This window comes from Pseudomonas sp. Root401, from assembly GCF_001425105.1.
GTDB lineage: Bacteria > Pseudomonadota > Gammaproteobacteria > Pseudomonadales > Pseudomonadaceae > Aquipseudomonas > Aquipseudomonas brassicacearum.
The window spans coordinates 56,457-114,127 of the sequence record NZ_LMDO01000010.1 but is presented as its reverse complement, the minus strand read 5'-3'; the positions used below and the strand labels follow the sequence as shown (position 1 = coordinate 114,127).

Below are 57,671 nucleotides of genomic sequence, written 5' to 3'. Positions count from 1 at the left end.
GGTGAAGGTGATCGCTCGGGTGGTGCGCAGCAGCAGGCGGGTGCCAAGGCGTTGTTCGGTACGCGCGATGATCCGACTGACCGCCGAGGGTGTCAGCCCCAGTGCACGCGCGGCGGCTGAAAGGCTGCCTTCTTGCGCCACGGTGGCGAACACGCTCATTTCACCGGACCTGCCGTTAAAGTCCATTTGTGCCTCTTACGCAAAGGTGATTGCCAAAAATGCTATCTACCGCCTGAAAAAGTTGGATCGTAGCATTTGCGGCATAGATAAGGAGCCTTCCATGCGTATCAATCCACCACTTGTCGCACTCGCCATTGGTGCCTTTGGCATCGGCGTTACCGAGTTTGCCCCCATGGGCATGTTGCCGGGCATCGCCGCGGATCTCGGCGTTTCCATTCCCGCTGTGGGTCTGTTGGTCAGTGCTTACGCCCTGGGCGTTCTGCTTGGCGCGCCGCTGATGACCCTGACCACCGGCAGGATTCCCCGGCGCTATCTGCTGATCGGGCTCATGGCGATTTTCACCCTGGGTAATCTGATGTCAGCCTTGGCTACCGATTACTACAGCCTCATGGTCGCCAGGGTGGTGACCTCACTGAACCACGGTGCGTTCTTTGGCGTTGGCTCGATCGTCGCCGCCAGCGTGGTCGCCCCAGAGAAGCGTGCCGGGGCGGTCGCGGCCATGTTCATGGGCCTGACCCTGGCGACCATCGGCGGTGTGCCGCTGGCCGCCTGGTTTGGCGAACTGTTCGGCTGGCGCACCGCTTTCTGGGGTATTACCGGCCTCGGCGTAGCGACCATGGCCGCGTTGTGGTTCGCCCTGCCCAACCTGCCGGCGCCGCAAGGCGCCGGTGTACTGGCCGAAATTCGGGTACTGGGCCGTGGCCCGGTGCTGGGGGCGTTGGCCCTGACCGTCGTAGGCTCGGGTGCCATGTTTACCGTCTTCACCTACATCGCGCCGATCCTCAGCAGCGAGACCCACGCGTCCACCGCCTACATCACGGCCATGCTGGTGCTGTTCGGTGTGGGGTTGACGCTGGGCAACATGTGGGGTGGCAAGGCCGCCGACCGCTCGATAGATCGCACCCTGATCGTTTCGCTGAGCGTGCTGATTCTTGTCTTGCTGGCGTTCACCGTACTGATGCGTTGGCCGCTGCCGGCCGCCGTTGCGATCCTGATATGGGGTATCGCCAGCTTCGCCCTGGTGCCGCCGCTGCAGATGCGCGTCATGGAAGCGGCCAAGGACGCACCCAACCTGGCCTCGGCGGTGAACATCGGCGCCTTCAACCTCGGCAACGCGATTGGTGCGGCGCTCGGGGGTGCGGTGATCGATGCGGGGTTGGGGTATCCGGCGATTTCCCTGGCCGGGGCGGCAATGGCGGGGTTGGGGCTGCTGATGGTGTTGGCTTTTGCCTGGCGTTCCAGAACGGTTGCAGCTGTGGTGGTGTGACGAATATGTGAGGGGGGCTGTTAGTCGCCATTGAGATCGCTACCAAGACGCTCAAGCAGCCCCTTGAAATGACAATCAAGCCCTGCGCTTGGCGCAATACTCCACCATGAGCTGAGTGACCGCTGCCACAATCGTCTGATCCGCATCGGGCGAGGTGAACAGCCGACATTGGGCATCCGGCAAATCCGGCAACCCATGTTCTACCCCAATGACCGCCAATCCTTGCCCCAACTGACTCAGTGGCATGGGCGCTACCGCGAAGCCTGCCAAGGCCGACGCCCGTAACCCGGCCGTGCTGCTGCACAACATCACTGTGCGTTGGGCGATCCCCGCCTGCGCCAGCCTTGTCAGCGCGGCCTCGCGATAAGGGCACGGCTCGGGGAACAGGGCCAGCGGCAACGGCGTGGGTAATCGGGCGACGGGTTGCGCCGACCAGGCCCACACCAGCGGCTCTTGCCATAGCAACACCCCCGCTTCGCTGGTTTCGCACAGCGAACCGATGACCACCTCCAGATGCCCTTGCTTCATCTGCGCCAGTAACGTCCCCGGAATGTTCACCTGCACCTCGATCTCCATTCCGGGGTACTGCGCGGCGAAATCCTGAACAGTGCGCAGTAATCGAGCCTCGACAAAATCTTCGGACACTCCGATCCGCAGCCGTCCGTGAAACGGCGTGCGCGTCAGGTCTGTCCAGGCATCACGGTTCAGCGCGAGGATCGTGCGCGCGTAAGAGACCAGGCGCTCGCCATCGGCCGTCAGTTGCTGGGAACGGGTGGTGCGCGTCAAGAGGGGTTTACCAATCTGTTCTTCCAATCGCCGCACGTGGCCACTGACCGCAGACTGCGTCAGGTGCAGCTTCTGGGCGGCGCGGCTGAAGCCGTCTTCATCGACGACCGTGACCAATGTCTTGAGCAGCAGAGCATCGAACATAGTTTTATACGTGATCAATTGAGCTTTAATTTACGATTTATATTTCAATTACAACTATGTTGCAATGCTCCCACCTGCCCTGCCTTCCCCTCATTCAAGGTGTGTCATGACGACTCTTCTCCATATCCAGTGTTCCCCACGCAAGCAGCGCTCGGCCTCCCTTGAAGTCGCGCGCAGCTTCATTGCGCGTTATCAAGCAAACACCCCGGACACCGAAATCATCACCCTCGACCTCTGGAACATGGCCCTGCCGGAATTCGATGACCTGGCCATGGAGGCCAAGTACGCCGGGCTCAATGGCACGCCGTTGACCGCTGCACAACAAGAGGCCTGGAACACGTTAGAAGTGTTGGCAAGTCACCTGCACCGTGCGGATGTACTCGTGATGTCCGTACCGCTGTGGAACTTCAGCATCCCGTACAAACTCAAGCACTTCATCGACCTGGTATCGCAGAAAGACATCCTGTTCAGCGTTGACCCGCAACGCGGTCTGGAAGGCATGCTGCACAATAAACTCGCCGTGGTGATGTACGCCCGCGGCCTGGATTTTTCGGCGCAGTCGATCACACCGGCGGAGCGCTTCGACTTCCAGAAACCCTACGTGGAAGCCTGGCTGAAATTTATCGGCGTCACGGATGTGCATTCGGTGATTGTGGAGAAAACCATCCTGGGAGAAGACGTCGATAGGCACGCGCGTGAGGCCGCGACTCAGCAGGCCAGGAACCTGGCAGACAGTTTGTCGCTGACGCTTTAGGTGCCCCTACTGCGCGTCGACAGCATCCAACCGCAACAAGCTTTATCGTCCAGATAAATCCTGTGATATTTAATGCGAATTACTCTCACAAGCATTAGCATCCAAGGATCTATTCATGTCGACTTGTGCCACCCCGCCACGTCATTTCACCCCTGCCCGCAATCTTCTGGCCATGGCCATCTGCATGATCTCCATGGCCCCCGCCTACGCCGATGACAACAGCACCACCCCACCCGCCACCCTGGAACTAGACGCTACCGAGGTCTCCGGCAGTGGCCAACTGGGCAGCACCACGGAAGGCACCGAGTCCTACACCACCGGCGCGATGTCGACCGCAACCAAACTCCCGCTGACGATGCGTGAAACCCCACAAGCCGTCACCGTCATTACGCGCCAGCGCATGGATGACCAGGTGATGACCGACATCAACGACGTGGTCAAGGCGACACCCGGTTTGTTCCTGGACTTTTCCTCTGGCCCTGGTCGGCAGACCTACAAGGCACGCGGTTTTGAAATCGACAACTTGATGTATGACGGCATCCCGAGTGGCTACGACGGCGTTAACGTTGGCGCCCAGCCTAACTTGGCCATGTTCGATCGGGTCGAGGTGGTGCGCGGTGCCACTGGCCTGGTGACGGGCGCAGGCAACCCTTCGGCCGCCATCAACCTGATCCGCAAGCGGCCATTGGCCGAGCAGAAAGTCACCCTGACCGGTGCGGCCGGCAGTTGGGACGACTACCGTGGCGAGGTCGATGCCTCCAGCCCGCTCAACGACAGTGGCACGCTGCGCGGCCGGGTAGTGACCTCTTACCAGGACGCCAACAGCTTCATCGACAATGTCGAGGAGGATCATGGCCTGTTCTATGCGGTCACCGAAGCGGACTTGAGCGAAGACACCACCCTGACCCTGGGGTTTTCCCATCAGAAGGACAAGACCAATTACTTCTGGGGCTCTTCGATGATCGGCCAGGACGGCCATCATCTGGACCTGCCACGTTCCTACAATCCGGGGACGGATTGGGAGAACAAGGATCAGGAGATCAACACCGTATTCGCCGAGGTCCGTCATCGCCTGGCCAATGACTGGAACCTTCAGGTCAACGCCAACTACTCCGAACAGAACGCGTTGTTCTCCGGCTCTTACCAATCGCGCTGGGTCAACAACACACTGGCCCGCACGGTTTACCAGGCCGACTTCGATGAAAACCAGGCCGGCGTAGACGCCTTCGCCAGCGGGCCCTTCGAGGCGTTCGGACGCAGCCATGAACTGGTGGTGGGCGCCAGCAAGCGCATCAACGACACGACCATCCACAATTACAGCCCGTACGACACCAACTGGCCGTTCAATGCGGGTAAACCGGACTTCGTCCACACCGATAACCAGCGCGACGTGACCACTCAAGATGGCGTCTACCTCACCACACGCCTGAGCCTGGCCGACCCGTTGAAGTTGATCCTCGGCGGGCGCCTGGACTGGTACGACTACGATAACCGCGATGGCGAAGGCGACTATAAGGTCACCCGTAACCTCACCCGTTACGCCGGCTTGATCTACGACTTGGACGAGCATCACTCGGTCTACGTCAGCTACAGCGATATCTTCACGCCGCAGAGCTCCAAGGATACTTCTGGTAGCCCGGTCAAGCCGATCGTCGGCAAGAACTACGAGGTTGGCATCAAGGGTGAATATTTTGATGGCGCGCTGAATGCGAGCGTGGCGCTGTTCCGCGTCGACCAGGAAAACCGCGCCGTGCAACTGTTTACAGCAAACTGCCCACAGGCAACCTGCTATGAAGCCTCCGGCGAGATTCGCAGCCAGGGTATCGACTTCGAACTGCAAGGCGCCTTGACCGAAAACTGGCAAGTCGGCGGTGGCTACACCTACGCGCGCACCCACACCATCAAGGATGCCGCCAACCCACAGAACGTAAACAAGCAGTTCGACACCGACACACCGGAGCATCTGTTCAAGTTGACCACCAGCTACCACTTCCAGGGCCCGCTGGAAAAACTGCGTGTGGGCGGCAACGTCTCCTGGCAGAGCCGCCTGTACAACGACATCCCGCTGGCTGATGGCAGCAAATACCGCCTCGAACAGGGCAGCTACGCGATCACCGACCTGATGGCCGGCTACCGGGTCAGCCAGAACCTGGACTTGCAGGTCAACGCCAACAACATCTTCGACCGCCGGTACTACTCGACCATCGCCAACTCCGTGAGCTATGGCGGTGATGCCTATGGCAACCCGCGCAATATGATGCTGACCGCCAAGTACAGCTTCTAGACAAAAAGGGGGGCCTCGGAACGCCCCCCTTTTTCGGGTTGAACGGACGCTCTACCTGTCTGGAAACAGGCCTACCCTTCTAATGCCAGAAAAATCGAGACTCGATCACAATTCGATAACTGTGATCTGCCCCAGGTTCTGCGACGCCTAGCCAAGTACAAATACCAAACTAGACTCCGTAACACCGTCACTTCGCAGCCCCCACAAAGCGCATCACACCCACAATCCATAGCCTCGCAGATAGGGATATCGCTCATGTTCAATCTCGACGAATCCGAACAGACGGAAAGTGCCATCGCCCCTGCCTTTGCCACCGTGCCACCCACCAATGGCGGCATCGAAAGTACCGGCGTGGCGGTGGTCTGGCAGAACATTCTGCAGAGTGATGTGCTCCAGATGCTCTCGGACATCAATCCCCCGCTGACCGGTTCCTTCATCGATTTCCGCTACTGGGCAAACGGCATTCTTCGTTGGGCACTGAGCCAGCTGGATGACGACGGCATCCCGCTTTACATTTTCGCTATCCCGTCGTGGGAAACGGGCTCCGATGACAACGGCAATCCCGTCGTAGGGGCATTTCTGTTCCCGGTGGGTACCCAAGTCACCCTGCTCCAGCCCAGCGACGACGAACTCAACGCCGCGCTGGCGAGCGCCTACGGCAATCAGCCGCCCCTCACGCTGACCTCGAACCAGACCGGCGATCCTGACGAGCGCCGCTGGGCCGCGGCCGCCCACGCTTATGCCCAGACGCAAATCGACGCCAGCGGTAATCCCTACGCGGCCGGGATCCCGAGCTGGGAAATGGTGGTCGAGAGCGGCGTGAACTACCGAGGGGTCTACGCCTTTAGCAACACCCCCGGTGTCCAAGTGCTCAGGGCGGGTCGTGCTGCGCTGATGGATCAGATCCTCGCAGGTATTCTCGAACCCTTGAACAGCCCGAACCTGATGGATTCGAACATGAGTGTCCTCGCCGTCGCGGCCAACCGTTGGGCCATGCGCTACGGGGGGGTGTGCGGCGCAGGGACCTTTGGCTACTGCTCTGCCAAATACTCGGTGGAAAACGATTGGTACACCATCTTCACTCACGACGTCGTCATTTGCTTCGCACCACAACAGCCGACCATGGACTTGCTGCAATCCATCGTCGACCAACCCGCCGTGGCCTGGCCTGATTTCAACAATGCCTACTCGGCGCTGTGCGTCGCGCTTGGTAATATCATCAATGGGGCGAACTCCAACGACCCACTCGACCCACGCGCGCTTGCGGTGGCGTCCCCGGACTGGTCGCCGAACACTGTCGCCACCGAGCTCGCCACCTGGTTGCAATTCGACGCCAGTGGCAACTACAGTTTTTCGCCCACCGCCCCCGCTGCGCCGACGGGTGTGGCCACCGACGACTGGCTCCAGATCATCTATACGGTCTGGCAGGAGATGAGCGCTGTCGAACAGCTCCAATCGCTCTACACCTACACCCAAGGCACCCTGAATACGGCCCAGGGCACGGCCAATACCCTGATCAGCGGCGCGATCGCCAACATGCAGGCCAAGACCGACGACAGCGCACTGCTGGACTTCTGCCAACTGCTCAAGGATCTCGGTTATTCGCTGGTGTGGTTTTTCCCCGAAGCCGTCGCCCCCTGGGCCAACCTTGCGGTGGTGGCGGTGACCGATGTCATCCGCGTGATCACCAGCACCCTCGACGGGTCAGCCAGCTCGATCACCATCGGCCAATACTGGGAGCAGGTCGCCGATTCCTTCGAAACGAGCAACAAGAGCCTTGGTAACTTCTACACGACCATCGCCAGCGACCATGGGCGCCTGATAAATTTCTACCACTACGCCGACAACGGCAACCTGCCGATACCCACTGGCAATAACGGGGGCTCCTCGACCTCGGACGGCGACAGCTCCACTGCCACCGCCATGGCCAACGGGCTGATGTTGCAGGCCTACCAGAACCTGATGCCGCTCTTCTGGGCAATCGCCTGGGCCTGCCCCGACCCGCTCAGCGGCAGTGGCTACGATGCTTACTCGACACTCACCATTCCCAGAGCGCCCGAGGGCACCTATGTCGAGGGGACGTACTACGAATTCGCGATCATCTGGAGCGACAGCAATATCGTCAAAAGCTATCCGACGTCGGCGATGATGACGGACCTCACCGGCACACTGAACGTCAACCTGATGGACATCATGGCCCGGACCGATCCCTGGCTCGGTGTCGCCAGTTGGTTTGGCTGGTTCCTTGGCAATCAGGTCAACTTGCAAGGCCCCTATACGCGTTGATGCGTCGTCATCGCAGCTTCAGTTGAGTTGATCGCGGAGCGGTTTCCTGCACTGCGTCACCAGCAGTGTATTGAGCCGATTCCGCGCTTTTATCGCTCATACCGCCGCTGAATCCGCTCCAACTCCCCGGAACGCCGCAACTTCTCCAACGCACTGGCCCACGCCGCCACCACTTCATCGTCACTGTCAGGGCTGAAGGCGATGTACAGCGATGAGCGGTACAGCTCGATAGGGATCCGTCGCAAGGTGCCCGGCGCGATGTTCAACTGACGGCTGTAGTAAGCCACCCCCGCATCGGTGTCGCCGATGATGATGTTGGTGCGTCCGGCGAGCAGCATGCGGTAAAGCAGCTTGCTCTCGGTGGCGCTTTTGTCCAGGTTGTTGAAACCCAGCGACTGCAGCCTCTGTGGCACCAGGCCGGCGTGGCGCGTAGTGATCTGGGGGGCGTTCAGGAGTTGTTCCAAGGTGTCCAGTGGGGGCGTATTGGCCAGTTGATAGGGGTGGATGGACTCTTCCACGATCGGGCCGACCCATTTGTACAACGGCTCGCGCTCCGGTGTGCGAAACATGGAGTACATGATGGTCTTGGGTCGGTTCCTCAGTATCTGGCTCGCTCGCATACTCGGCTGCAACAGCAGCTCGAAGTCATCCCCGGTGAGTGCCATGATGGCCCGGACGATCTCGGTGGTCATGCCGGTGAGCTGATTGTTTTCCTGATAGTTGTACGGTGCCCACTCTTCGGTGACGACTTGATACTCCTCGGCCATGGCATCAACCGTGCCGAGCAATAGGCAAAGCAGTGCTGCAGCCGGTGTCGAATGTCTCACATGTTCTCCCGGTGGATGGTTCGGCGTTTGTGCATGGACGGGCCTGATTCAAGGGGGCAAGGTAAGCATAGACCCAAACACATGCTCAACAGTTGATGCAGTCCACATTCCGCCCCTTAGCAGCCCCCAGGCCTTGGTGTACGATCAGCGCGAACCGGATATCGGCCAGCGTACGCGGCGCTTCCCTTTCGCCCTTCTCCCTGTGACCCAGCCCACATGAATCCGATCGACCCACTGTCGTTTCAACGCATCATCACCGCCCATGGCAACGTCGAAGGCGCGGCGTATTTCGACGCTGAGGAAAGCCTCGCCCATGAGGTGTTTGCTGACCGCATCGTGTTCCAGACCAACTACCTGGATTACCGCAGCTATGAGGTCGATCTCGCCGAGGGCAGCGTACGCGTGCGCAAGACGCGGCTGGATAACTACTCGCGCGGCCATAAGGCCCAGGTGATCGATGACGACATGGATGACGAGGACTGGGCCGAGCTGGGCAGTCTGTGGCAGCGCTTGAGCCACGACCTGGACACCCTGGGACAAGGGCCGCAGCCCGATTTGGCCGATACCCTGGCCGATCTGTTTGATTGCCTGTTCGACGAGGCGCGCGCGCAGGCGCTCATTCAAAACATGCCGGCGCCTACCGGGCAATGGGATTGGGCCTGGACGCAGGTCGAGTCAGCGCTCACCGAAGCCAATCAGTTGGCGGGGTTCGAATGGAAGGAGTGGTCGTCCTGCGGGATCGATGCCGTCAATGCCCTCGCCCCGCTGCGACAGTTGGGCATTGAAATCCCTGCGCCTAAGCGTAAAGCCATCGATGCCATCAATCGCGCCAACGATCGGGAACGCGCAGTGCTGCAGTACTTCAACGCCCAGTTGGAGGCCCACGAGTTGAAGTTGTTGGCCATCGGCACGCACTTCGATGAATACCAGGCTTTTGCCTGCCTGCCCATGAACGGCCTGGGCCTGATCAACGCCTTGGAGATCATGGGCAGGCTGGGCATCGTCTACAAATATTAAGCGACCGACGCCCCGCGCTTTCGGTCCGCTTTTACAAGCCCATAAAGGGCTCCCCCCCTTTTGAGCCTCGAAGTGACGACATGACAAACTGTGAACAATGCGGGTTCCTCCTCCCTTACGACACCGCTGCTTGCCCGCGATGCGCCGGGGAATTTCGGCACACGGTAGAGGCACACGCGCCAAGGTCCCAGCCGTCGAAAGGGCAGAAAATCCTGAAATGGGTGCTGATCGGCATTGTGGTTGCGGTGCTGGTAGCTGTGGCAGCAGTCATGTGGATCCTGCACTCGCTGGGGCCGATGCCTTCTTTTGGTTGATGACTGGTTCACCGCAACCAAAGCGAAACGCAGCTATCCGATTTCCCCATAGTTGCTATCGATGCCAGCGCCGTTCTCGTCCTCGACCTCTCTCTCTAATCTGCCCACCAACGCGATCGATGACGATCGCCGCAGATCAAACCGACCTTATGGAGAGAGAAACGATGAACACATTCAACCGCACCCTCGCTGTCGCCACCCTGGCATTGGCCACCCTCAGCGCCGAGGCCGCGTCGCCTGTCCAGGCCGCTGCCAGTGCGTCTGCTGTCGGCAGCGTGGTCCAGTCGGCCAGCTACATCACCACCAAGGATGGCGTGCAGCTGTATTACAAGGACTGGGGCCCGCGCGATGGTCAGGTCGTGACCTTCAGCCACGGCTGGCCACTGGACTCCGACAGTTGGGAAGGCCAGATGATGTTCCTCGCCTCGAAGGGTTATCGCGTGGTGGCTCATGACCGTCGCGGCCACGGTCGCTCCAGCCAGCCTTGGGAAGGCAACGACATGGATCACTACGCCGATGACCTGGCGGCGGTGATTGAAGCGCTGGACCTGAAGAATGTCACGCTGGTGGGCTTCTCGACAGGGGGCGGTGAAGTGGCTCGCTACATCGGCCGTCACGGCACCGCTCGAGTGAAGAAAGCCGTGCTGGTGTCCTCTGTTCCGCCGTTGATGCTCAAGACAGACACCAACCCCGGTGGCTTGCCTATCGAGGTGTTCGATGGCCTGCGCAAGGCATCCCTGGAGAACCGCTCGCAGCTGTACCTGGACATTGCCTCGGGCCCGTTCTACGGCTACAACCGCAAGGGCGCCAAACCATCCCAAGGGCTGATCCAGTCGTTCTGGGTGCAGGGCATGCAGGGCGGCAGCAAGAATACCTATGACTCGATCGCGGCATTCTCGGCGACCGACTTGCGCGGCGATTTGAAGAAGTTCGATGTGCCGACACTGGTGATCCATGGCGATGACGACCAGATCGTGCCTATCGACGCTTCAGGCCGGGCCTCGGCGGCGCTGATCAAGGGCGCTCGACTGATCGTCTACCCTGGCGCGCCGCACGGCTTGACCGAGACGCACAAGGATCGCCTCAATCAGGATCTGCTGACCTTCCTCAAGGAATAAAAGCCCAGATCCCTTGTGGGAGCGAGCTTGCTCGCGATGGCGGTAGATCAGCCTGACTCAATGCTGAATCTGCCGACGCCTTCGCGAGCAAGCTCGCTCCCACAGTTGTTCTAGGATGGATCTCGGGTTCAATGCCGCAACAACTTACGCAATGGAATCTCGTCCTTGCGCACCGGTGACTTGATGACGATGTAGCTGAAGTACTTGGAGATGCCGATGTTCTTGTCCAGCAGGCTTTCCATCACGTCCTGATAGTCCTGGATGCTGCGGGTCATGAAGCGCACCAGGTAGTCGTAGCCGCCGCTGATGAGGTGGCATTCGAGTACTTCATCCACCAGGCGGATGTTGGATTCGAACTTGGCGAAGTCCTCACGCTTGTGGTCGCTGAGGGTGACTTCGGTGAAGACCGTCACCGAGTCGGTAATCTTGGCCAGGTTCAGATGGGCCTTGTAGCTGGAAATGTACCCCAACGACTCCAGTCGTTTGACCCGTTGCAGGCACGGGCTGGCGGACAAGCCCACGGCATCGGCCAGGCTGACGTTGGTCATGCGGCCATCTTTTTGAAGCTCTACCAAAATGCTGATGTCGATCCGGTCCAGTTTCGCTAAACCTTCCATCGCATACCTCTTGCCTGCCGTTTGTAAGACAATCTTCTAACAAAATCAGCGTCGTAAGGACAGCTGATGCTGAGCGACCAGATCAGCCATACTGTTGATGCAGTAGTCCGCCGCGCACGGTGCGGGAGACATGTCGTCGTTACGGCAGATCAAGCAGACAGCCCCAACCGACCGTGGGCGGGCGCCGGGACGGGTCACCTGGAGAATCGTCTCGGCGCTCAGGCCATTGGCCGTCAACCAATCGTGATCCTGCAACGGCTCGCTCGCCAGCGAAATAAAATCATCAGGCTCGATGCCCAGGCGCTCGCACAACACGCCCCGGTCCTCGGCATCGCGATCCCCCAGCACCAACAACCGATAGAACTTGCGCAGGTAGAGCATCGCACCCGGCGCATCCTCGAACAGCGTCCAACCGGCAGCCGAGCGGGCGAAGCTCATGCCCTCCTCCCAACTGACCTTGAGCTTCCAGCGCTCGGCCAATTGACGGTGGGCGAAACACAGCAAGCCGCTGAAGCCCAATTCGCCGAAACGCGGGTACAAGGCTTGCAGTACCTCGTCAAAATCGGCGAGCACCTGTGCTTTGTCCAACGGCTCGCCATGGTTTTCCAGCAACGGTTGCAACGCCGTCCAGACGCCGGAGTCCCGATCCACCAGGACCTCATCGCAGTCGATCAACAACGCCCGATATTCAGTCAGCCTCATCTGTAAAGCCTCCGATGATGTCCCATCGATCAACGCTCCATTAACCGCCACTGACGCCTGCCCCGGCAAACGTCATGAACGCGGGCATCAGCCCAGGACGCGTGCCAAGGCGCCGTCGAGAATCTGCAACGCTTCGTCGATCTGCGCCTCGCTGGTGACCAGCGGCGCCAGGAAGCGCAAGACGTTGCGGTACACGCCGCACTTGATCACCAGCAAACCACCGGCCCGGGCTTCGTCGATCAGGCGTTGGTTCAGGTCGGCGTCCGGGGTGCGCGCGTCGTCATGCTTGATCAGTTCGATCGCCAGCATGAAGCCGCTGCCGCGCACGTCGCCGATCTGCGGGTAACGGGTTTGCAGATGCAGCAGGCCCTGGCGCAAGCGCTCACCCAGGACTTCACCACGGGCCAGCAGCTGTTCTTGCTCGTACGCCTCGATCACCGCCAGCGCCGCCGCGCACGACAGCGCATTACCGCCGTAAGTACCGCCCAGGCCACCCGGCAGTGGAGCGTCCATGATCTCGGCCTTGCCAACCACGCCCGACAGCGGCAAGCCACCGGCGAGGCTCTTGGCGACCGTGACCAGGTCCGGCTGGATGCCGGCGTGCTGGAAGCCGAACCATTTACCGGTGCGACCGAAACCGGTCTGGATTTCATCGAGAATCAACACAATGCCATGCTTTTGCGTCAATGCGCGCAGGCCCTGCAAAAACTCGGCGGGGGCCGACAGGAAACCGCCATCGCCTTGCACCGGCTCGATGATGATCGCCGCGACCCGCTCAGGTGCCACTTGGGTGGCCAGCAGTTCGTCCAGGGCCTGGAGCGCCATCGCGCTGGTGACGCCGCGATAGGCATTCGGATACGGCGTGTGGAAGACCTCCGGGGCGAACGGACCGAAGTTCTGTTTATACGGCTGGCTCATGCCGGTCAGCGTGGTGCCGAGCAAGGTCCGGCCATGGAACCCGCCGCGAAAGGCAATCACGGCCGAGCGGTTGGTGTGGGCCCGGGCGATCTTTACTGCGTTCTCCACCGCTTCGGCACCCGAGGTAAAAAATGCCGCTTTATAGGCCTCCTGGCCGCCGATCATTTCACACAGGCGCTGGGCCAGGTCCAGGTAAGGCTTGTAGGCCACGACCTGGAAGCAGGCATGGGAGATTTTCTGCAACTGGGCCTGCACGGCCGCGACGACCTTGGGGTGATTGTGGCCGATGTTCAACACACCGATGCCGCCGACGAAGTCCAGGTAGCGCTTGCCGTCCACGTCCCATAATTCCGAGCCCTGGGCCCGATCGATCACCAACGGGTGCGCGGTGACCAGGCCACGGGGCACGAATTGATCACGCTGACGGAGCAAACTTGGGGTTTCTTCGACTTTACTGTTCATTGGCATTTCCCATCGTGAGCCTCGCACCCAGGAAGCGGCTGCGGTGTGTTCACAGGTTAAGCGTTCGACGCGATTGTCTAAGCCGAACTTGGTCGTTGAGAAATTCGGATCGACTGTTTACACCCCGGCAAACAGCAGAATCCTCCAGAGGCATTCCAGCCCCATGGAATCTGCCGCAAGAGGCACCTTGCAACGCAGCGTGATGCTGCTACGCCGGCCCTTTCGACAGATCCTGCTCTGGCGTTGAGGCATGCTAGGGGCTCCTTGATTTCAGGCGAGAAGTGACCCATGGCCCTGCTCTATAAAGCTGACCCGGTACGCGGCGAACACTGGCGGCGCCTGTTCGCCGAACACGCGCCGGACATCGAATGGCGTGCCTGGCCAGACATCGGCAACCCGCGGGATATCCAGTACCTGGCGGCCTGGCAGGCGCCGGACGACGTCGAAACGCTGTTGCCGAATCTGCAGGTGCTGTTCGCCTTGTCGGCCGGCGTGGATCAGCTCGACCTTGGCCGCTTGCCAACGACGCTGCCGGTGGTGCGCTTGCTCGACCCGGGCATCAGCCAGGGCATGTGCGAGTACGCCAGTTTCGCCGTGCTCAGCCTGCACCGGGACATGTTGCGCTATCGCCAGCAACAGGCCGAACGGTGCTGGCAAGCGCACCGGCTGGTGCCCGCCGGACAACGCCGGGTGGGCGTCATGGGCCTGGGTTTGCAGGCACGGCAGATACTTGCCACCTTGAAGACCTTTGGTTTTGCCTTGTCAGGCTGGGCCCGCAGCGAGCATGACATTGAGGGGGTGGTGTGCTTTGCCGGCGACGAGCAACTGCCGGCGTTTCTCGGTCAATGCGACATTGTGCTATGCGTCCTGCCGTTGACCGAGCAGACCCGAGGGATCCTCAACCGCCAGCTGTTCCAACACCTACCCAAGGGCGCAGCGTTGGTCAACATGGGCCGAGGTGGGCACCTGGTGGAAGCGGACCTGCTTGAAGCCCTTGCCGACGGCCAACTCAGCGCCGCGGTGCTGGACGTGCTGGAGCAGGAACCGGCGCCGGCGGATCATCCCTTCTGGCACCATCCACAGATACTATTGACCCCACACATCGCGGCGATGACTCAGCCTGAAAGTGCCTTTGGCGTGTTGCTGGAGAACATCCGCCGGCATCAACGGGGAGAATCGATGCTGGGCCTGGTTGATCGTGAGCGCAGCTATTGACCGGAGCCCTGTAGGAGCTGCCGAAGGCTGCGATCTATTGATCTGTCGGTCGTTCCCTCAGGACTCAACTGCCAGGAAAAAGATCGCAGCCTCGTTACACTCGGCAGCTCCTACACGGCGCCTGCAGGCAGCTACATCTTTGCGCTCAACCATGAAATCCGACTCGGTATTTACTGCTGGCCAAGCCTCTGATTTGAGCAAGAAATGTGGCCGGCAGAGCCGTTGCTTACGCAAGATACCGAATCGATGTGCCGCCCTTGCCAGGCCCGGTGGCAGGTGAGATACAAAGGCTTTCAGCGCACACATCCATCCGCTTTCGTCCCTTATTTTATGGTGATCAGCCATGTCCATTTCGCAACGCCCCACTTACTTCTATCGCGCCATGACCGCCACCGACGTGCCTGCGGCCCATGCCTTGTCCGTGCAGTTGAAATGGCCCCATCGCCTGGAAGACTGGGCGATGTTGCAACGCGTCGCCCAGGGGTTTGTCGTGGAAGACCAGGGCCGTTTGATCGGAACGGCGTTCACCTGCGCCCAGGGGGACTACGCCACCATCGGCCTGGTGATTGTCGACGATGAGTACCAGGGCCAGGGGATCGGTCGCAAGCTGATGGAACTGGCGATCGAGGCTTGCGGCTCGCGGACCGCCGTGCTAAATGCGACGCTGGCCGGTGCCCCGCTGTATGCCAGCCAGGGGTTCGTTGATTTTGGGCATATCCAGCAGCACCAAGGGCAAGCGCTGGTGCCGGCCCCACTGGAACTGGCCGCTGGCGAACGCTGCCGCGAGTTGAGCGAAGCCGATCACGCCGAACTGATCAAACTGGCCAATGCCGGGAGCGGGCTGGAGCGGAGCGCCGTACTCAATGACCTGTTCGAGGTCGTTGAACATTCAGCGGGTATCGAACGCGACGGTCACTTGTGCGCCTTCGCCCTGCTGCGCCCCTTCGGCCGTGGCCGCTGCATTGGCCCGGTCATCGCCCAGAACCTGGAACAGGCCCAGCACTTGATCGCCGTGCTGCTGGCCCGCGTGCCGGACGCATTCGTTCGCATCGACATCCCTTCAAACAGCGGCCTGGCCCCTTGGCTGGAAGAGGCCGGGCTCAAGCAGGTCGACACCGTCGCCCAAATGGCACGGGGCACGCCCCCGCAGGCGACCGGCGCGGTTCGGCAATTTGCGCCAGTGACCCAGGCCATTGGCTGAAAAACCCACACTCCCCTCAACGCTTCCCTGGAGAATCACCTTCATGCTCGAACCCACTGCAGTGCTGTTGGCACACGCCGATGGCCGCCTTGCCTCAACCCCGTTCACCCCGGGTTCACTGGGCGCCAACGATCCGTTCGACCGACTCATCGCCTATGCTGGGGAAGATGGCATGGCTGCCGGCGTGGTCCGGGCGAGCGGACTGTTCAGCGTCGATGCATACCCCTTCAGTGAGACGCTCGTGGTGCATGCCGGCGCAGTGACGCTGCGCAGCCAGGGGCAGACGCTGCAGCTCAAGCCGGGTGAAAGCGCGGTGATCGGTCGGGGCACGGCGCTTGAGGTCGAGGCGCAACCCGGCTCGCTCTGGGCCTTCTGTGCCGACACCCAGCGCATCGAAACACACCTTCCCGGGCTGACGGCGCTCCCCGCCCACACCCTGCTCTCGCCTTCCGCTGCCCCGGATGACGAGATCCTGCTCAGCCCGCCGCCACAATGTCGCTCGCACAATCTGTTTGTCGAAGAAGCGAGCAACCTGCGCATCGGCATCTGGGACTCGACGCCCTACACCCGCAAGTCACGAGCGCACAAACTGCATGAACTGATGCACCTGCTCGAAGGCAGCGTCACCTTGCAGGCAGCCGATGGCAGCGACTTGACGGTCAACACCGGCGATACCGTATTCGTGCCGCTGAATGCACCGTGTGCCTGGAAAAGCAGCGTTTATGTGCGCAAGGTGTACGTCGTCAAGTAATCCGGTGTATGGCAGTTCCACCGCTATCGCGAGCAAGCTCGCTCCCACAGGGGATTGGTGGTGGATGTGAAATCTGCGGCCAACCGAGGACCCAATGTGGGAGCAAAGCTTGCTCGCGATGGCGGCGGCACATCCAACATCACCACTCGCTGATCCACCGCTTTCGCGAGCAAGCTTTGCTCCCACAACGGGTTGCGGGCGGATGTGAAATCTGTGGTCAACCGAGGGCCCAATGTGGGAGCAAAGCTTGCTCGCGATGGCGGTGGCACATCCAACATCATCGCAAGCTGACCCACCGCTTTCGCGAGCAGGCTCGCTCCCACAGGGGATTTGTGGTGGATGTGAAATCTGCGGCCAACCGAGGACCCAATGTGGGAGCAAAGCTTGCTCGCGATGGCGGCGGCACATCCAACATCATCGCAAGCTGACCCACCGCTATCGCGAGCAGGCTCGCTCCCACAAGGGGTTTTGGCGGGTAGCGTCGGATCAGCAAAAAAAAGCCCGCAGTGTGAGCGGGCAAAAGGTGTCGCAGGTTGGATCAAGCCTCAGAGCGCGGCGGCGATGGCCTGGCCAACATCCTGGGTCGAGCCTTGCCCACCCAGGTCGGGGGTGATGGGGCCTTCGGCGATCACCTGTTCGATGGCCTTGAGGATCCCATCATGGGCCGCGCGGTAGCGCTCATCGCCGTTACCCAGGAAGTCGAGCATCAAGGCGCCGGACCAGATCATCGCGATCGGGTTGGCGATGTTCTGCCCATAGATATCGGGCGCCGAGCCATGCACCGGTTCGAACAGCGACGGGAAGCGGCGCTCCGGATCGAGGTTGGCCGACGGTGCGATACCGATGGTGCCGGCGCAGGCCGGGCCCAGGTCGGAGAGGATGTCGCCGAACAGGTTGGACGCCACCACCACATCAAACCGGTCCGGCTGCAAAACAAAGCGAGCACACAGGATGTCGATGTGTTGCTTGTCCCACTTCACGTCCGGGTACCGCTCGGCCATCAATGCCGTGCGCTCGTCCCAATACGGCATGCTGATGGAAATACCGTTGGACTTGGTCGCCGCTGTCAGGCGCTTGCGCGGTCGGGTCTGGGCCAGGTCGAAGGCGAACTTCAGGATGCGGTCGACCCCGCGCCGGGTGAACACCGACTCCTGCAGCACGAACTCATGCTCGGTGCCTTCGAACATCTTGCCGCCGATGGAAGAATATTCGCCCTCGGTGTTCTCGCGGATCACCACGAAGTCGATGTCCCCCGCCTTGCGTCCGGCCAACGGACACGGCACGCCCGGAAACAGCCGCACCGGGCGGATGTTCACGTACTGGTCGAAGTCGCGACGGAACTTGAGCAACGAGCCCCACAGGGAAATATGGTCCGGCACCTTGTCCGGCCAACCCACGGCGCCGAAGTAGATCGCGTCGAAGCCCTTGAGTTGTTCGAACCAGTCAGCGGGCATCATCTGCCCGTGCTCCAGGTAGTAATCGCAATGGGCCCAATCGAGCACTTCGATGTCCAGCGACAACTGCCACTTTTTCGCGGCTTGCTCCAGTACCCGCAGCCCTTCGGGCAGGACTTCCTTGCCGATGCCATCGCCGGCAATGGCAGCGATTCGAAATGGTTTGCTCATCAATCGTGGCTCCCTGGTGTCTGTTCAAATGACGGTCGCATCACAGCCCACCGATGTGGAAGGCTTTGACTTCAAGGTACTCGTCCAGGCCGTACTTGCTGCCTTCGCGCCCCAGGCCCGACTGTTTGATGCCGCCGAAGGGCGCGACTTCCATGGAGATAAGCCCGGTATTGAGCCCGACCATGCCGAACTCCAGCGCCTCGCCGAAACGCCATGAGCGGCGCAGGTCCTGGGTGAAGTAGTAAGCGCCCAGGCCATACGGCGTGGCATTGGCCAGGGCCAGGGCCTGCTCTTCAGTAGTAAAGCGCATCAGCGGCGCCACCGGGCCGAAGGTTTCCTCGTTGGCCAGCAACATCCCGGCATGGGCCTCGCCCAGTACCGTTGGCTGGACAAACTGACTGTCGCCCTCGGGAATACCACCACAGAGCAGACGCGCGCCCTGGCCCAACGCATCGTCGATGTGCCGGGCGACTTTGTTCACCGCCGCGAGGTTGATCAGCGGGCCGATCATCACGTCAGCCTCCAACCCGTTGCCGACCTTGAGCTTGGCCACCTCCTCTACCAGACGCGCGGCGAAGCGTTCGTAGATACCGTCCTGCACCAGGATGCGGTTGGCGCAGACGCAGGTCTGGCCAGCGTTGCGAAACTTGCTGAGCATGATGCCGGCCACCGCCTGCTCCAGGTCCGCGTCGTCAAACACGATGAACGGCGCATTGCCGCCCAGCTCCAGGCTCAAGCGCTTGATGTGCTCGGCGCTCTGGCGCATCAGCAAGCGCCCGACCGCCGTGGAACCGGTAAAGGAAATCTTGCGCACCGTCGGGTTGCCGGTCAGTTCTTCGCCGATACCGGCGGGCATACCCGTCACGACGTTGAACACCCCGGCCGGAATCCCGACCCGCTCGGCCAGCACCGCCAGGGCCAGGGCCGACAAGGGGGTCAGGTCCGAGGGTTTGACGATGACCGGGCAACCCGCCGCCAGGGCCGGGGCGCACTTGCGAGTGATCATCGCATTGGGGAAATTCCAGGGGGTGATCGCCGCACAGACACCCACCGGCTGCTTGAGCGTGAGCAGGCGTCGGTCGCCGCTGGGCGCCGGGATGGTTTCGCCATAGACCCGTCGGGCCTCTTCGGCAAACCATTTGGCGAAACCGGCCCCGTAGCGGATTTCGCCTTTGGCTTCGTTCAATGGCTTGCCCTGTTCACAGGTCATGATCAGCGCGAGGTCGTCGAGGTTGTCCATCATGGCTTGATACCAGCGCTCCAACAGCGCTGCCCGCTCCGCCGCCGGACGCGCGCGCCACGCCGGCCAGGCGCGCTCGGCGGCCTCGATGGCACGCCGGGTTTCCACGCCTTGCATCGCCGGTACACGGGCGAGCACCTGACCGGTGGCCGGGTCAATGACGTCAAGGGTGGCGGCGTTGTCGGCGCCGATCCACTGACCGTCGATGTAAGCGAGTTCTGCCAACAGGCTGGGGTCTTTCAATCGATTCTTGAGCATGGTCGCGTCCTGTTCCGAGGTGATTCCAGTCTAAGGAGATGCCGCGGGGCAGGATGCTGAAAGCGGGGTTTGGGCAGTGTTGGATGCTGAAGTTTCGAGGTGGGACGGCAGGCTCTACCGAGGCCCCAGGCTAAGCACCGAACACTGAATATTGAATACTGAATACTGAATACTGTGGGAGCAAAGCTTGCTCGCGATGGCGGTGGATCAGGCGACATCGATCAAGACCGTGTCATCGTTCATCGCGAGCAAGCTTTGCTCCCACAGGTGTGCTCCCACAGGTGTGCTCCCACCTTTTGTTTTGTGCAGGGCTTAGATTTTCAGCGAGCCGAGCAACCCTTCCAGGAACCGCTCCCCCGCCTCCATCTGGCTGATCTCGATGAACTCGTCAGGCTTGTGCGCCTGTTCGATGGAGCCTGGGCCGCAGACCACCACGGGTACATCCAGGCGCTGCTTGAACAGCCCGCCCTCGGTGCCGAAGGAGACCTTGGCGGTGCCGGTGTCCGGGGTGGCAAAGTTTTTCAGGAAACGCACAGCTTCGACGCTCGGATGAGTGTCGAGGCCCGGATAGACGTTGAGGGTTTCGATCTCGATGTCCGCGACGCTGGAGAGTTTTTTCGCCTCGCGCACGATCACCTCGGCGCGCTCGCGCAGTTGCTCCAGGAACAGGTCCAGATCGTCGTCCGGCAAATTGCGCACTTCGAAATCCAGGGTGCACAGGTTTGGCACGATGTTCAGTGCCTTGCCGCCGACAATCTGCCCGACATGCACGGTGCTGTAGGGCACGTCGTAATCCGCGTCCTGGGCGCCTTGCTCCTGCAATTGCTGCTGGCTCTGGCGCAACGCCGCGATGAAATCGCAGGCCACGTGAATCGCATTGACCGAGCGCGGTGCCAGCGATGAGTGCGCTTCCAGGCCGCGACAGTAAGTGCGATAGGAACCCTTGCCCTTGTGGCCGAGCACGAACTGCATGTTGGTCGGCTCGCCGATCACGCACAGAAACGGTCGCACCGGCGCCAGGTGCAGCACATCGAGCAAACGCCGCACCCCCACGCAACCGATCTCTTCGTCGTGGGAAAGCGCCAGTTGCAATGGCCGGTTCAACGAATGGTCAGCAGCATCGAGCATGGCGTCGATGGCCAGCGCAATAAAACCTTTCATGTCACAACTGCCGCGCCCGTACACCCGCCCATCGCGCACGGTCGCCTGGAACGCCGGAACGGTCCAGGCCTGCCCTGCCGCCGGCACCACGTCGGTGTGGCCGGACAGCAGGACCCCGGGCAACTCACGCGGGCCGGTGCTGGCGAACAGGTTGGCCTTCTTGCCGCTCTCATCCTTGACGATCAGCGACTCGATACCCTTGCTCAGCAACAGCTCGCGCACGTATTCGATCAGGGCCAGGTTCGATTCTGAAGAGACCGTTTCAAACGCCAGCAGGCGTTCGAAAATGGCTAACACGCGGGGTTTCATGAGGCCTTGCTCCGTTGCTCGGCGGAAAGGGCGAACCGGCGGATGGAGAACGGCTCGATGAGGGTTCGAGTGCTGCCGGTGCTGATCAGTTCAGCCATGACATCGCCAACGCCCGGACCGAGCTGGAAGCCATGGCCGCTGAAGCCGAACGCATAGTACAAGCCATCGACGTTGCCACTGGGGCCCATCACCGGCAGGGAATCGGGTAGGTAGCCTTCGATGCCGCTCCACACGCGGATGATGTTGAGATTGCCGACACCCGGCAGCAGGCGACGCATCTGGTCCAGTTGGTTGAGGATGCTGCGCGGCTCGACATAGGCCCGGCGGTTGAGCATGTCCGGCTTGCTGCGATAGCCGCCGCCGATAATGATATTGCCCCGGGGAATCTGGCGGAAATAGATCACTTCCTCAGGAATCTTGGTGTACACGCCGATCACCGTCGGCAAGGCATACGGCACCGGTTCGGTGACGGCCATCTGCGGGCCGTTGGTCTCCAGCGGCACTGGCTCGCCGAACTGCGCCGAGAGCTTCTGGCCCCAAGCGCCCGCGGTAATCAACAGTTGGGCGGCGCTGAACTGACGACCATCGGTGGTGCTGATGCTGAACCCGTCACCGACCTTCTGCACCTCGGCCACCTCGGTGCGTTCCTCGATGCGCGCACCGAGCCGCCGTGCCGCCCGGGCAAACGCCGGGGCGGCCAGACGCGGGTTGGCGTGACCGTCGTGAGGCGCATAGGAGCCGCCCTTGACGTCCTTGCCGAGAAACGGAAAACGCGCATGCAGCTCGCTGCCACGATAGATCTGCAAGTCCAGTTGCGCCGCTTCCGGTGCCGCGGCGTAAGCCTCAAGCTCGGGTATTTCATCCTCGCGATAACACACGCGCATGTGCCCGCTGGCGATGAACTCCAAGTCGTCGTCGATCAGCTCCGGCAGGCGTTTCCACAGCGCCCAGGAGCGGTTGGCCAGTTCCAGTTGCCCGAGAAAACGCCCCTGGCGCCGCACGTTACCGAAGTTGACGCCGCTGGCGTACTGGCCGATCTGGTCACGCTCCAGCAGGATCACCGACTGCCCCCGTTGGCGCAGGAAAAACGCTGCCGCCGAGCCCATCAGGCCGCCGCCGACAATCACCACATCGGCTTTATTCAGCGTCATGGCGTCACCTCCCGAGTGAGCATCGAAAGTGGTTTCACGGGAGCCTGACCGCGCTGGCGTCCCACCTCCTGCACCTGGACACCCGCTGCTGCTGCAATCACTTCGGCCCCGGCCTGGGAGCAATAACGTCCCTGGCAGCGGCCCATGCCAACCCGGCTGAACGCCTTGGCCCGGTTGACTTCACAAGCACCCTTTTCGCTGACCGTACGGCGCAGTTCACCGGCGCTGATCATCTCGCAGCGGCAAACGATGGCTTCGTCCGGCAAGGCCTTGGCTTGTGCCGCTGGCCAGGGAAACGCCTGGGCCAGGCCGAGGCGAAACGCGTCCATTACCTTGAGCGCCTGGCGCTGCTCAGCGACCTGTGCGGCGTCCACCGGCTGCTGCAGATCGCTCAACAATGCCAGGGCGACCAGGCGCCCGGCATGCTCGGCGGCATCGGCGCCACGGATCTTCGAACCATCACCGGCGGCGTAGACACCGCTGACCGAGGTCCGTCCCTCTTCGTCCGTGTCCAGCAGCCATTGGCTGGACGCCTCGTCAAAGCGCAGGCGGCAGCCCGCCAGGTCGGCCAGTTGGGTTTCCGGGCGCAAGTGATAACCCAGCGCCACCGCATCGCAGGCCACCGTCAAGGCTTCCCCACTGGCGGTACGAACCCGCACGCCGCTGACGCCGGTAGTCGCTTCTCCCAGAATCTGCAGCGGCGAAATGCCCAAGTGCACAGCAATCTTCGCCCGATACAACTGCGCCAACAGTTTCATGCCGGTGAACAGCAAGCTCGGGCGCGCCATGAGTTTGGGCAAGGCTTTGATGCGCTGGCCCAGCGGCGATGTGTCCAGCACCGCCGTGACGTTGGCGCCGGCCTTGAGGTATTGGCTGGCGACCAGATACAGCAACGGTCCGCTGCCCATGAACACCACCCGGTGGCCGATGGAAACCGCCTGGGCCTTCAAGGCGATCTGCGCGCCGCCGAGGCTGTAGGTGCCGCCCAACTGCCAGCCCTCGATGGGCATCAAGCGGTCGGTGGCGCCGGTGCAGAGGATCAGCGCGTCGTAATCCACCGTCGTGTGCTGGCCCTGGCTGACGCAGCACAATTGCCCCGGTGTCAGGTTCCACACCAGGGTGTCCGGACGGTAGTCGATCTGCGGGCGCAAACGGTCGAAGCTTTCGTGCAGGTCACGGGCCTTGTCCGCTTCGGTGCCGTACAGCGTGGCGTAGCTGCGGGTGAACCCTTCGGGCTGGCGCCGGTAGATCTGCCCGCCATCGCGACGGTTTTCGTCGAGCAGGATCGGCTTGAAGCCCGCTGCGACCAGGGTCTGCGCGCAACGGATGCCGGCCGGCCCGGCGCCGACGATGACGACTCGATGCGTGTTCAGCCGCGCAGTGGCCATATCGCCTCCGGTTGCTCAGTGATGATGTCCAACCCTTCGCGTACTTCATTGGAGCAGGCTCGCAGGCGTTCGCCGCTGCGGGTCCAGACCCAGCAATCCTGGCAGGCGCCCATCAGGCAGAAACCGGCCCGGCTGCCCGGATCGAATTCCGACTGGCGCAACGCCGGGCCGTGGGTCAGCAACGCGACCATCAAGGTGTCGCCCTGCAACGCCTCGACCGGGACGCCATCCACTTTCAATTTGACGACGGGCCGGCCCTGTTCGGCCAACCTCACGAAACGCGCGCTCATGCGTAGGCTCCCACGATCATGCTGTTTGAATCCTGTTGGCGCTTGAGCAGCTCGGCACTGTCGTGATGACAGAGCACCTCGCTGCCGCCGTCGATGATCCGCCGGGGCGGCGCGGTGTGGTTGCACAGGCCATCGACCCGCGCCGGGCAGCGATTGAGGAAGGTGCACAGCTGCGGCACCTCGGCGCGCGCGCCCAACGCCGGCAGCGTGCCGCAGGTGGTGGCGCCACAACTTTCCAGCCAACCCTGGCGCATCTCCGGTACTGAGTGGATCAGCAGGTCGGTGTAGGGATGGAACGGCGCCTGGGCGAACGATTGCCGGCTGCCCTCTTGAACCTTGTGGCCGCTGTACATCACCACGATGTCGTCGCACAGCGCCCGCACCGTGGAGATGTCATGGCTGATGAACAGGTAGGACACCCCCAGTTGCTGGCGCAGGTCGCGCAGCAGTTCGAGGATTGCCGCGCCGACCACGGTGTCGAGGGCCGAGGTCACTTCATCGCACAGGATCAGGTCTGGCTTGGCCGCCAGCGCCCGGGCCAGGTTGACCCGCTGTTTCTGTCCGCCGGAGAGTTCGCTCGGGCGGCGCTCGGCCATGTCCCGTGGCAGACGCACCAGGTCGAGCAATTCGCCGATACGCTCACGCAGCGCCGCGCCCTTGAGGCCGAAATACATCTTCAACGGCCGGCTCAGGATGGTGCTGATGCTGTGCATCGGGTTGAGTGCGGTGTCGGCGTTCTGGAACACCATCTGGATGCGCCGGAACTGTTCATCCGTGCGCTCGGACAGGCTGCCACCCAGTGGCTGACCGTCAAACGTCAGCCCGCCCAGGGCCGGGGTCAACAGCCCGGCCACCACCCTCGCCAAGGTGGATTTGCCCGAGCCCGACTCACCGATCACACCGATGGCCTGGCCCCTGCGCACGGTCAGGTCGATGTCTTCGAGCACCCGGATCGCCGGCATGCCGTGCTGGTTCTTGTTGCCGTAGCCGGCGGTCAGGCCCTTGATGGTCAGCAGCGGCGTGTCTTCGGCCACACCGCACGGCGGGCGAATGGTGGTGTCTGGCCGGGCCGCCGCCAGCAGGCTGCGGGTGTAGGCATGAGCCGGGCCCTTGAGCAGCGGCGCGGTGGCGCTCTGTTCGAAGATCTGCCCGCCGTTGAGCACCACGATCTGGTCGGCCATTTGCGCCACGACGGCCAGGTCGTGGGACACGTAGACCGCCGTCGCGCCACGCTCGCGCACCACCCGCTTGAAGGCGCGCAGCACGTCGATCTGGGTGGTCACATCAAGGGCCGTGGTCGGCTCATCGAGCACCACCAGCAGCGGATCGCTGATCAGCGCCATGGCCGCCATCACCCGCTGCAGTTGCCCGCCGGACACTTGATGGGGATAACGCTGGCCGATGCGCTCGGGATCCGGCAGTGCCAGGTCGCGGAACAGTTCGATGGCCTTGGCTTCGAGCACGGCCCGGCTGCCCAGGCCATGGATCAACGCGCCTTCCACCACCTGGTCGATGAGTTGCTTGGCCGGGTTGAACGCCGCCGCGGCGCTTTGGGCAATGTACGACACCCGATTGCCGCGCAGGCCTTGCAGCTCGTGCTCACTCAAGGCGAGCATGTCGTGCTCGCCAATCTGCACCACGCCGCCGGCCAGGCGACAACCGCGCCGGGCATAACCGAGCAGTGCCAGGGCGATGGTGGTCTTGCCCGAACCGGACTCGCCGATCAGCGCCAGCACTTCACCTTTCTCCAGGGAGAAACTCACGCCCTTGACGATCTCCACCTCGCTGCGCTCGCCACAGGCGACCACGCGCAGGTTCTCGACTCGGATCAACTGGCTCATATCAATGGCCTCCCGTACGTCGGTTGCGCCGCGAAGACAAGCGGTCGATAAACAGATTGACGCCAATGGTCAGGGTGCCGATGGCCAGGGCAGGAATCACGATGGCCGGCGCGCCCTGGTTGAGGCCGCCGATGTTTTCCCGCACCAGCGAACCCAGGTCGGCATCCGGCGGTTGCACGCCCAGGCCGAGGAAGCTCATGCCGCTGAGCAGCAGGACGATGAAGCCGAAACGCAGACCCAGGTCGGTCAGCACCGGGTTGAGCATGTTCGGCAGGATTTCCACACAGGCGATGTACAGCCGGCGTTCGCCACGGGTGCGGGCCACTTGCACGTACTCCAGGGCCTCGATGTTCACCGCCATGCTGCGGGCGATACGAAACGCCCCCGGCATGAAGCTGAGCACCGCCGTGCAGATCAGCAGGGTCACTGACGAGCCGAACGCCGAGACCATGATCAGCGCCAGCATCTTGCTCGGGATCGAAATGAAGGCATCCATCAGGCGGCTGATCAGCTCGTCCAGCCACTTCGGCGAAACCACCGACAGCAGCGCGCAACTGGTGCCCAGCCCACTGGCCAGTACTGCCGCCACCAACGCCAGGCCCACCGTGAAGCGCGCGCCCACCAGAATGCGGCTGAGCATGTCGCGGCCCAGATAATCGGTGCCCAGCGGATAAGCGGCGCTGAGGTTATCGAAGACATTGTCGGAGACCACTTCCCCCACCGGGTGCGGCGCCAGCCATGGCCCGAAGATCGCCACCAGCAACCAGATCACGCACATCGCGGCGCCGATCAGGCCGAGCCAGGGGGTTTTGCGCGCCACCTTGCCCAAGGCCAGTTCGGGCGCCGCAGGCGGGGATTTCACAATGAGATTGTTCATTGGTTTCTCAGCCTCGGATTGGACAGGATCGCGCACAGGTCAGCCACCAGCACCAAGATCAGGTACGCCGTACAAAACAGCATGGTGCAGGCCTGGACCAGCGCCATGTCGCGGTTGGTCACGGCATCGACCATCAGGCTGGCGATGCCGGGATAGTTGAAAATCGTCTCGACGATCACCACCCCACCCAGCAGGTAGGACAGGCTCAGGGCGATGGCATTGGCGATCGGCCCGATGGCATTGGGCAAGGCATGGCGCAGCACCACCCGCACCGGGCTCACGCCTTTGAGGCGGGCCATTTCCACGTAGGGGCTGTCAAGTTGATCGATCACCGCCGCCCGGGTCATGCGCGCCATTTGCGCGACGATGACGCAGCACAGGGTCATCACCGGCAAGGCATAGGTGCGCATGAATTGCAGCGGCGAAGTGATCTCGCTGGAATAGGACAGCGCCGAAAGCCAGCCCAGGTTCACCGCGAAAATCAGCACGGCAAGGGTGGCGACCAGGAACTCCGGCACCGCCACCATCGTCAGGGTGAAGAAGCTCAGGAAGCCGTCGATGCGCCCCCCTCGCCCCATCGCCGAGCCGATGCCCAGGATCAACGCCACCGGCACCGACACCAGCGCCGTGGCCGCCGCCAGCATCAGGGTGTTGGGCACCCGGCCAGCCATCAACTCGCTGACTGGCGTGGCGTTGGAGATCGACACGCCCATGTCACCGCTGAGCAGGCTCATCAACCAGTGCAGGTAGCGCAACACACCCGGTTGGTCCAGGCCCATCTTCACCCGCAGCGCCGCCACTTGCTCAGGCGTGGCGAACTGTCCAAGGGACTGTTGCGCCGCGTCTCCCGGCAACACCGCCGTAATGGCGAACACCACCATCGATACGATCAACAGGGTCACGACCGCAGCGCCCAGGCGCCGGCCGATCAACCAAAGTGTGTTGCTATTCATCGCCCTACCCCTTGTGCCATGTCACGCCGCAAGACAACACGCATCAAGCGTCAAGCCAGACTTGCTCAGCGAACATATAGCCCATGAAACCGCCCAGTGGGTTGGTGCCATAACCTTTGACGCGTTGGTCGACGCCATCGATGTTGCTGATGAACACCGGGATGCCGATGCCGCTGTGGTTATGCACCAGGGTCTGCATATCCGCGTACATCTTGCCGCGCTTGGCTTCATCGGTTTCACCGCGAGCCTGGATCAGCAGTTGGTCGAACTGCGGGTTTTTCCAGCCGGATTCGTTCCACGGCGCCGTCGACTGGAAGAACTGCGAGAACAACATGTCGGCGTTAGGCCGCGGGTTGATGTTGCCGAAGCTCAGCGGGTGCTTGGCCCAGTGGTTGGACCAGTAGCCGTCGCTCGGCAGCCGATTGACGTTGAGCTTGAGCCCGGCTTCCTTGGCCGATTGTTGCAGCAACACGGCAACGTCGACCGAACCGGTGGCGGCCGGCGAGCACATCACCGGCATGCTGATGCTTTCCATGCCGGCCTTCTTCAGCAGGAAACGGGCCTTCTCCGGATCGTAGGTCCGTTGTGGCAGGTCGGCGTTGTAGAAGCGTGCGCCGGGCGCAATCGGGTGGTCGTTACCGACCCTGGCGAACCCACGGAAGATCGCCGACTTGACCTGTTCGCGGTCCAGCAGCAGTTTCATCGCCTCGGTGAACTCCGGGCTCTGGCCGGGCATCTGGTCCTGGCGAATGATCAGGTCGGTGTAGTTACCCGACGGCGAGTCCACCACGCGATGGGTGGTGCTGTCCTTGATGCGTGTGGTCGAGCGCGGGTTGACCTCGTTGATGATCTGCACGTCGCCCGACAGCAACGCGTTGACCCGTGACGGCTCGTCACCGATGCCAATGAATTCGATTTCGTCGAGATACGGCAGGCCAGGCTTCCAGTAGTTGGTGTTGCGCGCACCGATGGAACGCACCCCAGGCTTGAACTCCTTGACCTTGAACGGGCCGGTGCCGATGCCCTGGTTGAAGTCGCTGGTGCCCTCGGGGACGATCAACAGGTGGGAAATGGCAAGGATCGATGGCAGCTCGGCATTCGGGCCGCTCAGGCGTATCTGCACTTCATGGGTGCCCGTGGCCTTGACCTCGGCAAACTGCTCGGCCAGCGGCAAGACCTTGGAACCGGTGATCGGGTCCTTGTGACGCATCAGCGAAAACACCACGTCGGCGGCGGTGAGGCCCTTGCCGTTGTGGAAGGTCACTTCCTTGCGCAGGGTAATCACCCAGAGCGTGGCATCGGTGGTGTCGATGCGTTCGGCCAGTTCCAGTTGCGGCACCATGTGGCTGTCGAAACGCGTCAGGCCGTTGTAGAACATGTAATGGCGCACGTAGTCCGTGGACGATGAGCCTTTGGCCGGGTCCAGGGTATCGGCGGTGGAACTGGAGATACCAGCGACCCGGATACGCCCGCCGGGCTTGCCTTTGCCGGGGCTTGCCTGCTCATCGGCAAGCAGTTTGCCGGCGGCGCCGAACAGGCTGCCGGCACCCGCCGCGGCCACACCGGCCAGCCCGAGCATCTGCAATGCATGGCGGCGCGACATGCCGCGGTTGAGCCCTTCGAAAACACGCAGACTTTCTGTACCGGTGATCAACTGGTCTTTGATGCCGTTTTTAGTGTCACTCATGTCAGTTCTACCTTTCGGAAAATGATAGGGCTCGATTACGTGCGTTAACGCAACGTGGTTGAAACGCCAAACAACGCGGTGAAACTCAGTGCAGGTAGTCCTGCAAGCGGTAATACGCGCCGACCAGCGGCAAAAACCAAGGCTTGCCGAAGTGCCCGGGAATGGCCGGCCAATCCAGTTCGCGCCAAGGGTTGGCCTCGACCTTGCCGGCCATGACCTCGGCCATCACCTGCCCCATGTGCACCGACATCTGCACGCCGTGGCCGCTGTAGCCCATGGAGTGGTAAACCCCGCCATGCTGGCCGGCCCGGGGCAAGCGATCGGAGGTCATATCCACCAGGCCGCCCCAGCAATAGTCGATCCGGGTGTTCGCCAATTGCGGGAACATCTGCACCATCGCCGCTTGCAACACCTTGCCGCTCTTGGCATCGGAAACACTGTCGGACATGGCAAACCGCGCACGGCCGCCAAACAGCAGGCGGTTGTCCGGGGTCAGGCGAAAGTAGTTACCGATCATGCGGCTGGTGACATAGGAACGCCGGGCCGGCAGCAAGCTGTCGATCAGCGCCTGGGGCAGGACCTCGGTGGCGATCACGAAGCTGCCCACCGGCACGATCCGCCGCCGATACCAGCCCAGGCCACCCTGCTGACAGGTACCGGTCGCCAGCAGGATCTGCGAGGCTTGCAGCGCCCCTTTGCTGGTGTTGACTCGATAACCGCCGGCACTGGCCTTCCAGTCCTGCACCGCCACGCCCTGGAAGATCAACGCACCGTGACGGGCGGCCGCTTCGGCCAGGCCGACGCCGAAACGCCCGACATGCATCTGCACACCATTGCGCTGCAACAGGCCACCGTGAAACTGCGCCGAATTGACTTCCGCCCGCGTCTCCTGGGCCGAGAGCAACTCGACCTCGGCATCGACTTCCTTGCGGATCAATTCACAGGTGCGCGCCAACCCTTCGTAGTGCATTGGCTTGGCGGCCAGCTTGAGTTTGCCGTTGCGCTTGAGGTCGCAAGCAATCTGCTCTTGCTCCACCAGCGTCACGACGCTCTGCACGGCGCTTTCATAGGCTTGGTAATACGCCCGAGCCTTGTCGGCGCCGAGGCTGGCGGTGAGTGCCGCGTAATCCTGGGCCACGCCGGTACTGCAATGCCCGCCGTTGCGCCCTGACGCCTCGCCAATCACCCTGCCCGCTTCCAGTACCGCCACGCTGGCCCCCTTCAAGGCCAGGGCCCGCGCCGCCGCCAGACCGGTGAAGCCGCCACCGACGATGGCGACATCGACCTGTCCGGGCAATCCGCCGAGCTGAGCACCGGTGAACGCCGGTGCGGTGTCGAGCCAATAGGACTCACTGCCCATGTCTAACCCCTTTCGCCTGCAAGCGTGCGTCGAGACTCAGAGCCCGACCAGCGCGGGCAACCCGCCGATGTCCGGGATCTGGTGGTAGCCAAAGGCAGCGTTGGCCGGATGTTCATGACCGCGGGCGACGAAGGCTTTGTGCTTGATCTTCATGTCGTGGGCCGACATCAGGTCGTAACGGAAGCTCGACGACACATGCAGGACGTCTTCCGGTCCGCAGCCAAGGTTATCGAGCATGAATTCGAACGCGGCCAGGCGCGGCTTGTAGGCCTGGGCCTGCTGGGCCGTGAAGACTTTATGGAAAGGTGCGCCAAGCTTGTCGACGTTGGACATGATCTGCTCGTCCATCGCGTTGGAAAAAATCACCAGGGGGATCTTGTCGGCGATTTTCGACAGGCCCGCCGGTACATCGGCGTGGGGGCCCCAGGTTGGTACGGCGTCGTAATAGAGCTGGCCTTCGCCACGATATTCGACGCCCCAACGCTTGCAGACCCGCATCAGGGAGGTCTTGATGATTTCATCATAGGGCCGCCAGTCACCCATCACCTGGTCCAGGCGATAAGCGGAGAAGTCCTTGACGAACTGGTCCATCTGGCCGGCATCGACACGGTCGGCGAACAGCTCGCGGGTCATGGTGCCCATCTGGAAATTGGTCAACGTGCCGTAGCAGTCGAAGGTGATGTACTTGGGTCGAAGAAAGCTCATGAGTGCGGTCCTGGATTGTTGTTGAAGGCTCGACGAGGCGAACGATGGCGCCTTTCGTGAGGCATCGGTGCAACGCTGCATCACGTTTTCATTACAACACCATGAGACCGTGGATAAATCGTTAAAAATACCGGCCGCTTGGTACAAACCACCGTTTTGCGGGGCTCGCTCAGCAGACTTTGCGGGATGCTCCAGGCGTGGGCGTCGTGCCCGTGTTTCTGTGGGTTTGGGGGCAGTTATGGTGCGCCAAACGGCTCTGCAAAGAGTTGTTTTCGGCAGAATCTACGCTTGGCGCAGCAGCTTCAGCATCCGCGATGGCGGTGGGTCTGCTTGCAGGTGTGGTGAATGGGCTGCCGTCATCGCGAGCAAGCTCGCTCCCACAGGGGGATGGTGGTGGACACAGGTTCAGGAAACGCCGCAGATCCATTGTGGGAGCGGGCTTGCTCGCGAAAGCGGTGGGTCTGCTTGCAGGTGTGGTGAATGGGCTGCCGTCATCGCGAGCAGGCTCGCTCCCACAGGGGGTTGGTGGTGGACACAGGTTCAAGGAACGCCGCCGATCCACTGTGGGAGCGAGCTCGCTCGCGATGGCGGTGGGTCGGTAGGAGCAGTGGCCTATTCAGACCTTCAGTTCGGTCTCCAGGAAACTCACCAACGCCTGCACCCGCGCGCTGCGCAGTTTGCGCGAGGGCACCAGCAGGTTGATGGGGGCGCTGTCGAATTGCCAATCGGCGAGCACCCGTACCAGGCGACCGTCGGCGACGGCTTTGCTGACGTCCCATTGCGAACGCAGCACCAGCCCCAGGCCCTGTTCGGCCCAGCGTCGGGCCACGCTGCCGTCGTTGCTCAACAAGGCAGGCTTGATCCGCAGGGTCTTGCGCCCGTGCGCATTGCGCAGGTGCCACAGGGTGACATCTTCATCGTTTTCACGAATACAGATGCAGCGATGCTCGGCGAGTTGCTCCGGCGCTAGCGGTATGCCGTTCTGCTCCAGGTAAGCGGGACTGGCGCACAGCCATCGGTCATTTTGCGTGAGGGGTCGGGCGACCCACTGGCTGTCGCTCAGGTGACCGATGTGAATCACCGCATCGCTGTCATGACGGTCAGGCCAGGGCGTTTCCCGGAGATCCAGATGCAGGCATAGCTGCGGGTGCAACCTGGCAAAACGCGCCAGCAACGGCGCGAGGCGTTGGCGTCCATAGCCGAACGGTGCCGCCAGCCTGAGGGTACCAACCAGTTGATCGTCTTGCTGCCTGAACGATTCGGGAAGCGCCTCCAGCTGTTCCAGCAACAGCGCACTCTGGCGCGAGAAACGCTCGCCGTCGGCGGTCAGGCTCAGCCGCCGGGCGTCGCGATTGGCCAAGGTCAGGCCCAGGAGCGTCTCCAGTTTGCGTAGGCGCATGGACAGCGCCGGCGGCGAGACATTGAGGGCCCTGGCAGCGGCACTCAACGATTCGCAGCGTGCCAGCGTCACGGCCATGCGCAGGTCTTCGAGGCTGATCATTCAGTTCAACTTAATGATTGATGACAGCGCATTGAACCACGGCTTTACGATGACTGAGTAGAGTCGAGCCTGTCTTTCACTCGCGAGCCTCGTTCATGCCAATCTCAATTGCTTCTCTCGATACCCCGGTCGCGCTCATCGATGTACCGCGAATGCTGCGCAATATCCAGCGCATGCAACAACGCATGGACGCCTTGGGCGTGCGTTTGCGCCCGCACATCAAGACCAGCAAATGCCTGCCGGTGGTTCGGGCGCAGCTTGCAGCAGGCGCCAGCGCCATCACCGTGTCGACCCTCAAGGAAGCCGAGCATTGCTTCGCCGAAGGCATCCGCGACATCTTTTATGCCGTGTCCATGGCGCCCGGCAAACTGGCCCAGGCCCTGACGCTGCGGCGCAAGGGCTGTCGATTGAGCATCTTGACCGACAGCCTGGCGGCGACGCAGGCCATCGTTGATTTCGGCAGGCAGCACGACGAACGTTTCGAGGTCTGGATCGAGATCGATTGCGATGGTCATCGGTCCGGCGTGCGCGTTGAAGACGATGCACTAGTCGACATCGCGCGACGACTCAGCGAAGGCGGCATGCAGCTTCGCGGCGTCATGACCCACGCCGGGTCCAGCTACGAGCTCGATACGCCCCAAGCGCTGCAAGCCTTGGCCGAACAAGAACGCTACCTCTGCGTCAGCGCCGCCCAACGCATCCGCACAGCCGGGCTGGCCTGCCCCGAGGTCAGCATCGGCTCCACACCCACGGCACTTTCGGCGCAAAGCCTGGAAGGCGTCACTGAAGTGCGCGCCGGCGTTTATGTGTTCTTCGACCTGGTGATGCACAACATCGGTGTTTGCCAGGCGGATGAGCTGGCCCTGAGCGTACTGACCACCGTGATCGGCCATCAGCAGGACAAAGGCTGGATCATCACCGATGCCGGCTGGATGGCCATGAGTCGTGATCGGGGTACACAGCGCCAGCAACGGGATTTCGGGTATGGGCAAGTGTGCAGCGAAGCCGGCGACTGGATCGAGGGGGCGCTGCTCACCAGCGCCAACCAGGAGCACGGCATCGTCACCCTTTCCAGTCCCGGGGACATCGATATCAGCGAGCGGTTTCCCATTGGCAGTCGCCTGCGCATCCTGCCCAACCACGCCTGCGCCACCGGTGCGCAATTCCCTGATTACCGCGCCTGCGATGCCTCGGGCGCGGTGTACACCTGGAGCCGTCTGCATGGCTGGTGAAATCGAGTTGATTCACACAACCCGGGCGGCCGCTGCGGGCGGACATTACACCCAGGCGGTCTTGCACCAGGGCGTCTTGTACGTGTCTGGACAACTGCCGGTACGCGCCGATGGCAGCCACAGCGTCGACCAACCGTTCGAAGTGCAAGCCGCCATCGTCCTGGACAACCTGATGGCGATTCTCGGCGCGGCAGGCCGCAGCCCCAGCGACCTGCTGAAAGTGACGGTCTATGTCGCCGGCATCGAACACTGGCCGGCTTTCGACCGGATCTACGCCCGCTACCTTGGCGAACACCGGCCCGCGCGTGCGGTGGTGCCCGTCCCGGCCTTGCATCATGGGTACCTGATCGAAATCGAAGCGCTGGCCCGTGCGCGCCCCTTCCCAACGGCATGAGATGAACCTGTGGCGAGGGAGCTTGCTCCCTCTTGAGTGCGAAGCGCTCACCGCTTTTTTGGGGCCGCTGCGCGACCCAGCGGGAGCAAGCTCCCTCGCCACAGGGGGGGCTGGGCCAGGTCTTGTATTGCTATTGAACCGCTGTCGAGGATTTTCGAGGGAACATCATGAAGGCACAAAAAAGCGACGTCTTGATTATCGGCGGCGGCATCATGGGGTCGGCGTCGGCGTTTTTCCTGCGCCAGCGTGGGCACTCGGTGACCCTGCTGGAACGCGACCTGATCGGCCAGTACGCCAGTGGGGTGAATTTCGGCAACGTGCGACGCCAAGGGCGATTCCTCGGCCAGCTGGAACTGTCGAATCGCTCGTACGGGTTGTGGAAACGGCTCCCCGAGTTGATTGGCGATGATCTGGAGTTCATCCCCAGCGGCCATATGCGCGTCTGTTATCGCGAGGATGAAATCGCCGAGCTTGAAGCCTACGCCGCCGCCCCCCAAGCCCGCGAACTGGACTTGCAGATCATCACCGGCAAGGCCTTGCACGCGCGTTTCCCGTTCCTCGGTGCGCAGGTCAAGGGCGGCTCGTACGCCCCTCACGACGGCCACGCCAACCCGCGCCTGGCCGCCCCGGCATTTGCCCGCGCGGCGACACGGGCCGGGGCCAGCATCCGCGAGCGAACAGAAGTCGCCACGGTGCAAAAGGTGAATGACCAGTTCCACGTGACCACCACCGACGGCCAGCTATTCATCGCTGAGCAACTGCTGATCACGGCGGGCGCCTGGGGGGCGAGGCTGTCGGAACAATTCGACGAAGCGGTGCCGTTGGAAGCCAATGGCCCACAGATGTCGGTCACCGAGCCGGTGCCCTATGCCTTGTCGACCGTGATCGGCGTGTTCACCAAAATAAAGGAAGAGGTGATTTATTTCCGGCAGATCCCCCGAGGCAACCTCATCATCGGCGGCGGCAACCGCTGCAAACCGGACATGATCAACCGTCGCGCCTACTTCAAGCCCGAGAGCCTGCTCAACCAGATGCATCAGATGAGCCGCCTGCTGCCCGGGGTGGCGAACCTCAACATTATCCGGGTGTGGAGCGGCATCGAAAGCTATACGCCAGACTCGCTGCCGATCATGGGGCCAAGCGGCAAGGTCAAGGGGTTGTTCTATGCCTTTGGGTTCTGCGGGCATGGCTTCCAGCTCGGCCCGGGCGTCGGTGACGTCATGGCCGAGCTGATCAGCACCGGCAGCACTCGCACCCTGATCAGCCCTTTTGATATTCGCAGGTTTACCGAACCGACCGCCCTGACAATGCCTCAGATGAGCACGCCTGGCACCGGCAGACTCATATGACACAAGCGACTGGGCGCCCTTTTTGCCCTGAACGGGCGCCGCCATTTTTTTCGCGAAGTTAGCCCGGCAGATACAGCAGATTCTTCTTTGCCAGGCTTGAGAACGGCATATCCCATCCGGGCCGCTTTGTTAGTTTATCGAGAAGAAAACGGCCTCAGGATCTGTCGCCGGCAGTGCTATCACCGCTCTATGGGAGCCCGTTGGATGACCACCCCCTTTTTGAACACCCCGCCCACGTCCCAGCAGTTCTATATCAATGGTGACTGGCAGTCTCCGGCATACCCGGCCACGCTGCCCGTGGTCAATCCGGCTACCGAGCAAGTCATTGCCGAGGTCGCCCGAGGGTCCGGCGAAGACGTTGACCGCGCCGTCGCGGCGGCTCGCGCAGCATTTCCCGACTGGTCCGCCACTTCGGTGCAAGCGCGCGTGGCGATCCTGGGAAAGATCCATGCGCTGATCCTTGAACGCAAAGAAGAACTGGCCCAGGTGCTCTCACTGGAAATGGGCGCGGCGATCGGCTTCGCGCGGGCCATGCAAGTGCCGCTGGCCGCCGAACACGTTCGGGTGGCCCGCGATGTGCTGTCCACTTACACCTTCCAGAAGATTGAGCATGGCACGGCCATTCAACGCGAACCCATTGGCGTCTGCGGCCTCATTACGCCGTGGAACTGGCCGCTGTATCAAATCACCGCCAAAGTCGCCCCGGCGATTGCCGCCGGTTGCACGGTGGTGTTGAAACCCAGCGAACTGTCGCCCCTGAGCGCCCTTCTCTTCGCACAATTGGTACATGACGCAGGCCTGCCTGCCGGCGTCTTCAACCTGGTGAACGGCAGCGGTGCCGAGGTCGGCGCGGCCATGGCGGCGCATCCAGACATCGACCTGATCTCCATCACCGGCTCGAACCGCGCCGGCGCACTGGTGGCCCAGGCCGCCGCCCCTACGGTCAAGCGCGTTACCCAAGAGTTGGGCGGCAAGTCACCGAACGTGCTGTTGCCCGACGCCGACTTCGCCAAGGCCGTGCCGCCGGGCGTGATGTCGGCATTTCGCAACGTCGGCCAATCGTGCAGCGCACCGACCCGAATGATCGTGCCAAGAAATCGGCTGGCGGAAGTCGAGGCATTGGCTGCCGCCACCGCCAACGCGATCATCGTGGGCGATCCGCAATTGGAAGAAACCGTACTCGGCCCCATCGCCAACGAGGCCCAGTTCAATCGCGTGCAAGCCATGATCGAAGTCGGCTTGCATGAAGGGGCCAAGCTTGTCTGCGGAGGCCCAGGACGACCGGAAGGTTTTGAACGAGGCTTCTACACCCTCCCCACGGTTTTCTCGCAGGTCGACAGCGCCATGCGCATCGCCCAGGAAGAAATCTTCGGCCCGGTGCTGTGCATCATTGCCTATGACACGGTGGATGAAGCCATCGCCATTGCCAACGACACCGTCTATGGGCTGGGCGCGCATGTCCAGGGCCAGGATCTTGAGCTTGCGCGCGCCGTTGCGTCGCGTATCCGCGCAGGGCAAGTGCTGTTGAACTACCCGGCGTGGAACCCGATGGCGCCCTTCGGCGGCTACAAGCGTTCGGGCAATGGCCGTGAGTATGGAGTTCACGGGTTCGAGGAGTATCTGGAGATCAAGGCGATCGTGGGGTTTGAGTGAGACAAAACCGATGTCATCAAATGACACGAAACCCACCGGGGTCATCCTTGGAATACCGCGTCGCGGCCCGGAGAATAGCCGGACCTCACTCGGCAGGAAACATCAATGCGGCAAATCAGCATCAATGACAAACCACTCAGGGGCCTCCATCGCCGCCTTCGTTCCATAGAGCGCTGGGCATCAAGTTTTCAAGACAACTTTTACCCAAGGCCTGGTGACAGGAAATATGCAAACTGGAAGATTCCTGTTCATGAGGCCTTGGTCGAAGGCCCTCAGGCCCGGATTGAAGTCCAGGCCTTCTGTATCCAACAATTGCTCGAAGCGGCAACCCATCTGTCCAATGCAGCTGATCGCTCACAGGGCTACTACCGGGTCGCGTGCCTGCTGACGTGGCCATGGGTACATCAGAGTGAAGTCACCCTCTTCTATGATCGGGACTATTACCTGCGGTTTCTCGGCGAAACCAATGCACTCAAACCGCAACTGCTCAGCCAGACACTCGCGTTACACACCCCGGCGCACTTCATAGAGCACGGGCATGACGTGACTCAAGCGGACGACGAAATCGCAGTTCAATGGTGGTGCATAGGTGAACCGGCCTGAAGTCACTCGTAACGGCAGGCGAGCCTCAGTCCTCGACCCGCCCTGTCCCCTCGCGATCATGCTCGTAGTGTCGGGTGAGCGGAAACGCCGGCAGCCAGGCCTCACGGCGCACGGTCCAGCTTTCGTAGGTGGGCATCAGTTGATCGGGGGCGTCCAGCGTCCCAAGGTGCACTTCTATTTCGTCACCCGAGCGGGCGAACAGCGACGAGCCGCAGCGGGGACAGAAAAAGCGCCCGGCGTAATCCCGTGTTTCACCTTCGATCGTCACGGCATCCTGTGGAAACACAGCGGCAGCGTAGAAGAGCGCGCCGTGATGCTTGCGACAGTCGAGGCAGTGACAGAGGCCAACCCGATACGGACGGCCTGAGGCTTGGATGCGAACGTTGCCGCACAGGCATCCGCCGGTGAATCGGTCCATGGAGGGCCTCCCTTACAACCGTTTAATAGGCCGTCGAGAACCCGCGAGCGACCGTTATCAGTAGAGATCAGCGTAGCGGCTAATCACGTTGAAAAAAGGTCGTATTAATCAGAAAACGCCCTGACGGGCGTTTTTGTCTAGCATCAGGGTAACCGTACCGCCAATGTGACTGCCGCGCCTTGAGGCGCGGCAGCTTGGGGCACTATTGCCAGTTGCTGGCAATCACAGCGTTCAACGAGGCCTGGTAGTTCTGCGGCAGTGAAGTCTCACCGGGAGCCGGTGGCGCGAAAGCGGCCATGGCGCCAACCAATTGATCGACCTGGTTGTCCAACAGGACCTTGCCATCGGCGGTACGGAACTGCTCGATGTTCTGGGCTTTCTCCCAGTTACCCGGCCCCCAGAACGACCATTTTGAGATCGTCACTTTATCGGTGGTGCCAATGACACTCACTTCCAGGTCCCAGCCGTTCTTACTGAACCAGAGTTGATTGGCGGAAATACCGGCACCGAACTGCAGCACATCGGTGTTGGCGTCCGGGTCGAAATCGTCAATATCATCCTGACCATCCCCACGCTCGAATCGATAAAGATCATTACCACGATCCCCACTCAACTGATCGTTGCCTGTTCCACCTATCAGGGTGTCGGAGCCTGTATCACCAGACAACCGGTCATCACCCGCCCCACCCTGCAAGGTGTCGGAACCTGTATCACCAGACAACCAATCATTACCCGCCCCACCCAGCAAGGTGTCGGAGCCTTCGCCACCGCTCAGTTCATCGGCCCCGTTGCCACCCGACAGCGTGTCGTTACCACCCAACCCGTAAAGTTTGTCATCACCGTCAAGGCCACTTAATGAGTCAGCCAGCGCATCCTCGCCGAACAGTGCATCGCTACCGGAAGTTGCCGTGCCCTTGGTCATGCTCTTGATGGTGTCGGCACTCCAGAGGGTTCCGTCGTCGAACTGGATCTGTTCGATCCGATACGCGCTGTTCGAGAACCAGCTGGAAGCGGTCAGCTTGTCGGTTGTTCCTGCAATGCCCACGAAAAGGTCGTAGGTATCACGACTGAGTTGGATATCGGACGGCTTGAGGCCTGCCCCTACCTTGATCGTATCCAGGTTACCCACCGAAGAGTCGTAGTCACTTATCCAATCCTGCCCGACCCCGCGGTAAAACTGGTAGGTATCGTTGCCGGCATCCCCATAAAGGGAATCATTGCCGGCGCCACCATCGAGCGTGTCCATGCCCGCGCCACCAAAGAGCTTGTCGCTGCCGGCGCCACCGTTCAGTGTGTCATTGCCCGACAATCCGTAGAGTGAGTCATCACCACCCAGTCCATTGAGGATATCGGCGCTGGACTCATCGCCTTGCAGGACATCATTGCCCTCACTCGCCACGCCCTTGGACAGGGTCGTCAGGGTTGCGGCGTCCCAGAGCGTGCCGTCGGCGAACTGAACCTGTTCAACCTGCGAGTCCGTGGAAAGGAACCATTCGTTGACGGTCAGCTTGTCGGTGGTACCGAGGATCGTCAGTTCCAGGTTGTAGCCCACACGAGCAACCTTGATGTCGCCTGGGCTGATCCCTTGGGCCAACTTGATCACGTCAAGATTGCCCCTGGTCCAGTCGCGATCGGAAATCAGGTCCTGACCACCACCACGCTGGAAGAGATAGGTGTCGTTGCCGGAACCGCCGTACAACGAGTCATTTCCCGCCCCACCGTCCAGCGTATCCAGCCCCATCCCACCGTCAAGCGTATCCCGACCCGCTCCACCGTTGAGCACATCGTTGCCGGCCAGGCCAGACAATTTGTCATCACCGTCAAGCCCGTCCAACCGATCGTTGGCTTCGTCACCGATCAACGTATCGGCGCCATTGGTGGCGACTTCTACCGACAGGCGCTTGAGATCGCTGACGGACCAGACGGTGCCGTCTACGAACTCGACGCGTTCAACCTGATAGTTGGCGTCGGTGTAGCTGTAGATGGTCATCCGGTCAGTGGTGTTCTTGATGGCGAGGTAAACATCGCTCCCCTCACGCTTGACGATGACATCGCCGGGATTGATGTCGGCGGCGACCTTGATCGTATCGCTGTTTCCAGTGGTCGAATCGAACTCCTGGACAGTGTCCTGACCCATGCCCCTGTAGAACAGATAGGTATCGTTGCCGGCGCCCCCCGACAATCGATCGCTACCGATACCGCCATCGAGGCGGTCGTTGCCGTTATCGCCATTCAGATAATCGTTACCCGCGCCACCGTTGAGGATGTCATTGCCATCCCCCCCGCCCAGCGAGTCGTTACCGGCGCCGCCTTCCAGTCGGTCGTCACCTGCCACACCGTAGACCTTGTCATCCCCCTCAAGCCCATCGAGTACATCGGCCCCGATGTCGCCAAACAACGTATCGGCAGCGCTGCTGGCGACGCCTTTGGTCATTTGCTTGAGGGCGTCAACTCCCCAGACTGTTCCATCGGCGAACTCGACGCGCTCCACGATGTAATTCGAATTACTGAAGAAGGTTATCGACAATTTATCGGTCGTGCCTTTGATCGCCAGCGTGAGGTAAGTCTGGTCCCGGCTGACGATGACATCGGCCGGGGCAATATCAGCCGCGACCTTGATGGTGTCGACGTTGCCGACCGTCCAGTCATAATCGATGACGCTGTCCTGGCCCATGCCTCGGTAGAACCGATAGGTGTCATTACCAAAATCGCCACGCAGGCTGTCATTGCCGGCGCCACCGTCCAAGGTATCGTTGCCGTCCCCACCGGAGATCCAGTCGGCGCCATCACCGCCGTTCAGCACATCGTTACCTTCCCGACCGTAAATCGAGTCATCACCGCCCAGCCCGTTGATGACGTTGCCCGAGGCATCGCCGTTGAGGCTATCGGCAGCCGCGGTGCCGTTGGTGACGGCTTGGGCATTGACCACGATGTCGAACACGTCACTGGCCACGGCAGCAGACAGGTCCACTGCTGAAACCTTGACCGAGACGGTTCCAGCCTGCGAAGGCGTGCCGCTGAAGGTGCGAGTGGCCGCATCGAATACCAGCCACGCAGGAAGCGCCGACCCGTTGGCCAACGTCGCCTGGTAGCTCAGCCGGTCCCCGGCATCGATATCCGTGAACGTGGTTGCCGGCAGCGCGAACGTCAAAGGCGCGCCCTCGACGACGGATTGGTCGGCAATGGCCTTGACCAGGACCGGTGCATCGTTGGTATTGCTGACCTGGACTTCAAAGCTATCGCTGACAGACAGCCCCGCCTTGTCGGTTGCCGTGACCCGGATCGCCACATTACCCACCGCGTCATTACCGGGCGTACCACTGAACGTGCGAGTCTTGGCGTCAAAACTCAACCAGGTGGGCAACGGCTTGCCGTCGGCAAGGGTTGCGCTCAGTTGGAGAGCGTCGCCCGTATCCGCGTCGACAAAGGCATTGGCCGCAAGGGTCAGGACGAAAGCGCTGTCCTCGGCGACCTTCTGGTCGACAATCGCTGTCGATACGGTTGGCGCCCGATTGGCCTGGGTCGACAGCGTCGCGGTGTTCCAGACCGTCCCGTTGGCGAATTCGATACGCTCGACGCTATGACCGCGAGCGGCCGTCCAGCCGGAGATGATTTGCTGGCCGTCATTCAGGCGCAGCACCATGCCCCGGGCCGAATGGTCGACAGCGACATCGCTTTCCTTGATACCCGCTTCGAACACGATGGTGTCAATGCCGCCAGCCGCTTCCAGGTCTTCACTGATGTGATCCTGGCCCTGGCCGACGCCGAATACGTAGCGGTCGTCGCCCCTGCCACCTTGCAGGAAGTCATCGCCCGCGGCCCCATACAAACGGTTATTGCGCTCGTTGCCGATCAGTTCGTTGCTCAGCTCATTACCAGTGGCATTCAAGGCCGGACCGGACAAGGTCAATGCCTCGACATTGGCCGCCAAGGTGTAGTCGAGGGTGGAAATCACCTTGTCATTGCCGCCGTTGAGGTCTTCCACGACGGCGTCACTGGCGTTATCCACGAAGTAGGTGTCGTTGCCCAGGCCACCGATCATCCGGTCTGCGCCTTGGGCCCCGTCTAGACGGTTATCGGCAACGTTGCCACGCAGGACATTGTTGGCCGCGTTGCCCGTGGCATTGATCGCCGCGTTACCGGTCAGGCTCAGGTTTTCCAGGTGGTTGGCGAGCGTAAAGGAGACCGAGGAATTGACGGTATCGGTGCCCGCGCCTTCGGATTCGACGATCCGGTCGGAACCGTCATCCACGCCATAGGTATCGTCGCCCAGACCGCCGATCATCACGTCGGAGCCGCCGGCGCCATTGAGAATGTTGTTTGCGCTATTGCCCACCAAACGGTTGGAGAGCTCGTTACCGGTCCCATTGATGGCGGCACTGCCCAGTAGCTGCAAAGACTCCACCTCACTGGCCAAAACATGGCTGACACTGGACTTGACCACGTCATAGCCACCGCCTACGACTTCCTTGATGACGTCCCCCGCGTTATCGACGATGTAGGTATCGTCCCCCATCCGCCCTTCAAGGACATCGGCGCCTGCACCCCCGTCGAGCGTGTTGCCTCCGGCGTCGCCAACCAACAGATCATTTGCGCCGGTACCGCTCAGCAGCACCTTGGGTTGTGTTACCGCTTGGCCGAAAATGAAATTGGCTGCCGAGAGCTGGCCGGCAGTTACGCCTTTAAGCGTGATGTACTGAGTACCGCTGGCCATCGTGCCCAGCCAGACCCGCAGATAGACCTCGCCGTCGACGGTCACGTTGCTGAAGTTCAAGTCAGCAAAACTGTGTACCGCGCGAATCTGCGAAAGATCGATCTTCTCGTTGGGATTGGCGACTTCGAAGTCATCGATCAGGTTACCCATGATCCCCTGCGAGGCACTGGCCAGCAGGTCTTCGACCAGCACAAAACGGTCATTACCGGCACCACCCGCGACGGAGGCGCCGGTGTGCGTGGCGGCACCGCTCAGGTTGATGTTCGGTGACAGCACGGTGGTGAAGGCATGGTCCTCGATGGCCTGGTCACCTTCGAGGTAGAGGACATCGTTGCCGGCGTCCCCCCCCAGGTAATCCAGCCCGACATCGCCACGCAATACATCATCGCCAGCGCCGCCACGGATGACATCGTAGCCTTCGCCTCCGCTGATAATGTCATTGCCACCCACGGTCGAGGCCGTCGAAGACTCGCCAACCAGTACATCGTCACCCTGGCCACCTACGATCGTATCGGCACCGGTGCCGCCAAATACGCGCTCGCCACCATCGTGGGCCCAATACAGGAAACTACCGGTCACGTCCGGCAGATTGCGCTCGGTATTGGCACCGCTGAGCCCGAAACCGTAGCCAGAAGCCTGCTCCAACCGACTCAGGCGCACACCTTCCGGGATGTGAACGAAGTTCTTTAGCGTCAGGCCTTCGGACTGAACGTTCTTGAGTAGCAGGACTTGCCCATCCGCCAGGCTCAACCGAGTGTCGGCGCCTTGTTGGGTAATGGTCGCCGCCGTATAGACCTCGTCATCAAAGCCGGACAGAACGATTCGGTCAGTACCGATCACAAAATCAGTGACGGTGTCGATGTCGCCCGCGGCCTTGTCGATCACGAAATAATCCGTGTCGGCGCCGCCGGTCAATGTGTCATTGCCCTTGCCGCCGATGAGCGTATCGACGCCGGCACCACCCGACAACACATCGTCACCACGACCACCGGAGAGATGGTTGTCCGCAGCGTTACCAATCAGCGTGTCGGCGAATTCACCCCCGATCAGGTGCTCGATCTGCGCGGCATTGGTGATCGCCAAGCGAGCGCCGGCCAGGGTGGCCTCGCCTTTGGACAAATCGATCACGCTGGCACTGGAGATCGCCGCCGCGTTGATCGTGTCCTGACCACCGTCGGTGTCGTTAAGCGCATTGCGCCCGCCCGAAGCGGCCAGTTGGGCGTACTCGTTGGTGTACACATACTGGTCGTCAATCGTATCGCCCTTGCCGTAGACGTTCAGGCTCCAGCTGTTGAGCGTCCCGGTATCGCCGGTCACGCTGTCGATCACTTGCAGCGTCCAGTTCCCTTGCACCGCTTCGCCACGCAGCAGAGCCGTGCCAAAGACATAGTTCAAGGTGTTGTGACCGTCAAAATCGGCATTGCCACGATCAGTCGCCGCGCTGCCCGGGGCTTTGCCCGGACGATTCATCAGGATGGATTCAGTGCCCGACGGCGAGATCAACTTGAGAATCAGGTCCCCTGGCCGCGCATGGCTCAGGTTGACCTTGACCTCGACATGCTCGGCCAAAATGTCGACCGCTCCCATCGTCAGCGAATGGCTGATGCCGGCGCCCTGTCCGTCGGTAATCGCGCGGTTGAGCGCGCCGGATTCCAGCGGGTTCGTCAGGCGCAACTCATTACCCAACGTCTGCTGGATATTCCAGGTTTCCGCCAAACGCACCGCGGCCCGGGCATCGACTTCGCCATAACCGTAGTCGTGGCTGACGTGCATGCCGCCGCCGTTCCAGTTCTGACTACCGTTGGTCTGCCACGAGGTCGTGGGGTCGTTCACCTTACGGGCCGAAATCGCCAGGATCTGCTGCACATCGCGATAACCCAGCTCCGGATTGGCTTCCAGCATCAAGGCCACGATGCCGGAGACAATAGGGGCTGCGAAACTGGTGCCTTGGGAAACGCTGGTGTCGCCGCCGAACGTGGACCCGTTGTCGTTCTGCACCAAACGTGAGGTCGACGTGACGTTCGAGCCCGGCGCGCTGACCAGGATGCTGGCGCCAGGGCTGGAGAACGGTTTCCCGCCCAACTGCAACGCCCCCAGGTCGGTGGTGGCGTTGATCGCGCCGACCACGATGCTGCTGCGGGTGTTGGAGACGTTCGAGTAGTTGGTGTTACCGCCCTTCTCCCGATCGTTGCCGCCCGCCGTGACAATCACCGTGCCCAAACCGTGGCGTCCTTCGTCGATGGCCTGGTAATAGGCCGTCGGCAACGTTCCCAGCTCGGTGGGGCTGAACTTCAGGTCGAAGTGAAAGTTGCTGCCCCAGCTGTGGTTCACCACATCGTATTCATACATGTGGGACATGTTGCTGAAATCGTCTTTATTGACCCAGTAACCGGCCACCGTGGCGTCGTAGGCGACACCGACACTGCCCTCGCCATTGCGGGCGGCGACCATCACCCCGGCGACCAGGGTCGCGTGGTCGCTGAACTTGCCACCGCTGCCCTCGCCCGCCATCTGCCCCGGCGTGGCATTGGCCAGCCAGTTCTGGTCGATGTTGTCCTTCAGGTCGGCGTGGCGGTAATCGAGGATTTCCTTGGTCGTGCCGAACGGACTGTTGGTCTCGATCTCGGCGATCCTGACACCTTTGCCGGTGTAGTCTTTCCAGACCGGCAGGATGTTCGCCTGGGACAGATACCACTGATCAGTCACCAGCGGATCGTCGGGCAGGTCCGATGTCTTCAGATAGACAGCGGCACGCATCGTCGCGCTTTCGCCGGTGCCCATGTTGACGATCGTACTGGCCTCGTTGCCCTTGGCATCAGCGACGGTGTACTTGAAGCCCATGATGCCGGTGAAGGTGGCGTCCGGCGTGAACAGCACGTCGCCGGCCTGGGTCACGACGGCGGTTCCGCCCACCACATCGAACAAGCCGGTGATGTGCAGCGCGTCATGCTGCCAATCGATGTCGTTCTGCAGCAGTTGTTCCTTGCCGATCAAGTGCGCGCTGGTGCGCTCGAACTCGACACCGCTTTTATCCTTGCTCAGGACATCCTTGACCAGCAGCGCATTCTCCATGCCCGCGCTGGTCGCGGTCGGGATCTCCACCAGCTTCAGGTTCTTGAAGTTGGCTTTCTCGACGTTCTGCAGAAAATCCGTACCATCGCGGCCAGCCACGGTATCGCTGATCCAGACGCCTTCGGCGGTCCGGGTAATGCGGTAATCGCTGAAATCGCCGGACAGCTCGATGACGTCTACACCGTCACCGCCACTGATCGTATCGTCACCCTCGCCGCCGATCAGAACATCGTCACCAGCGCCGCCACTCAGGTTATCGTCCTCCAGACCGCCATCGATCAGATCGTTACCTTCCCCGCCCATGACCTGGTCTTGCCCGCGGTGACCGCGCAGGACATCATTACCGGCACCGCCGTTGATGAAGTCATCGCCATCCTCGCCGGATAAGGCATCGTTGGCCGACCCACCTACCAGGACATCATCACCGTCACCACCGCGTATATAGACCGTGCTGTGCCCCCCCGCGATAAAAACATCATTACCCCGGCCGCCCTGTGCGATCTCGATTTCAGCCTCGGTCAGATTGAGGGTGACACCTCGGTCGCCCATCACCTGAACAATATCGGTACCGGCACCGCCGTGGATATTGATCGCCAGATCATCGGCGTCGATCAACAGCACATCGTCCCCTGCCCCCGCCTGGAAGCTGTCACTGCCTTGCCCGCCGGCCAACCAGTTACTGCCGGCATCGCCAAGCAGGACGTCACGACCCACGCCACCACTGGCATTGCTGACGCCTTTTTGCGCGACATCAATGGTTTCCCCGGATGTAGAGGAAGAGGCATAGGCGCTGACCGGGGCTACTTCGCCCCCGCCCTGAGTCGAAACGATAGTGCCATTGCCACTGGCGCTGAATGTATGACCGTTGGGGTTGGCCAGGAAATTGGCCGCAATCGCTTCCTTACTGATACCGTTTTGCACGAACGTGCCACGGGCCAATACTTCGTTGCCATCGCGGACTTCGCCGTTTTGCACGGTGTTGGCAAGATTGATGTTGGTAATGCCAAGCTCGCTCAAAGTGCGAACTTCGCTGGCCTCCCCGGCATCGACGGCATTGTTGCCGTTGCTATCGACCCAGCTTTTACCGTCGTGATTCGCGTCGACCCATACCTTCACGCTGGACCAGGCGTCATCACGATTATCGAAAAGGTTGTCGCCATTGCTGTCGAGGCTTTTCAGCGCGGCAAAACCATTGGCAAAAGGCTTTTCTCCGGTGTTTCCGCCGGTGCCCGTCGCCCCGCCGAAGTACTCGGAAAGGGTTTCACTGATGTTGTCGATCTTGCCATTGTTGTTGCGATCGACAACAACGATTCCGTCCTGCGCACTGACCCAGCCGGTTTCCTCCAGGCTGCCACCATCATTATCGACGTCGAAGAGCACCGGGTTGCTGAGATAGTCAGTCAACCGAACGCCGTCACCATTGAGATCGAGCACCAGCGGGTCAGTCGGAAGCGTCAGGCGTGCCTGGGCATTACCGGAGTTGAGCCATGCACCTGCCTGTCCTGAGTTACTGCCGAATGAAATCCCGTTGCTGGCACCGCGCAGGCTGAAGTCGAACACTTCCTTGACCGTGTTCACGTTACCCGGCCGGTAACCATCAGCGAGAATCTGCGTCGCCGCAGCAGCAAAGGTGTTGTTGACCCAACTACCTTGCATCTGATTGACGTTCAGTTTGTTTGGATCATAGGTGATCGCCCAACCACCACCGCTGCGGACCAATCCATCTGCCACTTGTGCGGCGCTTTGCTCGTGGTCTGTTGCGCCTTTTTCTACAACCGCGCCAGCATTATTGATGTTGAGCTGAAAGAAGTTATCGCTGACCGCCGGAATGGAAACAACACCCACATATTTTTTAATTTGCTCGGCATTCTCAAGATAGACTTCCCCGCCACTGACACCGCCACCTGGCTTGGGCGCATATTGAGCGCCCGGCGATTCTGCAGCAAACTTATCCGCTCGCTCGGTCGCCCATTCCTTCCCGTTGTTGTAATAGGTGATCAGAACGGCATCTTGGGTGTCTTGGTCATAGGAACTCCACGCAGACGAGGCTCGGGAGGAGTAAAAGGCCTGGCCTTCCTGCAGCATCAGCGCTGCGAACTTCAGGCTCAAGACATTATCTTGGTCCGAAAGATCGCTGACCAGCAACTTATAATCCTGATTGTAATTCTTTATCCCTAACGGATCCGCATCAGGATTATGATCTATATATGTTTTTAGCAGATCAATAGCCGTCAAAATCTTGATATTACCCGGCCCTACATCATTAAGCACAGGGTTATCAAATTTAATAGTAATTTTGTCCACTAATCCTGCACTGACGACATCTTTCAAAATCTGCTGATTGGATTTCGTAGCTTCATAGTTCCTCAAAATCTCATCATGACTGTATCGACTAACCAATTCCGTTTGAACCTGATCGACCAGACCAACAGATTCATACTCCTCGCCAATGGCGCCCAATATCCCTTGGGCCGTGACGTCTGGAGCACCCAATGCCCTGGCAACTTCCTTAGCTTTTTCAGAATTATTCTTTATATAATCAAACGTAGACTTGCTAAACGACATCGCTCAATTCCCTATGATTAAAATATAAGATCCGCACTTAAAAAACACTTATCAAGAGCCATCCCAGAAAAAAAGGATAGATCCAAGAAAAATACCATGAGCAGCTATTGATCCTATTGACGCCCAAAGCCCGAGCATCTCCAGATAATTTTTTCTCAACATCACTCCGAGTAAAAAAAGCCCCCCACCCAACCAGCCGAGCTGGGCAAACGCCAGCGCTTCTATAACAATAATCGCTGGTGCCCATCTGTCTCCACCAGCCCCATAGATCCAGTAAAAAAAACAATAAAATGACAGTGGAATGCTACATAACCCGACAACGAGATATGATGTACGAGCAAGCTTGAATTTTATTGCCAAGAGCATGACCAAGATCAAACTCAAGTACACAACACTCGCATCTAAACTTCGAAAAAAAACCTTAAGCTCATCCATTAGAACCCGCCTACTCATCTGTGAACTGCGACAACGCTTAGCGCTCCCGTAAACTCTCACCCGCATACTGCTGCAACGGACTCAGGAAATAATCAATCACCTTCCGGCGATCCGTCTTCACTTCCACCGTCACCGACATCCCGGGAGACAAAGGCACTTTTTTCCCGTGGACAAGAATGGAATCCTGCAACAAGCGAATGCGGCTGCTGTAGATCAAGCCACGCTTCTCGTCTTCGATCGCATCGTTGGAAACGCTGACTATTTCACCTTCGACCGTGCCGAATTTGGTGAAGGTAAAGGTTTCGACTTTCACCGTGGCAGGCTGGCCCTGGCGAACGAAACCGACGTCCTTGTTTTCCAGCATGGCCTCGACCTCCATCGGCTGGTCATTGGGCACGACCACCATCAACGGCTGGGCCGCTGTCACCACACCACCCACGGTATGAATTGCCAGTTGCTGTACCGTGCCATCCACCGGCGCGGTCAGGCTCATCAGGTGATCGCGTTGTTCGGCCTTCTTGAGTTCTTGTGCCAACGCCGCCGCTTTCTGTTCCGATTGCTGCTGCAAATCGAGCATTGCCCGGCGGGTCTGGGCGAGGATGCCCTGGCGCCGGCGCTCGGCTTCCTTGCGGCTGGCATTGAGTTCGATCACGCGCGCCTGCTGCACGGCCATGTCCCGCTCCTGGTCCAACAGGGCCTGCTGTTTTTCGAGGTAGGCGTGGCGAGGCACGTATTGCTGATCGAGCAGCTCTCGATAGTCTTGGGCCAATCGACGGGTGATCGGCAGCGTCTGTTGCAACGAGGCCACCATCGCCTTGGCCGATTGGATTTCCGCCGTGCGCTGCTCGACTTCGGCATCGACCTGATCCAGGGAGCTGCGCAGTTCCAGGTATTGCCCCTGAAGCCAGCGTTGTGCGGCCATCACTTGCGGCGGATCGGCCTGAAGCAGGTAAGTGGCAAGGGATCCGGGTTCCTTGCCACTTTGAATCGCTTCAAGCAACGCCGTGGCCCTGGCGCTATCGACCTCGGCCGCCAGCAAGTCACTCTTGAAGCGATTGACGTCAGCACTGGTCGCACTGGTGTCCAACTCCACCAGCACATCCCCGGCCTTGACCCATTGCCCATCGTAGACCCGGATGGCTTTCACCACCGCCACTTCGCTCGGTTGGATGGTCTTGCTCTTGCCGCTTGCCACGACCTTGCCGCGCGCCGTGGCGACCACTTCGATTTCACCGACGCAGGCCCACACAAGCGCCAGCGCGACGAAGCCCATGATGGTCCATTGGATGTAGCGTGGCGCAGGGTGAGCAGGTTGATCCTGCAAGGCGAGCGCGGCCGGCAGGAACTGCACTTCATGGGCAAGCCGATTCGGCGTGTCCAACTGTTTGCGGTGGCGCCATGCCTGGCGCCAGGCAGTCCGATAGCGTCGCAACAACGCACGTGTTGCTGAGGGTTCGCTCATGGCAACTATCCTTGTTGCAAACGGTGCAAGCGAGAATAGTGTCCCGCTTGATGGGCCAGGAGCTCCTGATGGGTGCCCTGTTCGACGATCTGTCCGCGATCCATGACGACAATCCGGTTGGCATCGCGCACCGCCGAAAGCCGGTGGGCGATGATGATCACGGTTCTCCCCTTGCAGATGGCCTGCATGTTCTGCTGGATGATCCGCTCCGACTCGTAGTCCAGCGCACTGGTCGCTTCATCGAAAATCAGGATTCGCGGGTTGCCGATCAAGGCTCGGGCAATCGCCACGCGCTGACGTTGCCCGCCAGACAGCGAAGCGCCGTGCTCACCGACCACCGTGTCGTAGCCCTCGGGCAATTCAAGAATGAAATCATGGGCCCCGGCCATTTTCGCCGCCTGCATGACCGCTTCCAGAGGCGCGCCAGGATCGGTCAATGCAATGTTCTCGCGGATGCTGCGGGCGAACAGCATGTTGTCCTGCAACACCACGCCGATTTGCCGGCGCAGTGAAGAAACGTCGGCCAACGCCAGGTCCATGCCATCGACCAGGACGCGGCCGCGCTCCGGGACGAAGAGACGCTGCAGCAGGCGGGTCAGTGTACTTTTGCCGGAGCCGGAGCGTCCGACGATGCCGATCACCTCTCCAGCGCCTATTTCCAGGCTTACGCTGCGCAGCACCTCGGAGCCATCAGGGCGATAACGGAAATGCACCTGGTCGAATTCGATCCGGCCCTTCAATGCAGGCAACGCACTGCGAGTCGCCTGGGACATCTCGGTCCGGGTATTGAGAATATCCCCCAGGCGCTGGACCGAAACACCGGTCTGTTGGAAATTGGTCCACAGTTGAGCCAGGCGCATGATCGGTTGCGCGACTCGGCCTGCGAGCATGTTGAAGGCAATCAACTGGCCCACCGACAGTTGCCCGTCGATCACCAGCCGGGCACCAAGCCATAGGGTTGCAACAGTCACCAACTTGCCGATCAGAGAGACGCTTTCATTGGCGATCGTCGACAAGGTCTGGGTCTTGAAACCGGCGCTGACGTAGGCCGCCAGTTGGTTGTCCCATTTGCGGGTGATCTGGGGTTCGACCGCCATGGATTTCAACGTATCGATGCCGTTGACCGTCTCCACCAGAAAGGCCTGGTTCTCGGCACCCCGGGCGAAGCTTTCGTTCAAGCGGGCGCGAAGCACCGGTGTAATCAACAGGGAAACCACGACGTACAACGGCAATGAAAGCAGCACTATCAGCGTCAACCAGCCGCTGTAGAAAAACATCACGGCGATGAACACCACCGAAAACAGCACATCCAGCACCAACGTAATGGTGTTGCCGGTAAGAAAGCTGCGAATATTTTCAAGCTCGCGGACCCGAGCGACGGAGTCACCGACCCGCCGTGCCTGGAAATACGAGAGAGGGAGCGTCACCAGGTGCCGGAATAACCTGGAGCCCAATTCAACATCGATGCGACTGGCCGTGTGGGCGAACACATAGCTGCGCAACCCGCTCAAGACTGTCTCGAACAACATGATGCCCAGCAGCCCAATGGCAATCACATCCAGCGTGGTGAGGCCGTGGTGCACCAGCACTTTGTCCATGACCACCTGGAAGAAAAGCGGGGTCAATAACGAGAATATCTGCAGGACGAAAGAAACCAGCAGTACTTCACCCAGTAGCTTTCGATATTTGACGATGGCCGGGATAAACCAGGTGAAATCGAACTTGGACAGCTCCCCTGCCAACGACGACTGGGACCGTATGAGAATCAACTCGCCGCCCCAGCGTGCCTGAAGCTGTTCGGCGCTGATCAGCTCGGGGCGTTGGGATCGGGGGTCATGGATCAGGATTTTTTCCTGGTCCATACGGGCAATGATGAAAAACCCGCCGTCACTGGCACAGGCAATCGCAGGTAAAGGCGTTTGCCCGAGCCGTTCGAATGTGGTGCGGATAGCCTTGGCCTTGAGGTCAAGCTGACGCGTAGCCAGCAGTATTTCGGCTTTGCCGAACAACTGCCCTTCAGCCACGTATTCGTGGGTAAGCTGTTCTGGGGAAACGGCAACGTTGTGAAAACGCGCCAACATGGCCAGACAGGCCAGCCCGGTGTCCAGCGCCGCCGATGGCCCTGGAGAAGTACCTTGTTCTTGCATAAACGCTTCCATGCGGAAAATTCATTAGCGAGCCCCCATGACTTCCTTGGGTGGGGCACAGTGTTCCGCTTGGCGCAAAGCGCTAGAGTCAAGAACGATAGCAAAACAACATTATTCGATTTTCCGGTCTCTGTCGATCAGGAACCGACTTCTAACGCCTGTGCCAGAGGCTTACATCAGCTCAGGGGGAAGAAAATCACGCTGCGGCTGGTAGTCTGCCTTCAGATACACGGCAAGCTGTTGCAGGTCGTTGGCACTCAGCGTGCCGGCAGCCTGTTTCAAACGCAGATTATTGAGAATGTAGTCGTAACGCGCGTCGTTATAGTCACGCACGGACTTGAAGAGTTGACGCTGGGCATTGAGCACGTCGACGGTGTTGCGGGTCCCGATATCCGCGCCGACCTTGGACGCCTTCAAGGATTTCTGGCTAGACAGGATCGTCTGCCGCCGGGCTTTTATCTGCTGGATGTCGGAGTTGACGGCGCGCAAATAGTTACGGGTATCCAGGACCACTTCCCGGCGCTGGCTTTCCCTCAATTCCTCGCTTTGCGTCAGCCGCTGATAAGCCTCGTGCGCCTGGGAGCTGACACGCCCCCCGCTGTAGAGCGGGACAGTCACTTCCACGGCGAGACTGCTCTGGGCGACGTTCCCACGGTAACCATCGCGACCAAAATCAGTCGGGTTGCTGTAGCCAAAACTGTCGTTATCGCCCTTGCGATAGGAAGCCACCGCGTCGACCGTTGGCGCATGCCCGGATTGACGCTGACGCAAGCGTTCTTCGGCGGCCTCGACGGCGTAGTTGCTCGCCAACAGCATCAGGTTCTGCTCGACAGCACCTTCTACCCACGACTTCGTATCATTGGGAATCGGCGCCAACACCGGCAACTGATGTTGCATGCCCTCGATACTGGTGTATTGCTGATTGGTCAAATGCACCAGTTGCTCGAAAGCGTCTTCAACCTTGCGCTGCGCAAGTTGGCGATTGGCTTGGGCATTATCGAAAGCAGACTCGGCATCCAGCACATCCGTGATGCTCGACAGTCCACCCTTCAAACGTGCTTGCGCCTGATCCATTTGCTGCTTGAGCGCGGTCTCCTCAGCCTCCGATGCCGCCAGCTCGTCCGTGGCGCGCAGCGTTTCAAAATACGCCTGCGCCGTTTGCAGAATGAGCGCTTGCTCCTTGGCCGACAGCTCCAGGGCCGCTTGTACAGTGCTCGCCTTGGCAGCCTTGAATTCATACCAGAATGCAGCGTTGACCAAGGGTTGTTTCAGGTTGGCCTGGATCGTATTGCCGCTGCGCCCCCGTTCAAGCGCTGGCTCATCTCGCGACAGGCGAGTGGCTTCAAACGTAGCCCCCGTGCTGATCACCGGTAATAGATTGGCCCGTGCCTGCGGCACCAGTTCCTGTTGCGCGGCGTAATCGGCACGGGCTGCCGCCAGATCGGAGTTATGCGAAACAGCCTGACGATAGACCGCCATCAGCTCGGCCCGCTCAGCGGTCGGCGCGGAAAAAACAAACGAAGGGAATAGGCAGGCGAACAACAAAACGCGTTGAGCGCGGCTCATGAACAAATCCTTTTGAATGACGCGAAAGCAGCGAAAAATCGGCAGCCGCCCCGATGGGGCGCCGAAAATAAGGCAGTTGGGGGAAGAGGTCAAGCGTTCAAGCATAACGCCGGTTTTTTCTGCGCCAGGCGTTTTTCAGGTCGTCCCTTTGATTAATCATGACTGGTTTAACTCACTGATTACCCACCATCGGCACCGCAATCAGCAATATCGCCGTCCCATGAGTAGCGGTCGATGCCACGACGCCGTAGCGCATGCGAATGAGCCCGCAGGCCAGGCCTTCAATCAACGTAAAAAGCAAAACCGGCCAACCGAGTTGGGTGACGCTCAAGGCGAGAAAGGCATGCAGCGCGGAAAACGCCAGGGCACTGATCAGCGCCGCGCGCAGGGCGCTGACGTGCAGTTCGAGGTAGCCCTGCAAGAAGCCACGAAACAGCACCTCTTCCAGCGCGTTGGCGCCATAGGCCAGCACCGCCATGCCGAGCAGCCAGGCCCCATAACCCGGAATCGCCGTTTCAGCCCCTTGATAAAGCCGCAGCGGCAAACCGATCAGGCAACCCACGGCGATGCCCAAGACCAGGCCAGCCAGTCGATTGCCTTTGAATAGAACCACCAGTTGCCACAAGTCCGGCAACAGGCGCGCGCTCAACGCGACCAACAGCAGCGACGAAACGCCCAACATCGCCAGCACAAACGGGTTGGCCAGAAAACCAATCTGCAGATCGCCATTCAGGGACCACATGCCCAAGGGCGTCATCGCATCGCGCATCAACACGAATGCCAATAGCAAAATCACGATGCGCAACGCTGTCTGGGTCTTGGGCGTCAACGCGAACCAGAGGCCGAAGAGCGCCAGGCCCGGCAGCAGATACAGGGTGTAGTCCAGCAGTACAACGAGTCCTTCGGCGATCATTGCGCCCTTCCCTTGGCGTCAACCGGCGCATGTTGCGCCATCAGTTCCACGACCCAGTCGATGAACACCCGCAATTTAGCGCTGATGTGCCGGTTCGGTGGATAGGCCAGATACAGCGGCATCGGCTCAAGGTGCCAGTCTTCGAACAGCGGCACCAAACCGCCCTGCGCTTGATGAGGCCCGGACATGTACTTGGGCAGCCAGAGCACACCCAGCCCTGCCAAACCGGCCGCGAGGTAGGCGTTGCCGTCGTCGATGGCCAGCGCGTAGCGCCCTTTGACGTGAAGCAGCTCACCGTCACGACGCATGGCGTAGGGCAAGGATTTGCCGGTGCGTGCCCACAGGAAACCCACGGTGCGGTGGTGCGAATCTTCCAGTTCGCGCGGATGCGCGGGCATGCCGAACCGTGCCAGGTAACTCGGCGCGGCAAAGACACCAAGGGCAAGGTCGCCGACACGCCGGGCGATCAGCGACTGATCCCTCAACTCGCCGCCGCGCACCACGCAATCGACGTTTTCATCGAGCATGTCGACGATGCGATCACTGACGCCCATGTCGATCTGGATGTCCGGGTATCGCGCGTAGAACGCCGGCAAGGCCGGTATCAGGATCATCGCGGCCAGCGGACTCGGCACGTCCACCCGCAGTCGCCCGCGAGGTAACGCCTGGGCGCCGGACACGCTGGTCTCGGCATCGTCCATGTCGGCCAGCAGCCGGATCACCCGTTCGTAATAGACCGCGCCATCGGCGGTGACGTTGACCTTGCGCGTGGTGCGGTTGAGCAACTTGACCCGCAACCGAGCCTCTAGCTGCTGCACCAATTGGGTCACGGTGGTCTTGCTCATGTGCAGGGTTTCCGCCGCCTTGGTGAAGCTGCCCGCCTCCACGACTCGAACGAACGCTTGCATCGCATCAAAACGATCCATTTGTGCCTCGGGTATCGAACCGATTGTTTGGATTCTACAAACAGTGATCGCCAAGGTTGCTCGTTTATCGGCTGGACACAAGCCCCTAGAGTGAGTTCATCGTTTGGAACCCACTCTTTGATGGAGGTATCGATGACACAGCGCGATGTGGTTTTCCCGCCCGGACGCCAGGCACTTTATGAACGCAATCGCTATTCGCCGGCGATTCGTTCCAATGGTTTTCTGTTCGTCTCGGGACAGGTCGGCAGTACTGCCGAGGGCTCGCCGGAGCCCGACCTGGAAGCTCAGGTTCGGCTGGCGTTCAACAACCTGAAGGCGATACTCGCCGCGGCCGATTGCAGCTTTGACGATGTGGTGGACGTCACGGTCTTCATGGTCGACCCCGAATCGACCTTCGAGCGGGTCTGGAGCGTCGTGCCCGAGTTCTGGGGCAGCGCACCGCATCCGACGCTGACGGCGGTGGGCGTGACGTGGCTGTATGGGTTTCAGTTCGAGATCAAGGTGATTGCCAGGTTGCCTGAAACCACCTTATAGGTCAGCTTGCATCAATGTTGACTGTGCTCGCGATAGCGGTGGGTCAGTCAGTTTGCATCAATGTTGGCTGTGCCGGCGCTATCGCGAGCAAGCTCGCTCCCACAGGGGGAATGATGATGGTGATTCGCCGGCTAGCCTTTCACCGCGGCTTCAATCGCGGCAATGTCGATCTTGGTCATCGTCATCATGGCCTCGAAGGCACGCTTGGCGGCGGCTTTGTCGGCACTGGCGACCGCTTCAAGCAACACGCGAGGGCTGATCTGCCACGACAATCCCCACTTGTCCTTGCACCAGCCACAGACGCTCGCCTCGCCGCCGTTGTCGATGATCGCGTTCCACAAGCGGTCTGTCTCGGCCTGGTCTTCAGTTGCGATCTGAAATGAAAAAGCCTCGCTGTGCTTGAACGCCGACCCGCCGTTGAGGCCGACACAAGGGATGCCGATCACCGTGAATTCCACGGTGATCACGTCGCCCTGCTTGCCCGACGGATAATCGCCCG

Annotated in this window: 44 protein-coding genes (2 of these 44 cut by a window edge); 16 read left to right on the top strand and 28 right to left on the bottom strand. The window is 60.9% G+C overall.

The features are described 5' to 3' along the window. Positions 1–186 carry the 5' end (the start) of a LysR family transcriptional regulator gene (locus ASC85_RS09325; protein ID WP_057449109.1) on the bottom strand. Its footprint begins 708 nt before the window's first position, so the window shows 186 of its 894 coding nt (coding positions 1–186); its start codon is at positions 184–186; its stop codon lies beyond the left edge, outside the window. 94 nt (positions 187–280) lie between these two features. On the opposite strand from ASC85_RS09325, the gene ASC85_RS09320 reads away from it, so the two are divergent. After that, positions 281–1,447, top strand: a complete 1,167-nt coding sequence (locus tag ASC85_RS09320) for an MFS transporter (protein WP_057449108.1) — start codon at positions 281–283, stop codon at positions 1,445–1,447. Between the two features lie 75 nt (positions 1,448–1,522). Here ASC85_RS09320 and ASC85_RS09315 read toward each other — a convergent pair whose 3' ends face one another. Further along, positions 1,523–2,377, bottom strand: a complete 855-nt coding sequence (locus ASC85_RS09315) for a LysR substrate-binding domain-containing protein (protein ID WP_057449107.1) — start codon at positions 2,375–2,377, stop codon at positions 1,523–1,525. A gap of 106 nt (positions 2,378–2,483) precedes the next feature. Between ASC85_RS09315 and ASC85_RS09310 the strand changes: the two genes are divergently transcribed. The 3 genes from ASC85_RS09310 to ASC85_RS09300 all read left to right on the top strand — a co-directional run bounded on the left by ASC85_RS09310 (position 2,484) and on the right by ASC85_RS09300 (position 7,701). Then, complete coding sequence (locus tag ASC85_RS09310; RefSeq protein WP_057449106.1) at positions 2,484–3,131, top strand: FMN-dependent NADH-azoreductase; 648 nt, start codon at positions 2,484–2,486, stop codon at positions 3,129–3,131. Between the two features lie 115 nt (positions 3,132–3,246). Further along, the gene (locus ASC85_RS09305) at positions 3,247–5,415 is read left to right on the top strand and encodes a TonB-dependent siderophore receptor (RefSeq protein ID WP_057449105.1); all 2,169 of its coding nucleotides are present in this window, start codon (positions 3,247–3,249) and stop codon (positions 5,413–5,415) included. Positions 5,416–5,670: 255 nt separating this feature from the next. Further along, on the top strand, positions 5,671–7,701 hold the full coding sequence (locus tag ASC85_RS09300) for a hypothetical protein (protein ID WP_057449104.1): 2,031 nt from the start codon (positions 5,671–5,673) through the stop codon (positions 7,699–7,701). 89 nt (positions 7,702–7,790) lie between these two features. Here the strand turns inward: ASC85_RS09300 and ASC85_RS09295 are convergent, their stop codons facing one another. After that, a complete protein-coding gene (locus ASC85_RS09295) occupies positions 7,791–8,468 on the bottom strand; it encodes a substrate-binding periplasmic protein (RefSeq protein ID WP_430458902.1) in 678 nt (225 codons plus the stop codon). 276 nt (positions 8,469–8,744) lie between these two features. Between ASC85_RS09295 and ASC85_RS09290 the strand changes: the two genes are divergently transcribed. Both ASC85_RS09290 and ASC85_RS09285 read left to right on the top strand, forming a co-directional pair. Next, on the top strand, positions 8,745–9,545 hold the full coding sequence (locus ASC85_RS09290) for a DUF6630 family protein (protein WP_057449102.1): 801 nt from the start codon (positions 8,745–8,747) through the stop codon (positions 9,543–9,545). Between the two features lie 478 nt (positions 9,546–10,023). Further along, entirely contained in the window at positions 10,024–10,977 is a 954-nt protein-coding gene (locus ASC85_RS09285) for an alpha/beta fold hydrolase (RefSeq protein WP_057449101.1), read from the top strand. Between the two features lie 128 nt (positions 10,978–11,105). On the opposite strand, the gene ASC85_RS09280 is transcribed toward ASC85_RS09285, so the two are convergent. From ASC85_RS09280 to gabT, 3 genes are all read right to left on the bottom strand, one after another. After that, the gene (locus tag ASC85_RS09280) at positions 11,106–11,594 is read right to left on the bottom strand and encodes an Lrp/AsnC family transcriptional regulator (RefSeq protein ID WP_003203167.1); all 489 of its coding nucleotides are present in this window, start codon (positions 11,592–11,594) and stop codon (positions 11,106–11,108) included. Between the two features lie 45 nt (positions 11,595–11,639). Beyond that, positions 11,640–12,296: an HAD family hydrolase gene (locus ASC85_RS09275; protein ID WP_057449100.1), complete on the bottom strand. Its 657-nt coding sequence runs from the start codon at positions 12,294–12,296 to the stop codon at positions 11,640–11,642. Between the two features lie 87 nt (positions 12,297–12,383). Beyond that, a complete protein-coding gene (gene gabT, locus ASC85_RS09270) occupies positions 12,384–13,676 on the bottom strand; it encodes a 4-aminobutyrate--2-oxoglutarate transaminase (RefSeq protein WP_057449099.1) in 1,293 nt (430 codons plus the stop codon). Between the two features lie 288 nt (positions 13,677–13,964). Between gabT and ASC85_RS09265 the strand changes: the two genes are divergently transcribed. The 3 genes from ASC85_RS09265 to ASC85_RS09255 all read left to right on the top strand — a co-directional run bounded on the left by ASC85_RS09265 (position 13,965) and on the right by ASC85_RS09255 (position 16,843). Next, entirely contained in the window at positions 13,965–14,891 is a 927-nt protein-coding gene (locus ASC85_RS09265; protein ID WP_057449098.1) for a 2-hydroxyacid dehydrogenase, read from the top strand. Positions 14,892–15,234: 343 nt separating this feature from the next. Beyond that, positions 15,235–16,092, top strand: a complete 858-nt coding sequence (locus ASC85_RS09260) for a GNAT family N-acetyltransferase (RefSeq protein ID WP_057449097.1) — start codon at positions 15,235–15,237, stop codon at positions 16,090–16,092. Between the two features lie 43 nt (positions 16,093–16,135). Beyond that, the gene (locus ASC85_RS09255; protein ID WP_057449096.1) at positions 16,136–16,843 is read left to right on the top strand and encodes a cupin domain-containing protein; all 708 of its coding nucleotides are present in this window, start codon (positions 16,136–16,138) and stop codon (positions 16,841–16,843) included. Positions 16,844–17,388: 545 nt separating this feature from the next. On the opposite strand, the gene ASC85_RS09250 is transcribed toward ASC85_RS09255, so the two are convergent. The 13 genes from ASC85_RS09250 to ASC85_RS09190 all read right to left on the bottom strand — a co-directional run bounded on the left by ASC85_RS09250 (position 17,389) and on the right by ASC85_RS09190 (position 33,189). Further along, positions 17,389–18,468, bottom strand: coding sequence for a tartrate dehydrogenase (locus ASC85_RS09250; protein WP_024617429.1), 1,080 nt, complete (start codon positions 18,466–18,468; stop codon positions 17,389–17,391). Positions 18,469–18,508: 40 nt separating this feature from the next. Further along, the gene (locus ASC85_RS09245) at positions 18,509–19,966 is read right to left on the bottom strand and encodes an NAD-dependent succinate-semialdehyde dehydrogenase (protein WP_057449095.1); all 1,458 of its coding nucleotides are present in this window, start codon (positions 19,964–19,966) and stop codon (positions 18,509–18,511) included. A gap of 312 nt (positions 19,967–20,278) precedes the next feature. Beyond that, entirely contained in the window at positions 20,279–21,436 is a 1,158-nt protein-coding gene (gene argE / locus ASC85_RS09240; RefSeq protein ID WP_003203187.1) for an acetylornithine deacetylase, read from the bottom strand. Beyond that, on the bottom strand, positions 21,433–22,587 hold the full coding sequence (locus ASC85_RS09235; RefSeq protein ID WP_057449094.1) for an NAD(P)/FAD-dependent oxidoreductase: 1,155 nt from the start codon (positions 22,585–22,587) through the stop codon (positions 21,433–21,435). Before ASC85_RS09235 ends, argE begins: the two co-directional genes overlap by 4 nt. Next, positions 22,584–23,975 (bottom strand): FAD/NAD(P)-dependent oxidoreductase, encoded by a 1,392-nt coding sequence (locus tag ASC85_RS09230; RefSeq protein ID WP_057449093.1) that lies wholly within the window; start codon positions 23,973–23,975, stop codon positions 22,584–22,586. The genes ASC85_RS09235 and ASC85_RS09230 overlap by 4 nt, the downstream gene beginning before the upstream one ends. Beyond that, entirely contained in the window at positions 23,957–24,265 is a 309-nt protein-coding gene (locus ASC85_RS09225) for a (2Fe-2S)-binding protein (protein WP_057449092.1), read from the bottom strand. Before ASC85_RS09225 ends, ASC85_RS09230 begins: the two co-directional genes overlap by 19 nt. Next, positions 24,262–26,106 carry an ABC transporter ATP-binding protein gene (locus ASC85_RS09220; RefSeq protein WP_057449091.1) on the bottom strand — a complete coding sequence of 615 codons (1,845 nt, stop codon included), beginning with the start codon at positions 26,104–26,106 and terminating at the stop codon, positions 24,262–24,264. The genes ASC85_RS09225 and ASC85_RS09220 overlap by 4 nt, the downstream gene beginning before the upstream one ends. A 1-nt stretch (position 26,107) precedes the next feature. Further along, on the bottom strand, positions 26,108–26,983 hold the full coding sequence (locus tag ASC85_RS09215) for an ABC transporter permease (protein WP_057449090.1): 876 nt from the start codon (positions 26,981–26,983) through the stop codon (positions 26,108–26,110). Further along, on the bottom strand, positions 26,980–27,936 hold the full coding sequence (locus ASC85_RS09210; protein ID WP_057449089.1) for an ABC transporter permease: 957 nt from the start codon (positions 27,934–27,936) through the stop codon (positions 26,980–26,982). The genes ASC85_RS09215 and ASC85_RS09210 overlap by 4 nt, the downstream gene beginning before the upstream one ends. Positions 27,937–27,979: 43 nt before the next feature. Beyond that, positions 27,980–29,623, bottom strand: coding sequence for an ABC transporter substrate-binding protein (locus ASC85_RS09205; RefSeq protein ID WP_057449088.1), 1,644 nt, complete (start codon positions 29,621–29,623; stop codon positions 27,980–27,982). 85 nt (positions 29,624–29,708) lie between these two features. Beyond that, a complete protein-coding gene (locus ASC85_RS09200; RefSeq protein ID WP_057449087.1) occupies positions 29,709–30,983 on the bottom strand; it encodes an NAD(P)/FAD-dependent oxidoreductase in 1,275 nt (424 codons plus the stop codon). 36 nt (positions 30,984–31,019) lie between these two features. Further along, positions 31,020–31,688: a haloacid dehalogenase type II gene (locus tag ASC85_RS09195; RefSeq protein ID WP_003203206.1), complete on the bottom strand. Its 669-nt coding sequence runs from the start codon at positions 31,686–31,688 to the stop codon at positions 31,020–31,022. A gap of 616 nt (positions 31,689–32,304) precedes the next feature. Next, entirely contained in the window at positions 32,305–33,189 is an 885-nt protein-coding gene (locus ASC85_RS09190; protein ID WP_057449086.1) for a LysR family transcriptional regulator, read from the bottom strand. Between the two features lie 95 nt (positions 33,190–33,284). On the opposite strand from ASC85_RS09190, the gene ASC85_RS09185 reads away from it, so the two are divergent. The 5 genes from ASC85_RS09185 to ASC85_RS09165 all read left to right on the top strand — a co-directional run bounded on the left by ASC85_RS09185 (position 33,285) and on the right by ASC85_RS09165 (position 38,420). Continuing rightward, the gene (locus tag ASC85_RS09185; protein ID WP_057449085.1) at positions 33,285–34,421 is read left to right on the top strand and encodes a DSD1 family PLP-dependent enzyme; all 1,137 of its coding nucleotides are present in this window, start codon (positions 33,285–33,287) and stop codon (positions 34,419–34,421) included. Next, on the top strand, positions 34,411–34,815 hold the full coding sequence (locus ASC85_RS09180) for a RidA family protein (RefSeq protein ID WP_057449084.1): 405 nt from the start codon (positions 34,411–34,413) through the stop codon (positions 34,813–34,815). The genes ASC85_RS09185 and ASC85_RS09180 overlap by 11 nt, the downstream gene beginning before the upstream one ends. Before the next feature lie 167 nt (positions 34,816–34,982). Beyond that, a complete protein-coding gene (locus ASC85_RS09175) occupies positions 34,983–36,164 on the top strand; it encodes an NAD(P)/FAD-dependent oxidoreductase (RefSeq protein WP_057449083.1) in 1,182 nt (393 codons plus the stop codon). Positions 36,165–36,368: 204 nt separating this feature from the next. After that, on the top strand, positions 36,369–37,817 hold the full coding sequence (locus ASC85_RS09170) for an aldehyde dehydrogenase family protein (protein ID WP_057449082.1): 1,449 nt from the start codon (positions 36,369–36,371) through the stop codon (positions 37,815–37,817). Between the two features lie 105 nt (positions 37,818–37,922). After that, entirely contained in the window at positions 37,923–38,420 is a 498-nt protein-coding gene (locus ASC85_RS09165) for a DUF3916 domain-containing protein (RefSeq protein WP_024617415.1), read from the top strand. A gap of 25 nt (positions 38,421–38,445) precedes the next feature. Here ASC85_RS09165 and ASC85_RS09160 read toward each other — a convergent pair whose 3' ends face one another. Further along, complete coding sequence (locus ASC85_RS09160) at positions 38,446–38,838, bottom strand: GFA family protein (protein ID WP_057449081.1); 393 nt, start codon at positions 38,836–38,838, stop codon at positions 38,446–38,448. Between the two features lie 202 nt (positions 38,839–39,040). Beyond that, positions 39,041–48,280 carry a calcium-binding protein gene (locus ASC85_RS09155; protein WP_162254872.1) on the bottom strand — a complete coding sequence of 3,080 codons (9,240 nt, stop codon included), beginning with the start codon at positions 48,278–48,280 and terminating at the stop codon, positions 39,041–39,043. Between ASC85_RS09155 and ASC85_RS32465 the strand changes: the two genes are divergently transcribed. Continuing rightward, positions 48,275–48,802 (top strand): hypothetical protein, encoded by a 528-nt coding sequence (locus ASC85_RS32465; protein WP_162254871.1) that lies wholly within the window; start codon positions 48,275–48,277, stop codon positions 48,800–48,802. The two genes, ASC85_RS09155 and ASC85_RS32465, sit on opposite strands and share 6 nt — an antisense overlap. Positions 48,803–49,240: 438 nt before the next feature. Here the strand turns inward: ASC85_RS32465 and ASC85_RS09150 are convergent, their stop codons facing one another. The 6 genes from ASC85_RS09150 to ASC85_RS09125 all read right to left on the bottom strand — a co-directional run bounded on the left by ASC85_RS09150 (position 49,241) and on the right by ASC85_RS09125 (position 56,638). Further along, positions 49,241–49,624, bottom strand: coding sequence for a hypothetical protein (locus tag ASC85_RS09150; protein ID WP_057449079.1), 384 nt, complete (start codon positions 49,622–49,624; stop codon positions 49,241–49,243). A 37-nt stretch (positions 49,625–49,661) separates the two neighbouring features. Then, complete coding sequence (locus ASC85_RS09145; RefSeq protein ID WP_057449078.1) at positions 49,662–51,086, bottom strand: HlyD family type I secretion periplasmic adaptor subunit; 1,425 nt, start codon at positions 51,084–51,086, stop codon at positions 49,662–49,664. A 5-nt stretch (positions 51,087–51,091) separates the two neighbouring features. Beyond that, on the bottom strand, positions 51,092–53,233 hold the full coding sequence (locus ASC85_RS09140; protein ID WP_057449119.1) for a type I secretion system permease/ATPase: 2,142 nt from the start codon (positions 53,231–53,233) through the stop codon (positions 51,092–51,094). A 171-nt stretch (positions 53,234–53,404) separates the two neighbouring features. Next, positions 53,405–54,799, bottom strand: a complete 1,395-nt coding sequence (locus tag ASC85_RS09135; RefSeq protein WP_057449077.1) for a TolC family outer membrane protein — start codon at positions 54,797–54,799, stop codon at positions 53,405–53,407. 172 nt (positions 54,800–54,971) lie between these two features. Then, entirely contained in the window at positions 54,972–55,712 is a 741-nt protein-coding gene (locus tag ASC85_RS09130; protein WP_057449076.1) for a CPBP family intramembrane glutamic endopeptidase, read from the bottom strand. Next, positions 55,709–56,638, bottom strand: coding sequence for a LysR family transcriptional regulator (locus ASC85_RS09125; protein ID WP_057449075.1), 930 nt, complete (start codon positions 56,636–56,638; stop codon positions 55,709–55,711). Before ASC85_RS09125 ends, ASC85_RS09130 begins: the two co-directional genes overlap by 4 nt. Positions 56,639–56,770: 132 nt before the next feature. On the opposite strand from ASC85_RS09125, the gene ASC85_RS09120 reads away from it, so the two are divergent. Then, the gene (locus tag ASC85_RS09120; RefSeq protein WP_057449074.1) at positions 56,771–57,172 is read left to right on the top strand and encodes a RidA family protein; all 402 of its coding nucleotides are present in this window, start codon (positions 56,771–56,773) and stop codon (positions 57,170–57,172) included. A 131-nt stretch (positions 57,173–57,303) separates the two neighbouring features. Here ASC85_RS09120 and ASC85_RS09115 read toward each other — a convergent pair whose 3' ends face one another. Then, a protein-coding gene (locus ASC85_RS09115; protein WP_057449073.1) for a VOC family protein crosses the window boundary here: on the bottom strand, positions 57,304–57,671 show its 3' portion. 112 nt of this gene lie beyond the right edge of the window; only the last 368 of its 480 coding nucleotides appear in the window; the start codon falls outside the window, past its right edge — the gene reads right to left on this strand; it ends in the stop codon at positions 57,304–57,306.

Bases quoted from the DNA above. Each gene is read 5' to 3' on its own strand.
- ASC85_RS09320 (WP_057449108.1), top strand. From the start codon at position 281: ATGCGTATCAATCCACCACTTGTCGCACTCGCCATTGGTGCCTTTGGC.
- ASC85_RS09315 (WP_057449107.1), bottom strand. From the start codon at position 2,377: ATGTTCGATGCTCTGCTGCTCAAGACATTGGTCACGGTCGTCGATGAA.
- ASC85_RS09310 (WP_057449106.1), top strand. From the start codon at position 2,484: ATGACGACTCTTCTCCATATCCAGTGTTCCCCACGCAAGCAGCGCTCG.
- ASC85_RS09305 (WP_057449105.1), top strand. From the start codon at position 3,247: ATGTCGACTTGTGCCACCCCGCCACGTCATTTCACCCCTGCCCGCAAT.
- ASC85_RS09300 (WP_057449104.1), top strand. From the start codon at position 5,671: ATGTTCAATCTCGACGAATCCGAACAGACGGAAAGTGCCATCGCCCCT.
- ASC85_RS09295 (WP_430458902.1), bottom strand. From the start codon at position 8,468: ATGGCCGAGGAGTATCAAGTCGTCACCGAAGAGTGGGCACCGTACAAC.
- ASC85_RS09290 (WP_057449102.1), top strand. From the start codon at position 8,745: ATGAATCCGATCGACCCACTGTCGTTTCAACGCATCATCACCGCCCAT.
- ASC85_RS09285 (WP_057449101.1), top strand. From the start codon at position 10,024: ATGAACACATTCAACCGCACCCTCGCTGTCGCCACCCTGGCATTGGCC.
- ASC85_RS09280 (WP_003203167.1), bottom strand. From the start codon at position 11,594: ATGGAAGGTTTAGCGAAACTGGACCGGATCGACATCAGCATTTTGGTA.
- ASC85_RS09275 (WP_057449100.1), bottom strand. From the start codon at position 12,296: ATGAGGCTGACTGAATATCGGGCGTTGTTGATCGACTGCGATGAGGTC.
- gabT (WP_057449099.1), bottom strand. From the start codon at position 13,676: ATGAACAGTAAAGTCGAAGAAACCCCAAGTTTGCTCCGTCAGCGTGAT.
- ASC85_RS09265 (WP_057449098.1), top strand. From the start codon at position 13,965: ATGGCCCTGCTCTATAAAGCTGACCCGGTACGCGGCGAACACTGGCGG.
- ASC85_RS09260 (WP_057449097.1), top strand. From the start codon at position 15,235: ATGTCCATTTCGCAACGCCCCACTTACTTCTATCGCGCCATGACCGCC.
- ASC85_RS09255 (WP_057449096.1), top strand. From the start codon at position 16,136: ATGCTCGAACCCACTGCAGTGCTGTTGGCACACGCCGATGGCCGCCTT.
- ASC85_RS09250 (WP_024617429.1), bottom strand. From the start codon at position 18,468: ATGAGCAAACCATTTCGAATCGCTGCCATTGCCGGCGATGGCATCGGC.
- ASC85_RS09245 (WP_057449095.1), bottom strand. From the start codon at position 19,966: ATGCTCAAGAATCGATTGAAAGACCCCAGCCTGTTGGCAGAACTCGCT.
- argE (WP_003203187.1), bottom strand. From the start codon at position 21,436: ATGAAACCCCGCGTGTTAGCCATTTTCGAACGCCTGCTGGCGTTTGAA.
- ASC85_RS09235 (WP_057449094.1), bottom strand. From the start codon at position 22,587: ATGACGCTGAATAAAGCCGATGTGGTGATTGTCGGCGGCGGCCTGATG.
- ASC85_RS09230 (WP_057449093.1), bottom strand. From the start codon at position 23,975: ATGGCCACTGCGCGGCTGAACACGCATCGAGTCGTCATCGTCGGCGCC.
- ASC85_RS09225 (WP_057449092.1), bottom strand. From the start codon at position 24,265: ATGAGCGCGCGTTTCGTGAGGTTGGCCGAACAGGGCCGGCCCGTCGTC.
- ASC85_RS09220 (WP_057449091.1), bottom strand. From the start codon at position 26,106: ATGAGCCAGTTGATCCGAGTCGAGAACCTGCGCGTGGTCGCCTGTGGC.
- ASC85_RS09215 (WP_057449090.1), bottom strand. From the start codon at position 26,983: ATGAACAATCTCATTGTGAAATCCCCGCCTGCGGCGCCCGAACTGGCC.
- ASC85_RS09210 (WP_057449089.1), bottom strand. From the start codon at position 27,936: ATGAATAGCAACACACTTTGGTTGATCGGCCGGCGCCTGGGCGCTGCG.
- ASC85_RS09205 (WP_057449088.1), bottom strand. From the start codon at position 29,623: ATGAGTGACACTAAAAACGGCATCAAAGACCAGTTGATCACCGGTACA.
- ASC85_RS09200 (WP_057449087.1), bottom strand. From the start codon at position 30,983: ATGGGCAGTGAGTCCTATTGGCTCGACACCGCACCGGCGTTCACCGGT.
- ASC85_RS09195 (WP_003203206.1), bottom strand. From the start codon at position 31,688: ATGAGCTTTCTTCGACCCAAGTACATCACCTTCGACTGCTACGGCACG.
- ASC85_RS09190 (WP_057449086.1), bottom strand. From the start codon at position 33,189: ATGATCAGCCTCGAAGACCTGCGCATGGCCGTGACGCTGGCACGCTGC.
- ASC85_RS09185 (WP_057449085.1), top strand. From the start codon at position 33,285: ATGCCAATCTCAATTGCTTCTCTCGATACCCCGGTCGCGCTCATCGAT.
- ASC85_RS09180 (WP_057449084.1), top strand. From the start codon at position 34,411: ATGGCTGGTGAAATCGAGTTGATTCACACAACCCGGGCGGCCGCTGCG.
- ASC85_RS09175 (WP_057449083.1), top strand. From the start codon at position 34,983: ATGAAGGCACAAAAAAGCGACGTCTTGATTATCGGCGGCGGCATCATG.
- ASC85_RS09170 (WP_057449082.1), top strand. From the start codon at position 36,369: ATGACCACCCCCTTTTTGAACACCCCGCCCACGTCCCAGCAGTTCTAT.
- ASC85_RS09165 (WP_024617415.1), top strand. From the start codon at position 37,923: ATGCGGCAAATCAGCATCAATGACAAACCACTCAGGGGCCTCCATCGC.
- ASC85_RS09160 (WP_057449081.1), bottom strand. From the start codon at position 38,838: ATGGACCGATTCACCGGCGGATGCCTGTGCGGCAACGTTCGCATCCAA.
- ASC85_RS09155 (WP_162254872.1), bottom strand. From the start codon at position 48,280: ATGCAAGGTAGTTGGGTCAACAACACCTTTGCTGCTGCGGCGACGCAG.
- ASC85_RS09150 (WP_057449079.1), bottom strand. From the start codon at position 49,624: ATGGATGAGCTTAAGGTTTTTTTTCGAAGTTTAGATGCGAGTGTTGTG.
- ASC85_RS09145 (WP_057449078.1), bottom strand. From the start codon at position 51,086: ATGAGCGAACCCTCAGCAACACGTGCGTTGTTGCGACGCTATCGGACT.
- ASC85_RS09140 (WP_057449119.1), bottom strand. From the start codon at position 53,233: ATGCAAGAACAAGGTACTTCTCCAGGGCCATCGGCGGCGCTGGACACC.
- ASC85_RS09135 (WP_057449077.1), bottom strand. From the start codon at position 54,799: ATGAGCCGCGCTCAACGCGTTTTGTTGTTCGCCTGCCTATTCCCTTCG.
- ASC85_RS09130 (WP_057449076.1), bottom strand. From the start codon at position 55,712: ATGATCGCCGAAGGACTCGTTGTACTGCTGGACTACACCCTGTATCTG.
- ASC85_RS09125 (WP_057449075.1), bottom strand. From the start codon at position 56,638: ATGGATCGTTTTGATGCGATGCAAGCGTTCGTTCGAGTCGTGGAGGCG.
- ASC85_RS09120 (WP_057449074.1), top strand. From the start codon at position 56,771: ATGACACAGCGCGATGTGGTTTTCCCGCCCGGACGCCAGGCACTTTAT.